The organism is Mycobacterium ahvazicum (assembly GCF_900176255.2).
Classification (GTDB): domain Bacteria; phylum Actinomycetota; class Actinomycetes; order Mycobacteriales; family Mycobacteriaceae; genus Mycobacterium; species Mycobacterium ahvazicum.
The window spans coordinates 56,984-112,809 of record NZ_FXEG02000005.1 but is presented as its reverse complement, the minus strand read 5'-3'; the positions used below and the strand labels follow the sequence as shown (position 1 = coordinate 112,809).

The window sequence follows — 55,826 nt, the reverse complement described above, 5'->3', positions numbered from 1 at the left end:
CCACCTCCAAGCTGAACAAGCACTTTCCGTTCGTGATGTCGACGATGATGTCCAACAACCCGGTGTTCCGGCCCCGGTTCATCAAGCGGATGTTCTTCGAGAAGTTCCCCGACGATCTGCGGCCCGGACGGTTGTCGCGCGTATTCGCCCACGTGAGCACCTTCGTCGAGATGTGTGTGCCCATCGCGCTATTCGTCGGGCACGGCGGCTGGTGGACCGCGGTCCCCGCAGCGATCATGGTGATCTTCCACTTCGGCATCCTGTCGGCGATCCCGATGGGCGTGCCGCTGGAGTGGAACGTGTTCATGATTTTCGGCGTCTTCGCGCTGTTCGTCGGCCACACTCACACCGGACTGACCGACCTGAAAAACCCTGTCCTGGTTGGGCTTTTCATCGCGTTCATCGCCTCAATCGTGATCGCGGGCAACCTGTTTCCGCGCAAGATCTCGTTCCTGCCCGGCATGCGCTATTACGCCGGCAACTGGGACACCACGCTGTGGTGCATCAAGGCATCGGCGGACAAGAAAATCAACCACAACATCGTCTCGATCGCCAGCATGCCCGCGGCCCAGCTGGAGAAGGTGTACGGCAAGGAACGCGCCCAGATCCCGATGTATCTCGGATATGCGTTCCGCGCCATGAACACTCACGGCCGGGCGTTGTTCACCCTGGCGCACCGGGCGATGGCCCGTCAGAACGAAGACGACTATGTGATCACCGACGGGGAGCGGATCTGCAGCACCGCGATCGGATGGAATTTCGGCGACGGCCACATGCACAACGAACAGCTGATCGCCGCGATGCAGCAGCGCTGCGGCTTTCTGCCCGGTGAGGTGCGGGTGGTGCTGCTCGACGCCCAGCCGATCCACAAGCAGACGCAGGCCTACCGGCTGGTGGACGCCGCGACGGGCGAATTCGAACGCGGCATAGTCAAAGTCGCGGACATGGTCACCCGGCAGCCCTGGGACGACCAGGTGCCGGTCCAGGTGCTGTCCGGGTCCGAGCGGGAGACAGAGGCGGACGAAGAGCCCGAAGAGCCCTCAGAAAGTGAAAGTTCGCGAGCGTAACGCCACGTCGAGATTTCGCTCGGTAACTCGCCGTGGCGTTACGCTCGGCGAGTCTTAGACTCCCGCGCGCACTTCCTGCGCCGCGGCGACCATGTTCTGCAGCGACGCGGTTACCTCGTCGGTGTTGCGCGTTTTGAGGCCGCAGTCGGGGTTGACCCACAGCCGCTCCGCGGGCAGAGCCTGCAGCGCGGCCCGCAGCGACTCAGCCATTTCGCCGGAGCTGGGCACCCGCGGCGAGTGGATGTCGTAGACGCCCGGGCCCACGCTGTTGGCGAAGCCGACCGCGTTGAGATCGTCGAGCACCTCCATATGCGAGCGCGCTGCCTCGATGGACGTGACATCGGCATCCAGGTCGGCGATCGCGCCGATCACCTCGCCGAACTCCGAGTAGCACAGGTGGGTGTGGATCTGAGTCGAGTCGGCGACGCCCGAGGTGGCTAACCGGAAAGACCCGACGGCCCAACGCAAGTAGTCCTCCTGATCGGCCCGGCGCAGCGGCAGCAGCTCACGCAGTGCGGGCTCGTCGACCTGGATGACCGCGATGCCGGCGGACTCCAGATCCACCGTCTCGTCGCGGATCGCCAGTGCCACCTGGTTGGCGGTGTCGGCCAGCGGCTGGTCGTCACGGACGAACGACCACGCCAGGATCGTCACCGGGCCGGTCAGCATGCCCTTGACCGGCTTGTCGGTCAGGGACTGCGCGTATTTCGCCCATTCCACCGTCATCGGCTGCCGGCGGATTACGTCGCCGTAGAGCACCGGCGGCCGCACGCAGCGGCTGCCGTAGGACTGCACCCAGCCGTTCTTGGTGGCGAAGAAGCCGTCCAGCTGCTCGGCGAAGTACTGCACCATGTCGTTGCGCTCGGGCTCACCGTGCACCAACACGTCGAGGCCGAGCTGCTCCTGCAGCGCGATGACGTCAGAAATCTCCTGTTTCATCCGCCGGTCGTACTCGGCCTCGTCGATCTCACCGGCGACCAGCGCGGCGCGCGCCTTGCGGATCTCGACGGTCTGCGGAAACGACCCGATCGTGGTGGTCGGCAGCGGCGGCAGGTGCAGCCGCTCGTCCTGGCTGACCCGCCGTTGTGCGGCGTCGCCGCGGTGGGTACCGGTCGCGACGATCTCTTCGATGCGGGCCCGGACCCGGTCGTTGTGCAGCCGCGGATCCTTCTTGCGGGAGGCGACGGCGGCGTTGGATGCCTCGATCTGCGCGGCGACGGCGTCGCGGCCCAGATGCAGCGCACGGGACAGCGTCACCACCTCGGCCACCTTCTCCTGCCCGAATGCCAGCCAGCTGCGCAGCGCGTCGTCCAGGCCGGTCTCCGGCTCCAGCGAATACGGCACGTGCAGCGTGGAGCATGACGTCGACACCGCGATGTTGGCGGCCGAACCCAGCAGCGATGCCAGTTTGCTCAGTGCCGCTTGCAAGTCGGTCCGCCAGATGTTGCGTCCGTCGACGATGCCGGCCACCAGGGTCTTGTCGGCCAGCTCGGGCACTGCGGCGATCGCCGTGTCGGCGCCGTACACCAGGTCGACGCCGATCGCCTCGACGGGCGTGCGGGCCAACGCTGCGAGCGACTCGCCGGGGTCACCGAAGTAGGTGGCGACGTAGATGGCGGGCCGGTTGCTCACCTTGCCTAGCGCGTTGTAGACCGCTTCGGCAAGCGCGGGGGCGTCGGGCGAGATGTCGGTGACCAGCGCCGGCTCGTCGATCTGTACCCATTGCGCGCCTCCAACAGACGGGTCGGCGAGCAGGCTCAGCAGCTCGGAGTAGATTCCCACCAGCTCCTGCAAGCGCTCGATCGGCGCGCCGCCACCGTTGACGCCCTTGCTCAGCAACAGAAACGTGATCGGACCTATGACGACCGGGCGGGCCGGAATCCCTTGCCCGAGAGCTTCTTTCAGCTCAGAGAGCACCTTGTCCGGGTTCAGCGTGAACTTCGTCGCGGGTTCGATCTCGGGAACGATGTAGTGGTAGTTGGTGTCGAACCACTTGGTCATCTCCAACGGCGCGACATCGGCGTTGCCGCGGGCGGCGGCGAAGTAGCGGTCCAGGTCGTCGGGAACCTGTGCGGCCCGGGCCGGCAACGCGCCCAGCATGACCGCGGTGTCGAGCATTTGGTCGTAATAGGAGAAGGTGTTCACCGGCACCGAGTCCAAACCGGCTTCGGTCAGGGCCGTCCAGGTGTCGCGGCGCAGGGTGGCGGCGACTTCTTCGAGTTCCGCGCGGCTGGTTCGGCCTTTCCAATAGCCCTCGGTCGCGCGCTTGAGTTCGCGTTTCGGGCCGATGCGCGGAGAACCGACGACGGTTGCGGTAAATGGTTGGGAGGTCACGATATTCGTCCTTCAATCGACGTGGTGGTCACCGCCGGCGGACGTACAGCCACTCCAACAGCGGTTAGCACCTCTTTTTCTTGAAGCACTAACCACCAACGGCTGCAGCCTAACGCCCATTCCACGAGGCGATGAGCCGCCGGACGCGGCGCGCCCGGCACAGCTGGCAGGTCTCCGGACTCGCAGGCGCGCACCCACTGGTGCTCCTAGTGGCCGTCGCTTCCCAGTCGTGAGACCAGTGCCTAGGTGACGGCGGTCGTTCCTGCATACCGTTGCGGGACAGTCCCGGATTCCCACCGGGTTCCCTCTCACGAAGCATGGCTAACGTTGCTTCGCTCGATGCCCGCGCCTTGCGGCGCACGCAAACCAGTTGCGAGATGAAGTTTAGTCAGCCCGCCAATGCCTCGGCGACCGGGACGTCTCCGTTGTTGAATTCGATGGTCCGCCGGATCGTCGAATCGTCGGAAAGCGCGGCGGCCACGACGAGCGCGACATCGGCACGGGATACCTCACCCGTGCCCTCTTCGCCGACAGTGATGCGCCCGGTCGCTTCGTCCAGCGTCAGCCGGCCGGGACCGAGCACCGTCCAGTCCAACTGGCTGGCCCGCAGGTACTCGTCCGCGGCGGCCTTGGCCTCCGCGTAGGCGAAGAATGGATCATCCTGCGGTACACCATGATCCGGACCCGCACCGAAGTAAGACACCATCACAAACCGCGGGACGCCCGCCTGGCCGGCGGCATCGATCACCCGGATCGCGGCGTCCCGGTCGACGGCAAAGGTACGCGCCGGATTGCCGCCGCCCGCGCCGGCCGAGAAGACGACCGCGTCGTGTCCGGCCATCTGCTCGGCCAGCGCGTTGGTGTCCAGCTGCTCGATGTCGGCAACCACCGGTTCGGCGCCGGTGGCGGCGACATCGTCGGAGTGGTCGGGATTGCGGAAGACGGAGGTCACTTGCTCGCCTCGTTCGCTCAGGATGCGAGCCAGCTGCAGTGCCACCTTGCCGTGTCCGCCGAAGACGATGATGCGTGCCATGCTTCGACGGTACCGACGTCAGGTCCGATGGTGGCGACCCGACTACGCCCTATGGTGGCGCCCCTAGAGCTTGATCTTGCCCATGATGATGTCGATGATCGGCTTACCCGGCGCGTAGGCACCGGTCATGGAGGCCATCGTGTGTCCGGAGTCGACCAGCAGGGTGATACCGCTGACGCCGCAGGCGGCCTCGCTGTTGAGGAACGCCATCACGTCGCCCATCTGCTCGGGCGTGTGCACCTTGGCGCCGGTCTCGTCGCGGTAGTCCTGGGCGAAGGACAGCCACAGGTCCGCGTTGGCCTGGGCCAGGGGCGTGTCGGTCGGCCCGGGGCAGATCGCGTTGATGCGAATTCCCTTCTTCGCCAGCGGGTAGCCCTGGGTGGCCACGTAGGTGTTGATCACCTTCTTGCTGGTTCCGTAGTGGTTGATCCCGTCGGCCTCGTGCGCCTGGCACCACGCCTCGGCCGCGGCGAAGTCCGGTGTCTCGAGGAATTCCAGCATCAGGTCCAGGTCGTTCTCCCAGCCCATGCCGGCGACCGAGGAGATGAAGCAGATGGCCGAACCGTTGGGAAGCTGGTTCTTCTCGAGCAGGCGGTCGATCAGGTGGCGGTGGCCGATGAAGTTGATCTTCATCAGGTCGATCGTGCCGTCGGCGACGCCGGCCGCGGAGAACACCGCGTGGATGGGACCCGTGATCTGGTCGAGAGCGGAGTCGATCGAGGCGGGGTCGCGCAGGTCGACCTGCACGGACTGGGCAACGTCGTAGTCCACGGGCGCGTAATCCAGCACGATGACCTCGGCACCGAGCTCGGCGGCTGACTTGGCCGCCGCGGCGCCCATGCCGGTGGCGCCCCCGACCACGAGAGCGCGCTTGCCGTCGTAGCGCAACCGATCGACAATGGTCATGGAAATCCCCTTCTCGGATAATGCCAACGCGGTTCTAACTGCTCAACTGTATGGGTAACAGTTATTTGGTTCAATACCGGGGCCGTATTGAGTTGGCCGGTCTTACTTGCCCCGGACGGCGGCGCCGCGCAAAACGGTGTCACGGATGTGCACCAGCGCCGGTCGCTTTCCGATCTCGCGCAGAATGTTCTCCGGAATCCACTGCAGGCTGATGACGCAGCGCGCCAGCATCGCGGTCGACGGGGCGTCGATGCCGATCTCGCCGGAGCGGATGCCTTCGGAGAGCAGCGATTTCATCTGCCGTAGCCGGGTGGGATACGACCAGCCGGGATTGGCGGTCGGTGGTGTTTGCCGCATCCACGCCAGCTGAATGCGGAATTCGTCGGAAAAGCGATCCAGAGCATTGACGTTGATCCAGCTCAACGCGTCCAGCTTCTCGATGAGGGAGGAATCCGAGCGCAGCACGCTGACCCAGCCGGCCTCGACCTTCTGACCGAACGACATCATGATCGAGTCGAGAAGTTCGTCCTTGGAGCCGATCACCCGATACACCGTGCCGGTACCAAGTCCCGCCGCCGATGCGATGTCGCGGATCGTGGTGGCTTCATAACCCTTGCGGCCGAACTCGGTTCGTGCCACGGCGCGGACATGGGCGGCCTTGTCGCTGGGATCGGCGTCGATGTCGTCGGCCCACGATTCGATGACGGCGCTGGCCGCCGAAAATGCATTGGACCGATCCAACGCCGCATCGGTGGGCGGCCGGGCGGCCAAGCCCCGCAGGATGATTCGGCACAGCAGCTCCGCCACCTGGTCGGGGGGAGAGTTATGCCGCATGACGTCCAGCCCGACCTGCAGCATGGTCTGGCAGATACGGTCGGCCAGCGTGGGCAGATCGATGTCCGGCTTGATGTAGCCGCTCCACCTGCCGGCGCGCAGCGTTTGCACCATCGCCGCTTGCACCGCGACGGACTGATTTCGGGTCAGGTTCATCAATTCGGGGTCCGCGCTCGGTCCCTCGTAGAACGACATCTGCAGCGCGGCGCGATGATGCACGGCGCAGTTGGCTACCGCCGATCCCAGCTCGATGATTTTGTCGGCGGGCGGTCGCGAATCGGGTTCGTCCAGTCGCGCCTGGGCCCGCTCCCCGATGCGGTGCAGATCGTCCTGATAGCGCCGGATCAGCTCGATGAGGATCGCTTCTTTGGATTCGAAATGGTGATACAGGCTTCCAGGCAGAATTCCCGCCGCGTCGGCGATCTCCTGCAACGACGTCCGCAATCCCGAGGATGCGATCAAAGATGCGGCGGTCTGCAGGATCTCGGTGCGGCGCGTCCCGGAATCGTCCGGCTGATCCAGGCGATCGGTGGCCGCCCGCTTTCCCTTAGCCAAGGGTTCGGCTTTGGCCATGGCTAACGGTGCATATGTTGAGAGGACTGCGACCGGGCCACGCTGCGCATTCGTCCTCCTGCCGAACCAAATCGTTGTTAAAGGCTATCAGATTGGCCGTCGGGAACCGGCTCAAATGCGCTGCTAACAGCGGTGACCCACCCAGTCTAAGGCCCTAGAGCCCGGGACCGTCCCAACTGTCCACCGCGATCACCTCGGCGAGGGGGCGCCGCGGGGCGGGGGAGAAGGTCTGCCCGGCCCGCAACCGGCCTACGGGCAGCAGGGCGCCCTGGACGAAGGTCGGCGGAATCCCGAGCAGTTCGGACACCTCGTGTTCGTGGTGCAGGTGCAGGGTTGTCACGCAGGTGCCGTAGCCGCGGGTGTGCAACGCGAGCTGAAAATTCCACACCGCGGGGAAGATCGAGCCGTACAGGGTGGCCAGGTGAAACGACTCGTCGCCGTCGATGCGCGGCAAGTAGGGCTCATAGCTTGGGATTACCAGCAGCGGCACCTTCGCCATGTTCTCGACCAGCCACTCCGTCGACGACATGAGCCGGCTTTCGGGCGTCCCGGCCGGCAGCAGGTCGGCGAGCAGTTGGCCGCCGACTCGTTTCAGATATGCGTCGCGGTACAACTCGGCGATCTGCTGCCGCTTCGCCGGGTCGGCGACCACCAGCCAGCGCCAGGCCTGCGAGTTAGAGCCGTTGGCCGCCTGCAGGCCGATGCGCAGGGATTCGCGAATATCCTCGAGGTCGACGGGCGCGTCGAGGTCAAGCGTCTTGCGTGCGGAGCGGGTGGCGGTCAGCAGGTATTCGATCTCCATCAGGTGCTCCTGTTCGCAAGGCGCGCACCGAGTTCGGTGAGATACCGGTCGGATCCGCCGAGAAGTGCGCTCCAGCTCAGCAGTCGCTTGAGGTACAGGTGCGCATCGTGTTCCCAGGTGTAGCCGATGCCGCCGAACACCTGGATCGCGGTGTCGCCGACGGTGGCCAGTCGTCCGGCGAATGCTTTGGCCCGAAGGGCGGCGAGATGGCGTTCGTCGGATCCAAGCGCGTCGGCGGCCCACAGCGCGTGCACCACACCACTGCGGGCCAGTTCGACGGTCTCGTACATATCGACGCACAAGTGCTGGACCGCCTGAAACGACCCGATGACCTGACCGAATTGCTTTCTGAATTTTGCGTATTCGACGGCGAGGTCCATCACGGCCCGCGCGGCACCCAGCGCGTCGGCGGCCGTGGCGATCAGCAGGTCGTCGATCACCGCCGCCACGTCGGCGGGTGTGGCTGTGGCCAGCCGTTGCCCTGGTGTGTTGTCGAGCCGGACGCGAAACTGTTTGCGGGTCTGGTCGATACCGCGCTCGGGTTGCACGGCAAAGCCGGGGGAGTCGGTGCGCACGGCGAAAAGACCTGTGCCGCTTGATCTTTCGGACAGAACCAGCACGACGTCGGCCGCCGCGGCGTCGGGCACACCGCCGAGTTCGCCGCGCAGCAGTCCGTCGTCGTCCGCCGCGACGTTCGCGAAGTCCAGGAAGCTGACCGTGGCGATGATCGTTCCGTCGGCGATTCCGGCCAGAATCGTTGCGACAGCGTCGTTGTCGCACAGCCGGGTCAGGGTGCGCGGCGCGGCGACGGCCGTCGACAGCCAGGGCCCCGGGTGCAGGGCGGCGCCCAGCTCTTCGGCCACGACGCCGGCCTCGACCATCGTCATCCCGGCGCCGCCGTGTTCCTCCGGCACCAACAGGCCGGTGGTACCGAGGTCGGCCAGGCCGCGCCAGACCGCGTCGTCGACACCGGCCGGATCGTCGAGCAACTCGCGCACGTGACCCGAAATCGGTGCCTTGTCAGCAAGAAAGCGCCGGGTGGTGTCGCGCAGCGCGACCTGTTCGTCGGTGAGTTCGAGGTTCATTTGCGCGGCAATCCCAATACGCGTTGGGCGGTGATGTTCTTGTTGATCTGGCTCGTTCCGCCGGCGATGGTCAGCGAGCGTGAGGTGAGACGGTAGTTCGCCCACGCGGCGTTGGTGCCGCGGGTACCCAGCACGTCGAAGGCCAGTGCGGCCATGTCCTGCCCGATCTCACCCCACACCGTCTTGGCGAGGCTGGCCGATCCGACCGCTGTTATTTCTGACCCGCCGTGCAGCGTCGCCGAGATGGACCGCTGGCAGAGCACCTCGAGATACTTGATGCGCAGCCCGATTTCGCCGAGGCGCCTCAGCGTCACGGGGTCGTCGAGTCCGTCGCTGTGCGCGGCGATGTCGTCCACGAGTTCTTCGAGCCGGACCTGCATCTCGGCGTACAGCCGTGCGGCGCCGGCGCGTTCGTGACTGAGCGTGGTGGTGGCCACCTGCCAACCGCCGTTGAGCGGCCCGAGCAACGCGTCGGCCGGCACCCGCACGTCGTGAAAGAACACCTCGGCGAAATCCGTGTCGCCGTTGAGCGTGACCAGCGGACGGACCTCGATGCCGGGCAGCTTCATGTCGAGGATCAGGCAGGAGATGCCCTGGTGCTTGGGGACATCGGGATCGGTGCGCACATACAGCTGGCACCAGTTCGCCCGATGCCCGAGCGAGGTCCAGATCTTCTGACCGTTGACGACGAAGCCGTCGCCGTCACGCACCGCCCGGGTACGCAGCGAGGCGAGATCGGATCCGGCCTCGGGTTCCGACATGCCCTGGCACCAAATGTCGTCGGCACGCATCATCCGGCGCAGCAGCGTCGTCTTCTGGTCTTCGCTGCCGTACTGCATGATCGCGGGAGCGATGTTGTTCATCCCAATGACATTGAGCGGCATGGGCGCCCGCGCGCGGGTGGTCTCCTCGGTGTAGACGAGCTGCTCGAGCACCGTCGCCCCACGGCCGCCGTATTCGCGCGGCCAGGACACGGCGGCCCAGCCCGCGTCGGCCATCGTCGCGTTCCAGGTGCGCATCATCTCGAAGGTCGCGTCGTCGCGTCCCAGGTTCCGGCGGGCGGCCACCAGCTCGTCGGTGAGGTTTGCCGACAGCCACTCGCGCAGCTCGACGCGGAACTGTTCCAATTCCGCCGGATAGGAGAAGTCCACTGTTCCTTGACTCTGGTCGTGGCTAACTGCGACTTAGCCCGGACTTTACGGTGGAGCATTTTTTTGGTCAACAACCTCCAGGCATAACGGCTCCCATTTCGTTGACTGTCGTCGAGCCGCACCTTACGGTGGAACAGATATTTGGTCAGCAGGTCGGAGGTGGGGTGGCGGACGACTCTGGTGCCGAGCGGTTGCAGGCCCTGGGCATGCTCGCCTCCGCATTGGCGGGCCGGGCAATCGCGGTTGCCGGGCTGTCACCCGGTGAGCCGGCCTGGACGGACGGTAAGGCGATTTACGTCGATGCCGGCGCCCCTGCCCGCCCGAAACTCGAAGCCATCGCGGTACAGGCGTCGATGATCGCGGCCGGCAGCCTGGAGCCCGACGTGGTGGGCTCGTTGGTGCACCACCCCCGGCTGGCCAAGCGCTACCTCGCGATCGAGAGCCACCGCGCCCTGGTCGCCAATGAGCATTTGCTACCAACGGTTTTGGCGTCGTTGGGCAAGCGCGACATCGCGAGTCGCAGCGACTCGCCCGCAGCGTCGCTGGCCCTGGCCGCCGGGCGGGCTCCGGTCGCCGACCCGCAGCCCGCCTTCGGCGTGATCCGTGCGGCCAAGGTGATGGCCGCGTGCGCCCGGGTGACCAAACAGGACGAGCAGGCCAGTGCTGGGCATGTCCCGCGCAGCCGCGGCCCGCGCGAGCTGGCGGAGCTCGACGACGGCGAGGTGGACGACTCCGACGATCCTGACCTTTTCACCAGCCCGGTCGGTGGCGGCGGCTTCATCGGCAAGTGGCTGAAGAAGATGTTGTCGTCGGCCCGCAAGACCGGCAGCGGCGGCGGGCCGCCCGGCGCGGACGCCCCCACGCATCGCACCAACTCCGCTAAGCGCGGCCTACATGCCGTGTCGTCGCTGGCCTCGACTGTGAGCGAGGAGATCAAAGACGAAGAGGCCGCGGCCGACGGGGTGCGGTATCCGGAATGGGATGTCGCGCGCAAGCGCTATCGGCCCGCCTGGTGCACGGTGCGGGAGGTCGAGCCCGAGGTCAAGGTCTCGGCGACCCAGGCGATCGACGCCGCCGTCGGGGTACGTCGGCCGCTGTCGCGGCTCGGCATGGGACTACACCGTCGCCGCCGGCAGTCGCAGGGCGACGACATCGACATCGACGCCGCCGTCGAAGCCCGCGTCGAGATACGGGCCGGATCGGTCCCCGACGAGTCGGTGTACTCCGATAGCTTGCGGCGCCGGCGCGACCTGTCGGTGTTGCTGCTTCTCGATGTGTCGGGGTCGGCGGCCGAGCCCGGCACGCTCGGGCGCACGGTGCACGAACAGCAGCGCGCCGCGGTCGCGAACCTGACCGTCGCGCTGCACGACCTCGGTGACCGGGTCTGCCTCTACGCCTATTACTCGCAGGGGCGCACGGCGGTAACCATGGTGCCGGTCAAGCGATTTGACGACCCTCTCGACGCCCACATCATCAGGCGGCTCAACAGCCTGGAACCCGGTGCCTACTCCCGGCTCGGAGCGGCCATCCGGCACGGCTCGTCGGTGCTGGAGGTGCGCGGCGGCACCTCCCGGCGACTCCTGGTGGTGCTATCCGACGGCCTCGCCTACGACCACGGCTACGAGCGGGCCTATGGTGCCGCCGACGCCCGGCGCGCGCTGACCGAGGCACGGCGCCGGGGGACCGGTTGCGTGTGCTTGACGATCGGCGCCGGCACGGATGTGGCGTCGTTGCGCCGGGTGTTCGGCAGCACCGCACACGCCACGATCGCGCGCCCCGATCAGCTGGCCGGGGTGATCGGACCGCTGTTCCGATCCGCGTTGCGCGCGGCGGAGGTGCGCCGGAGGGTGAGCGCCTGATTGGGGCGGCTTCGCGCTGATGCCATGTCCCCGAGGGCAGTTCGTGTACGCCGTCGAGATGCGACTGGAGTCAGCGCTCTTGAAACAAACATCTGTTCCGGATAGGCTCCAAGAATCCGGCAGAGGGGACGTCATGACCAACGAGTCCGGGGCCGCTTGCCGCAACGGCGCGGCTCCCGACATACGGCCCTATTACCGGGCGGTCGGCGGCGAAGAGGCGATTTTCAAGGCCGCCTACCGCCAGGGTCTGGCGCTGGTGTTGAAGGGGCCGACGGGTTGCGGCAAGACCCGCTTTGTCGAGGCGATGGCTCATGACCTGGGCCGGCCGCTGATCACCGTGTCCTGCCACGACGACCTCACCACGGCGGACCTGGTCGGACGGTATCTGCTGCGGGGTGACGAAACGGTGTGGGCGGACGGCCCGCTGACCCGTGCGGTGCGCGAGGGCGCGATCTGCTATCTGGACGAAGTCGTGGAAGCGCGGCAGGACACCACCGTGGTGCTGCATCCGCTCGCCGATCACCGGCGGCAGCTGCCGATCGAGCGCCTCGGCATCACACTGGACGCGGCACCCGGCTTCGGCTTGGTGGTGTCCTACAACCCCGGCTATCAAAGCGTGCTCAAGGACCTCAAGGATTCGACCCGTCAACGCATGGTGGCCATCGAATTCGGTTTCCCCGCAGCCGATGTCGAAGAAGGCATCGTCGCGCATGAGGCGGGTGTGGACGCCGCCACCGCGGCCGAGCTGGTGCGTTTCGGCCAGGCCATCCGCCGGCTGGAAACCGGTGGCCTGCGCGAGGTCGCATCGACGCGCCTGCTGATCGCGGCGGGCCAACTGATCGCCGAGGGGCTGAGCATGCAAGAGGCGGCGCGGGCCGCGATCACCGCACCGCTCACCGACGACGTCGCCGTGGGTCGCGCGCTGGGGGAGATGGTCGAGGTCTACCTGGGTGGCGGCGGGTAGATGGTTGACGTTGCAGACCGCCCCCGTTACGGTCTGAACAAATATTAGGTCTGCCATGGATGGTTGCGAGTGAGCGGGTCAGCCGGGAGGTCAGATGTCCTACGAAAGCAGTGCTGAGCCGATCAAGGTCGGCTATTTGATGGACTTCAAGCTGCCGCCGGGCTTCCCCGAGGAGCTGTTCGCCTCCTTCACCCAGACCTTCGACTTGATCTTCGAAGAGGCGGTCGAGCAGGGCCTGATGGACCGTCCGGTGCAGATGATCTATCGCGAAGTGGAGGGTCTGCCCAAGGGTTCGGTCAAGGCGGTCATCGATGCCTACGCCGAACTGGTCGACGAGGGCTGCCTGGTCGTCTTCGGCCCCAACATCACCGACAACTGCGTGCCGGTGCGTGAAGCGATCGAGGACCGGTTCAAGGTGCCGGCCATCAGCGTCACCGGCACCGACGACTGGCTGGGCGAGTGGACATTCGCCTTCCCGCAGGGGTCGATGACCGACGAGCCGATCTTCTTGGCCGACCTGATCGCCAAGCGTGGGCTCGCCGAGATCGGGGTGCTGGTCGAGCAGAGCCTGATTGGCGAGAGCTACCTGAAGAACCTGCGAAGTGCCTGCCGGCGCAAGGGGATTCGCATCGTGGCCGAGGTTTCGATCGCCCAGACGGCGCAGGACATCAACGCCGCCGTTGCGGCGCTGCACGAGGCCAAAGCCGAGGCGATCGTGCACCTGGGATTCGGCTTCGGCGTCGTCTTCATCAACCCGGCGCTCGAAGCGCTCGGTTGGGATCCGCCGCGCTTCACCACCACCGCGTGGCAGAACGCCTGGGTCAACCCCATCATGTGGAACGCGTTCATGGGCTGGACCGGTGTCGACCAGTACGACGAGGCGAACCGGATCGGCCAGGAATTCCTCGACACCTACGCCAAGAAGTACAACGGCAGTCGTCCCGAGTTCTGCGTGACGGTGGTCAACCGTGACGTCGCCGCGACCCTCGTGCGCGCGTTCACCGACGCCCATCCGCTCAGTCCCCGTGGCGTCAAGGAGGCCCTCGAGCGGGTCAAGATGATGCCCGCCGCGTCGGGCGCGCCCGGGACTCGAGTGTCGTTCGGCAAATGGACCCGCCGGGCCTGGATGGGTGCCGGGTACCTGGTGGCTCGGACTCTCGACGCCGACGGGATCAACTCGCATCTGGTGGATCGCTTCGGGGAGGAAAACTGATGTCCACCGAGCAATCCGCACCGCTGAAGACGGACGGCACGCCCACCCCGCCGGGAGCGGAAAGGCGCGGCTGGGGCGGCTGGATCGCCGGTGCCGCGCTGGCGGCCTTCGCGCTCTTCTTCATCGCGAATTGCCGTGTGGCCCTTGACCCGCGGGTTGCCAACCCGGACGTGCAGGGCCGGCCGCGGCCGGTGAAGTTCCTCTTCGGATTGGACTACATCACCTTCCTGCACATCTCCACGATCATCATGCTGTTGGTGCTGCTGGTGGTATTCGTCCGGGGCTGGCGCCGCAATCCGGGCAGTCCGGTCATGCTGATGTTCCTGTGCACCACGCTGATCGTGTGGCAGGACCCGATCATGAACTGGTCGCCATTTGCGGTCTACAACCCCGACCTCATCCACTGGCCGGAGTCCTGGCCGCTGGTGTCGCTGTCGCCGACGGTCGAGCCGTTCGTCGTATTCGGCTATGTCACTTTCTATTTCGGGCCGTACTTTCCGGCGGTCTGGATCCTGCGTAAGCTGCAGGCCAAGTACGGGCCGACGTCGTTCGTGTCGCGACACCCGTTGTGGAGCCTGGGCCTGCTGACGTGCGTGATCGGTTTCATCTTCGACGCGTGGCTGGAGATCCAGCTCGTGCACGCCGGCATGTACATCTATTCGCAGGTGATTCCGTGGGGATCGGTGTTCACCGGCACCACCTTCCAATTCCCGCTGATCTGGGAGTCGTTCTCGGTGACCTTCGTGATGGTGCCCGCGGCGATTCTCTGTTATCGCGATGACACCGGCAAATCGGTGGCAGAGAAGCTGGCCGCCAAGGCGAGAATCTTCCCGCGCCGGCCGGTGCTGGGCACCTTCTTGGTGATGTTCGCGATCATCAACGTCTCGTACTTCGCCTACGGCGCCTGGTTCTGGGCCATCAAGGCCAGCCACGCGGCGACCTCGGTTGCCTGTCCATGGCCGTACCCGGAAGCGAAAGTGTATGACCCGCAGGGCTATTACGAGAAGGCCGGGGCCCAGGGCCCCTTCTCGGTCGGCATCTGGTCGACCTGGGCCAGCGGCGAGCCGAATGGCCGCCCGCATGTCGAAGCGCCGCCGCCGGGCCAAGGCCCTTGCGCGACCGGGAGCAAGAATGGCTGAGCCGCGCTCGGCCGTCATCACCGGCGCCTCCCGCGGACTCGGATTCGCCTCAGCCGTGCGCCTGTATCGCGAGGGGTGGCGCGTGGTCGCGGCGATGCGCACCCCCGAGAAGGGGATGCCACTGCTTCGGAAGGCTATTCAGGACCAAGGGTTGCCGCGGCCTGACGACGACCGGCTGATCGGGGTGCAACTCGACCTCACCGACTTCGCGTCGATTCCCTTGGCCGCCAAAGCAATCGACGAGGCCGTCGGCGCCCCTTACGCGCTGGTTCACAACGCCGGGATCTCCGCCGCCGGGATGGTGGAGGAGGCCGATATGGCGCTGTGGCAGCGGATGTTCGCCACCAGCGTCCTGGGACCGGTGGAACTCACCAAAGCATTGTTGCCGTCCATGCGCGCGGCCGGTCAGGGGCGCATCGTGCTGGTCTCCAGCGCGGCCGGGGTGCGCGGTCAGCCCGGCACCGCGCCGTACTCGGCGGCCAAGGGCGCGCTGGAGCGGTGGGCCGAATCGATGGCGTGCGAGATCGCGCCCTTCGGCCTGGGTGTCACCACCCTGGTGTCGGGCACCTACGACACCGAAATCATCACCGACGCCGGCACTATCGACGACCGCAATTTCGATGGGCCGTACGCGCGGCTGCACAACACGATGAACAGCCGGGGGAGGTTCGCGGTGAGCTTCGCCCGAGCCCCGGAGCGATTCACCGACGGGCTGGTCAAGGCACTGGCCGACGAGGCGCCGTACCGCCGCCGCGGTGTCGGTCCAGACGCGTCAATGCTGTTGGCCGCCAATCGAATTCTTCCGGCAGCGGGCATGCACCACCTGTCGCGCACGGTGCTCGGCATCCCCAAACAGGGGTCGATGCGGGGCGGGGCATGGCCGTTGACGACGGGTCAAAAGGCGATGGTGCTCGTCGCACGTGTGCTTCCACCGCCGGTGTTACAGCGCTTGGCATCACTAGCGGCCAAGCGCCGCAAGGCAAATGAGGGGTAAAGATGGAACAGCTTTTCGACGACTTGGCCGACTTCGGCGCCTTCGACGACGCGATCTCCGGTGATGTGCGTGACCCCTACACCGAACTGGCGCGGCTGCGTCGTGAGGAACCGGTGCAGCGACTCGAGACCTCGGGAGCGCTGCCGCACGAGGAGTCGCTGCCGATGTTCATCGTGTATCGCCACGAGGACATCCAGCAGATGCTGCGAGACAACGAGACGTTCTCGTCGTCGGCCGTGATCGCCGCGTTCGGCCCCGTGCTCGGTGACGGCGTGATGCTCGGCATGGACGAACCCATCCACGGCCGGCTGCGCTCGCTGGTGTCAAAAGCGTTCTCGCAGAAGTCATTGGCGCGTTGGCAAGACGAGCTGGTCGGCCGGGTGGCGAACGGCCTGATCGACAAGTTCGCCCCCACCGGCAAGGCGGATCTGGTCAAGGAGTTCACCTTCGACTATCCGAGCCAGATCATCGCGGGCCTGTTGGGCTTGCCCGAAGAGGACTACCCACAGTTCCAGCGGTGGTCGATTTCGCTATTGAGTTGGTTGATGAACCCCGAGCGCGGGCTGGCGGCCTCGGCCGCGCTGTGCGAATACTTCGCGCCGATACTGCGGGCCCGGCGGACCGAGCCGAAGGACGACCTGATCAGTGCGCTCGCCGCGGCCGAGATCGACGGGGAAAAGCTCGCGGACGAAGAGATCTTCTCCTTCCTGCGGCTGCTGTTGCCCGCCGGCGTCGAGACGACCTACCGGTCGTTGGGCAGCCTGCTGTTGGCGCTGCTGTCGGATCCCGCGCAGTTGGCTGCGATCCGCGCCGACCGCTCACTGCTGCCGCAGGCCATCGAGGAGGGTGTGCGGTGGGAGTCGCCCCTGCTGACCATCACCAGGGTCGCGACGCGCGACACCGAACTCGGCGGGGTGGCGATCCCGGCCGGGGCGACGGTGATGCCGATGCTGGGTTCGGCGAACCGGCAAGAGGACCGCTACGACGATCCGAACACGTTCAACATTCACCGGCCTGCCAAGGCGAATCTGGGCTGGGGGCACGGCGTGCATGTCTGCCTCGGCATGCACCTGGCGCGCCTGGAGATGCGGACCGCGATCAACCTTTTGTTGGACCGGCTGCCGAATCTGCGGCTGGACCCCGACGGGGACGACCCGCACATCCGCGGACAGGTGTTCCGGTCGCCGACCTCGGTACCGGTGTTGTTCGACGCGCAGAAATAGCGCGGTCACGATGCCGAGCGAGCGTGCGGTAATCGCACGTCAGGGCCCTGCCCGCAGGCAGCATGTTGCCAATCGGCTAGTTTCCAGTAAGGCTCTCCGCAGGGACGAGTCACAAGATCACGAGTCTGAAGAGAGCTGAACAAAAATGGCTGACACTGTAAAGGTCCGGTTCGAGCCGAAGATGATGATCGACGGCAAGCTGGTCGAAGGCCAGGCCGGCACCTTCACCAACATCAACCCGGCGACCGAGGAGTCACTCGGCGAGGTTTCCGACGCCTCGAAGGAAGATATGCATCGGGCGATCGACGCCGCCCGGCGGGCGTTCGACGAGACCGATTGGTCGACCAACAAGGAGCTGCGCAAGCGCTGCCTGCTGCAGCTGCACGAGGCCATCGAGTCCGAGATCGACGAGCTGCGCGAGGAGCTGATCCTCGAGGTCGGCGCGCCCCGCGCCATCACCTACGGGCCGCAGCTGGACGCCCCGCTGGCAGACGGGCTGAAGTACCCCGCCCGGCTGATCGACTCGTACGCCTGGGAGACCGACCTCGGGGACCGGGTGATCAGCCTGACCGGTGCGAACACCACGATCAAGGTGTGGCGCGAGCCGGTCGGTGTGGTCGGCGCAATCGTGCCGTGGAACTTCCCGTTCGAGGTCACAATCAACAAGCTCGGCCAGGCGCTGGGCAGCGGCAACACCGTGGTGCTCAAGCCGGCGCCGAACACCCCGTTCAACGCGAACCGGCTCGGTCGGCTGATCGCCGAAAACACCGACATCCCGGCCGGCGTCGTCAACGTCGTCACCGCGTCGGATCACTTTGTCGGCGAGGAACTCACGCTGTCGCCCAAGGTCGACCTGATCTCGTTCACCGGCTCGACGGTGGTCGGCAAGCGGATCATGGAAAAGGGTGCGGCCACGATGAAGCGGCTGTTCCTGGAGCTCGGCGGCAAGTCGGCGACCATCGTGCTGGAAGACGCGGACTTCGGCACGGCCTGCATGGTCGGCATCGCACCGTGTATGCACGCCGGTCAGGGTTGCGCCAACCCGACCCGGATGCTGCTGCCGCGGTCCCGCTATGACGAGGGTGTCGAGATCCTGAAGAACATCTACGAGAACGTCACGTGCGGCGACCCGCAGGACCCCGCGACGTTGTGCGGCCCGGTGATCTCGCAGCGGCAGTACGAGCGGGTGAACAGCTACATCCAGCAGGGCGTCGACGAGGGTGCTACGGCTTTGGTCGGTGGCCCCGGCGCGGAGACCGGCTTTGACAAGGGATACTTCGTCCGCCCAACGCTTTTCACCAACGTCGACAACAAGATGACGATCGCGCAGGAGGAGATTTTCGGGCCGGTGCTCTCGGTCATCCCGTTCGACGACGAGGAGGACGCGATCCGGATCGCCAACGACAGCGTGTATGGCTTGGCCGGCAACGTCTTTTCGGGTTCCCTGGAGCGCGCGCTGTCGGTGACCCGCCGGATCAAAGCCGGCTTCATGGGCGTCAACGGCGGTGCCGGCTACGCGGCCGACTCGCCGTTCGGTGGGTACAAGGAGAGCGGCATCGGCCGGCAGAACGGCATCGCCGGCTTCGACCAGTACACCGAGATCAAGTCGGTGGCGTACCCCGCCGTCTGATTCGCCCGCGGGTAGCGGCCGCCCGGCTCAGGCCATGGCAGAGTTGACCTAACATTTGTTCGGTCTGAAGTCGGTGGCCGGGCCGGGCGTCATGTCTGCGCTGAGGGCGTCGCGTGTGCGCACAGGGCGTCGCGTGTGCGCACAGGCCGGACCCCTTCGGCGTGTCTTCACCACGCACGCACACTCAACGCCGCGGTGCATCAGCGAATGGGCGCGCCCAGCCCACCCCGCTACCGGGCCGCCCAACCCCTTGGTTGACAATCGAGGCAAGACCGGAGTCAAAGGAGACCTAACCATGCCTGAAGCTGTCATCGTCGAGGCCGTGCGTTCACCCATTGGCAAGCGCAACGGAGGACTTTCCGGGGTGCACCCCGCCGAGCTGTCCGCCCAGGTGCTCAACGGGCTGGCCACCAGGGCCGGCATCGACCCCGAAATCGTCGACGACGTGATCTGGGGCTGCGTGATGCAGGCCGGCGAGCAGGCCCTCGACATCGGCCGTACCGCACTGCTGACCGCCGGGTGGCCGGAGACCGTCCCGGGCGTGACGGTCGACCGCCAGTGCGGATCGAGCCAGCAGTCCATCCACTTCGCCGCGGCCGGTGTGGTCGCCGGGCACTACGACGTCGTCGTCGCCGGTGGTGTGGAGTCGATGTCGCGCACGCCAATGGGCGCCTCGCTGGCCAATGGCGGACGGCCCTACCCCGAGAACTTCATCTCCCGCTACGACGGTCAGATCCCCAACCAGGGCCTGGGCGCGGAAATGATCGCCGAGCAGTGGGGATTCGACCGCACCGCGCTCGACCAGTTCTCCCTTGACTCCCACGAAAAGGCCGCTGCAGCACAGGATTCCGGTGCATTCGACGATCAGATCGTGGGCATCAAGGACGCCGACGGCAACGTCGTGCTTAAGGACGAAGGCATCCGGCGCGGCACTCCGATGGAGAAGATGGCCTCGCTGAAGCCGGCCTTCAAGGAGGACGGCGTGATCCATGCCGGGAACTCCTCGCAGATCTCCGACGGCGCGGCCGCGCTGTTGTTCATGTCGGCGGAGAAGGCCAAGGACCTGGGCCTGACCCCAATTGCCAAGGTGCACACCGCCACTCTGGCTGGAGCTGACCCGGTCATCATGCTGACCGCGCCGATCCCGGCCACCCAGAAAGTGCTGAAGCGGTCCGGGCTCTCGATCGACGACATCGGCGCCTACGAAGTCAACGAGGCGTTCGCGCCCGTTCCGCTCGCGTGGCTGAAGGACATCGGTGCCGACGAGAAGAAGCTCAACCCCAACGGCGGCGCGATCGCGCTCGGCCACCCGCTCGGCGGCTCCGGCGCGCGGATCATGACCACGCTGCTCTACCACATGCGGGACAAGGGAATTCGCTACGGCCTGCAGACGATGTGTGAGGGTGGCGGCCAGGCCAACGCCACCATCGTGGAGCTGCTGTGACGGACGCGCAGGGCGCGGCGCCGGCAGTTTTGGTTGAGCGCCTCGGCGCCGTGATGGTCATTACCATCAACCGGCCCGAGGCGCGCAACGCGATCAACGCCGCGGTCAGCATCGGAGTCGGGGATGCGCTGGAGGAAGCCCAGCACGACCCCGAGGTGCGGGCGGTGGTGCTCACCGGCGCCGGAAACAAATCCTTTTGCGCCGGAGCCGATCTCAAAGCGATCGCACGCCGGGAGAACCTCTATCACCCCGACCATGCCGACTGGGGCTTCGCCGGTTACGTGCAACACTTCATCGACAAGCCCACGATCGCGGCCGTCAACGGCACCGCGCTGGGCGGCGGCACCGAGCTGGCACTGGCCAGCGACCTGGTCGTCGCCCACGAGGTGGCGAAATTCGGTCTGCCCGAAGTCAAACGGGGACTGATCGCCGCAGCCGGTGGCGTCTTCCGCATCGTCGACCAGCTGCCCCGCAAGGTCGCGATGGAGCTGCTGCTGACGGGTGAGCCGATGACGGCGTCCGACGCCTGGGAATGGGGCCTGGTCAACCAGGTCGTCAAGGACGGCTCGGTGCTCGACGCGGCACTGGCGATGGCGGCGCGCATCACCGTGAACGCGCCGCTGTCGGTGCAAGCCAGCAAGCGCATCGCAGCCGGCGTCGACGAGGGCGTCATCACCGGCGACCAGGTCGGCTGGGAGCGCACCGTGAACGAGATGCGCACCCTGATCCGGTCCGAGGACGCCAAGGAGGGCCCGCTGGCGTTCGCCGAGAAGCGCGAGCCGGTCTGGAAGGCCCGCTAGCGTTAGCTCGCGAGAATGTTTACGCCGAAGCCGAACAACCCGGGTAGGCGTTCACAGGCCGGCACGATGGCACGCCGCGTCGCGCGCGGCGTGCTGGCCAGCACCACTCCCCGGGTCAGGTAGCGGTAGTTGCGGGTAACCCGGTGCCACGCCGCCTCGTACGCGGCCGGTGTCTCGTTGGCGATGGCGTTGACCGCGACCGCCGCCTGTTTGACGGCCAGGCTGACGCCCTCGCCGGTCAGCGCATCCTCGTAGCCGGCCGCATCGCCGACCAGCAGTACGCGGCCCGCGACGCGGCGCGAGACCACCTGGCGCAACGGGCCGCAGCCGCGCGCCTGCCCGCGGCCGGCTCCCTCGAGGTGCCGGGCCAGCCGTGGGAACCAGGCCAGGTCGGGCCGTCCCTGCGACAGGATCGCCACGCCGACCAGGTCTGGTTCCACGGGCGTCACGTACGCCTCACCCAGCCGCGACCAGTACACCTCGACGAACTCCGACCAGGCCGGCACCGTGAAATGCCAACGCACACCGTAACGTCGCGGCTTACCGGCCGCGGCCTTGATGCCGACACAGCGCCGCACCGTCGAGTGCAGTCCGTCGGCACCGACCAAGAACTTCGCCCGGATGCCGGCGGCGCTGACACCATGGGCGTCCTGCTCGACGCTGGTCACCTTTGTCCGGATCCATTCGGTGTCTTGCTCTTTGGCCCGTGCCTGCAGTGTGGCGTGCAGCGTGGTGCGTCGCACGCCGCGGCCGGGCCCGTTGCGAAACAGCGCCTCGGCGCGCCGTTGCTCGCTGACATAGGCGATCCCGTGAAACGGCATGCCGGCCGGGTCGACACCCAGCGACATCAGCTCGGCGAGGCCGCCGGGCATCAACCCCTCGCCGCATGCCTTGTCGATCGGGTCCTCGCGCGGTTCGGCCACGATGACCGAAAGCCCGTGCCGGCGCGCCTGCAACGCCGTCGCGAGGCCGCCGGGCCCGCCTCCGACGATCAGCAGGTCGGTGTCATAGGAGCTCATGTGTAACCCAACGCGGAGTTCTCCACCCTGATCCGCACACTGAGCAGAATCGCGTTGGCGACGGTGAACGTGGCCGCGGTCAGCCACGCGGTGTGCACCAGCGGCAACGCGAACCCTTCGGCCACCACTGCAACATAGTTCGGGTGGTGCAGCCACCGGTAGGGCCCCCGCCGCACCAGGGGCGCCTCCGGCAACACAATCACTCTGGTGTTCCACCTCCGGCCCAGCGTGGTGATACACCACCAGCGCAGTACCTGACTGGCCGCGGCGATGGCCAGCATCGGCCAGCCCAGCCATCCGATGAACGGCCGGTGCAGTGCCCACGGTTCGACGACGCAGCCGACCAGTAGAGCCGTGTGAATGACGACCATGACGATGTAGTGCGGTTTGCCAAACTCCTTGGCGCCCTGGGCAAAAGACCATTGCGCATTCCGGTTGGACAGCACCAGCTCGACAATGCGTTCGAGCCCGACCGCGAGGATCAGCAGGTAGTACATGCCACCACTATCCCGTGTCCGCCGCTACCAGGCCAACAGCACGAGCTCGGAGCAGAACGCCGGACCCATCGCGATCATGAGGCCGAGCGAGCCGGCCGGTGGCGGATCGGCCACGTTCGCCCTGAGCACATCCAGCCCCGAGACCGAAGACAGATTCCCGTTCTCGCGCAACGACTTTCGGGTGTGATCAAGGGCATCTCCCGGCAGATCCAGCACTTCCTCCACCGCCTCGATCACCCGCGGGCCACCGGGGTGGCAGACCCAACGCGACACATCCTGCGGTTGCAGTCCGTGGTCGGCGAGGAAGCGGCGGACGTCGTCGCCCAGGTATTTCTCGGTGACGTTCGCGACGTCGGCCGACAGTACGATCCGGAAGCCGTCGCTGCCGATGTTCCAGCCCATGACATCTTCGGTGTCGGGGTAGAGCCGGCTTCGGGTGGCCAGCACCCGAGGACCCCTTGGCCGGCCCGCGTAGTTGGCGCCCTTCGCGATGACGGCGCCGGCGCCGTCGCCGAACAGGCTGGTGGCGACGAGATTTGCGACCGAATGGTCTTCGCGCTGAATGGTCAGCGAGCACAGTTCGACGGCGAGCAGCGCGGCGACGTGATCGGGGAAGGCCCGCAGGTAATCGTGCATGCGGGCGGTCCCGGCCGCACCCGCCACGCAGCCCAGGCCGAACAGCGGAATGCGTTTGACGTCCTGGCGTAGGCCCACCCGTGCGGCAAGTCGTGCCTCGACCGTCGGTACGGCCAGTCCGGTCACCGTCGTGGAAAAGACGACGTCCACCTCCGAGGGTTCGACGCCCGCCTCGTCCAGCGCCGCGCGCAGCGCCTGCTCGGCCAGGTCGAGAGCGACGTCGAGGTAGGCGGCGTTGGCCTCGGTGAAACCGGTCAGCTCGCGGTAGCGCGACAGCGGCAAGGCGGTGTTGCGGTGCTCAACCCCACTGCTGAGCGCGAACCGCTGGAAGTCCGGGCCGGCGAAGTCGGTCAGCGCGCCGACGGCTTCGTCCTGGGTGTACCGGTTTTCTGGGAACTTCACCGCGACCGCTGCGATGGATGGATCCGTGTAGTTGGTCGACATTTCCAGTCCGATGTGTGCCGAACTGGCCCCCGTAGTTTTGTCCATACCTTGCGTTACGGTGCCGTAGATCGCATTGTTCAGTTGTCATAGTTGTGATGATGACCACTGGTCACGTCCGGCATCCGCCTGGACCCTGGCCTGCATGCGCCGCCGCGGCTGGGTCGACCGGGTTTAGACGTGGCCCGTCCGGGATAGGGTCAGTAGATGCGGATTCTGGTCACTGGTGCCAGTGGTTATGTGGGATCGCGTCTGGTCACGGCGTTGCTCGCGAACAACCACCAGGTGGTAGCCGCCACTCGAAACCCCGAGCGGCTCAAGCGGTTCGGCTGGTTTGATCGCGTTGCGCCGGTCCGGTTGGATGCCTCGGATCCGGTGTCGGCGCAGGCGGCGATGGACGCCGCGGGCCCGGTTGACGTGCTCTACTACCTGGTGCACGCGATCGGCCAGCCCCACTTCCGCGACGCCGACCGGGCAGCGGCCGCCAACATCGCGGCCGCCGCCCGCGACGCCGGGGTGCGGCGCATCGTGTACCTGGGTGGCTTCGTGCCCGCTGCCGATGAGCTGTCCGATCATCTGGCCAGCCGGGCCGAGGTGGCCGAGGCCCTGGCCGTGCCCGACGGCCCGGAACTGGTGTGGTTGGGCGCGGCGGTGATCATCGGCGCCGGCTCGACGTCGTTCGAGATGATGCGTTATGTCGGCGACCGGTTCCCGCTGCTGCCGGTGCCGAACTGGTTGGACAACCCGATCGACCCGATCTCCATTCGCGACGTGCTGCACTATCTGCTCGCCGCGGCGAACCCCGAGCGGGTGCCCGCGGGCGCCTACGACATCGCCGGTCCGGACACCACGTCCTACCGGGGCCTGCTGAAGACCTATGCGCGTATCTCGGGCCGGTGGCACACCGCACTACCGGTCGGCCGGATCGACACCTCGCTGGCGTCGCTGGTCACCGGGCTTGCGTTGCCGGTCCCACCAGGATTGGCCGGCGACCTGGTGGAATCGCTGGATCACCCGATGGTCGCCTCCGCCAGCGACCTGCGCGGCCGGGTACCCGACCCGCCCGGCGGCCTGCTGAGCGTCGAGGACGCCATCCGTCGGGCATTGACCACCAACGGGCGGCCCCGCCCGGTCAACGCGCTGACCGATCCGCATCACCTCGCCGACACCGATCCCGGGTGGGCCGGCGGGGACGCGCTGCGCATCCGGCGCCTCGCACGGGCGATCACCCCGCCGATAGCGCGGCCCACGCTGAAACTGGTCAACAGGGTGCCGGGTCCGGTCGCGGGAGCGCTGCGCACCAGCCTCGACATCATGCTCACCCTTACGCCCAAGGTACGTCCGGCATGAGCCAAGCCACCAGCCCGTACCACACCAGTGTGTTCTCGGAGCTGCGTCGGGCTGTCACCAATGTCGCTGTGTCACATCACGAAGCGCCGTCGATGGTGCGGCGCCGCCGGGCCGTGGTGGCGCTCACGCTGGTGGTCGGTGCTGTGGTGCTCGGCTTTTCGCTGCGGCGCGCGCCCGGCGACTCGAACTTCTACTGGCTGACGCTGGTATTGGCAGCAGTGTGGATCGGTGGCGCGTTCCTCTCCGGGCCGCTGCATCTCGGCGGCATCAACTGGCGTGGCCGTAATCAGCGCCCGGTGATCACCGGCACGCTGATCGGACTGCTACTCGGCGGCATCTTCGTGGTCGGCGGATTGATCGTCCGGGAGATTGCGCCCGTCGCGGAACTGATCGCGCGAGTGCTGCAATATGCCCACCACGGGTCATATTGGTTGGTGGTGGTGATCACCCTGGTCAACGGCGTCGCCGAGGAGATGTTCTTCCGCGGTGCGCTGTATACGGCGCTGGGTCGGCGTGCGCCAGTGGCGATTTCGACCCTGCTGTATCTCTGCGTGACTTTGGCGAGCGGTAACCCGATGCTCGGCTTTGCCGCGGTCATCCTCGGCACGGTGTGCGCGTTGGAGCGACGGGCCAGCGGCGGCATTCTGGCTCCGATGCTGACCCACTTCTTCTGGGGTCTCATCATGGTGCTGGTATTGCCGCCGATGTTCGGCGTCTAACTGCCAATCACGTTGCGCGCCAATGCGCGTGCCGCGGCGATGTGCAGCGGCCGCGCCACCTGCCAGTAAATCCGTCCTGGGATGCCGCGAGGCACGAAGGTCGTTTGTTGGGTGTAGACGGTGCCGCCGCCGGCCTGCGGGGCGACCGTGATCGTCATCCACCCCGATCCGGGCATGCGCTGACGAGAGCGCAGCCGCAGCGACGTCGCGGGCTCACGCTCGGCCACCCTCCACTGGCCGGAGTTTTTCGCCGCCCTTTCCGCGGCATCCCAAACCTGTTGTGGCGCAGCATCTGTCGTTGCCGTACGGACGTCGGTGTAGATGATGTCGCCAGCCCAGCCCGGGTCGCTGGGCAGCAGGTCGGCGGGCTCGGATTCCGCCGAGGCCCAGGTGGCTTCGGGCAGCCCGCGCGCCGGGCGGTCCAGCGCCAACGAGACGGCGCGCCGGTAGGAGATGAGGCCGCCGGGCGGTGGCTCGATGATCTTATCGATGTCCGAATTGCGCATCACCGCATCGCATTCCAGCGATTCGATCAGCGGGCGCGCCAGGCCGGGGGGAATCGGCGTCACGGTTCCCACCCACAGGCTGGCGATCGTCGGCGTCAAGAACGGCAGCACGATCAGGTAGCGGCGGTGCAGGCCGGCGACTTCGGCATAACCCCGCATCATGTCGCCGTACTCCAGCACGTCCGGCCCGCCGATATCCCAGGTGCGCGAGGACGGCACCGGCGCCGTCGCTGCCGCAACGAGGTAATGGAGCACGTCACGCACCGCGATGGGCTGAATCCTGTTGTGCACCCACTTCGGCGTCGTCATCACGGGCAACCGATCGGTGAGGTGCCGGATCATCTCGAAGGACGCTGACCCCGAACCGACGACCACACCGGCCTGCAGTACCAGTGTTTCGATTCCCGAGTCGATCAGCGCATCGCCGACCGCCTTGCGCGACTCGAGATGGGGGGACAGGCGGCGGCCTTCGGGATGCAGCCCGGACAGGTAGACGAACCGCCGACCCCCGGCCCGCCGCGCCGCCGTTACGACGTTGCGGACCGAGCGGCTCTCCTCGTCGGAGAAATTCTTCGCTGTCCCCATCGAGTGCACCAGGTAGTACACGACGTCCATGCCCTCGAACGCGTCGATCAGCGAATCGACGTCACCGAGGTCACCGCGGGCCACCTCGACGCGCGCCCGCCACGGCACGTCCGCCAACTTGTCCGGGTTGCGGGCCAGCGCGCGCACGCTGTGGCCCTCGTCGAGCAGACGCGGCACCAATCGGGCACCGATGTAGCCGGTCGCCCCGGTCACCAGACAGCGCATTGTTCCCCTTCCGGCATGTCAGTTTATTCGGAACTGACGCTAAGCAGGATTGCCGTTCGAGGGGCCGCCAACCGTGCTAGCGGTCGGTGAAGTTCGGCGCGCGGCGCTCCTGGAACGCCGTGGCACCCTCGCGCAAGTCGGCCGACCGCAACAAGATCGCCTGCCCGCGGTACTCACGCTCGAGCGCGCCGTCCAGCTCGGTCAGGGTGGCCGCGTTGATCGAATCCTTGGTCTTGGCAAACGCCACCACCGGGCCGCCCAGCAACGTCGCGATCACCTTGTCGACTTCGGCGTCGAAGTCCTCGGCCGGATAGACCGCGCTGACCAGGCCCGCGGCGAACGCCTCGGCGGCCGGCAACCGCTCGGCCAGCAGCGCCATGCGCATTGCGCGAATCCGGCCGATCGCGGCGGCCACCAACGCCGACGCCCCGCCGTCGGGCATCAGCCCGATCTTGGTGAACGCGAGCATGAAAAATGCTTTGTCAGAAGCTAATACGATGTCGCACGCCAGCGCGATGGATACGCCGACGCCCGCGGCGGGCCCCTGCACGACGGCGACCACCGGGTGCGGTAACGCGGTGATGGACCGGATCAGCCGGTTGACTTCGACGACGATCTCGTCCGGCGGAACGCCGCCGCTGCCCGACATGTCGTCGGCGCTGATGCCGGCTCCGGAGCAGAAGCCGCGGCCCGCACCGCCCAGCCGAACCACCTTGACCCCAGGGTCGGTCGCCGCGCGTTCCATGGTGTCGGCGAGTCCGGAGATCACCGGAGCCGTCAGTGAGTTGAGGCTGTCGGGCCGGTCGATGGTCACCGACAGCACGCCGTCGGACAACGTGATGGCCAGGCCGTCGACGGACGACGGCTTGTCGAGCACGGATTCAGACATGGGCTCACGATAACGACCGGGTAAGCGACCGGGGTGCGCGGCCGTCGAGCGCGGCTGCGAAGATGCCAACGACCGGGTTGACACGCGTCAGAGCAGACGAAAGGTCGGTGGACCATGGCGGGACCGTTGGGTGGGCCCCTCAAAGGACTCCGGGTAGTGGAGCTGGCCGGCATCGGGCCGGGCCCCCACGCCGCGATGATTCTGGGAGATCTGGGCGCCGACGTGGTGCGCATCGATCGCCCGTCGTCCGGCCCCGGCGGCGTCGCGAAGGACGCCATGATGCGCAACCGTCGGGTGGTGACCGCCGACCTCAAGTCCGACGAGGGGCGCGCGACCGTCCTGCGGCTGATGGCCAAAGCGGACGTGCTGATCGAGGGCTACCGCCCGGGCGTCACCGAGCGACTCGGCCTGGGACCCGACGACTGCGCCGAGGTCAACGAGCGGCTGGTCTACGCGCGGATGACCGGTTGGGGCCAGACCGGTCCGCGCAGCCAGCAAGCCGGTCACGACATCAACTACATCTCGCTGAACGGCATCCTGCACTCGATCGGCCGGGCGGGCGAGCGGCCGGTGCCGCCGCTGAACCTGGTCGGCGACTTCGGCGGCGGTTCGATGTTCCTGCTGCTCGGGATCCTGTCCGCGCTCTGGGAGCGGCAGACCTCCGGCAAGGGGCAGGTCGTCGACGCCGCGATGGTGGACGGCTCCAGCGTGCTGGTCCAGATGATGTGGCAGATGCGCGCCTCCGGGATGTGGACCGACGCGCGCGGCACCAACCTGCTCGACGGCGGCGCGCCCTACTACGACACCTACACCTGCGCCGACGGGCGCTACGTCGCGGTCGGCGCCATCGAGCCGCAGTTCTACGCCGCCATGCTGACCGGCCTGGGCCTCGACGGCGCCGACCTTCCCGGGCAGAACGACGTCGGGCGCTGGCCCGAACTACGGGCGATCCTGACCGAGAAGTTCGCCAGCCAGGACCGCGATCACTGGGCGAAGGTGTTCGCCGACTCCGACGCCTGCGTGACGCCGATCCTGGCGTTCGGCGAGGTACAGAACGAGCCGCACATCACCGAGCGCAACACCTTCTACGAAGTCAACGGCGGTCTGCAGCCGCTGCCGGCGCCGCGGTTCTCTCGCACCGCGCCGCCGACACCGCGCCCCGCGGCGCCGGTGACCGACGTCGAGGACGTCCTCAACGACTGGGTATAGTCCCCAACCAACAAGTTGGTCGGCAGGATCACGAAAGGACTCGCATGGAGATCAAGGACGCTGTCGCCGTCGTCACCGGGGGTGCCTCCGGTCTGGGCCTGGCCACCACCAAGCGGCTGCTGGATGCCGGCGCTCAGGTCGTCGTGATCGACCTCAAGGGTGAGGAAGTGGTGGCCGAACTCGGCGACCGCGCGAAGTTCTTCGCGACCGACGTCACTGACGAGGAGGGCGTGAGCAAAGCGCTCGACGTCGCCGAGTCGTTGGGCTCGCTGCGCATCAACGTCAACTGTGCGGGCATCGGCAACGCGATCAAGACGCTGGGCAAGGACGGGCCGTTCCCGCTGCAAGGGTTCAAGAAGGTCGTCGAGGTCAACCTGATCGGCACCTTCAACGTGCTGCGGCTGGCCGCCGAACGTATCGCCAAGACCGAGCCGGTTGGTCCCGAAACAAGCCCCGAGCGCGGCGTCATCATCAACACCGCCTCGGTCGCGGCGTTCGATGGCCAGATCGGACAGGCCGCCTACTCCGCGTCCAAGGGCGGCGTGGTCGGCATGACGCTGCCGATCGCCCGCGACCTGTCACGCGAGCTCATTCGCGTGATGACCATCGCGCCGGGGTTGTTCAAGACCCCGTTGCTGGGTTCGCTGCCCGAGGAGGCGCAGAAATCACTGGGCAAGCAGGTGCCGCACCCGGCGCGGCTGGGAGACCCGGACGAGTACGGCGCGCTGGCGGTGCACATCGTGGAGAACCCGATGCTCAACGGTGAGGTCATCCGCCTCGACGGCGCCATCCGGATGGCGCCGCGCTGAGGCTCGTTGGCGGCGCATCAACAAAAACCCCCGCCACGGCGGGGGTTTTTGTTGGCAACAAGATCAATGCGATCGACGGAACCAACGAGAAACTGAGGGTTCGGCCATAAGTAGCCGAGCGAGCAGGCTCATGGCGGTCAGCTCGCGTTGGGCAGCGGGTGCCAGTCGTCAAACTGCTCGGAGGTCTCGCCTTCCACCAACACGTCTCCGTGGTAGAGAGCCTCGAAGTCAACCTTGATGACGTCCGCACTTGAGTCGTCGATCCACATGACACTGAGCCTAAAAGCCACCATTAAGGAATCTTTGAGTCACGATTCGGAAAATGGTGGCAATTTACTCGCCAGTAGGGTTGCCTGGCGTCTAGACGCGGATTCGGCCCCTGACCGGCTTAATCAGCGCCCAATTTTCTAGCCGGACTCTTAGTGTTCGCGGGTTTGAAAACCGCATCGAACCAACCGGACTCTCACCCCGTGGCTTGGTGAGTAGTTGTTTGACACCTGTCTCTTACCGCGGCTAGGTTACCGCGAATATGGTGTGCGCCCCGCGGGACCGCCACCGGGGGAGGAAGCGTAGATGCTGCCAAGGATCGCTCGGCTGGCCATCGCCGCGCCGCGCCGGATCATCGCGGTCGGGGTGCTGGTGTTCATCGCCGCAGCGGTCTTCGGGATCCCCGTCGCCAAGAGCCTGGCTCCCGGCGGTTTCCAGGACCCGGACTCGGAGTCCGCGCGCGCCATCTCGGTGCTCACCGAGAAGTTCGGGCAGAGCGGTCAGCAGATGCTGATCCTGGTGACCGCACCCGCGGGGGTCGACAGTGATCAGGCCCGCACGGTGGGCACCGATCTCGTCAACGAGCTGCAGCGCTCGCCGCTGGTCTACAACGCGACCTCCCCGTGGACCGCGCCGCCGCAAGCTGCCGTCGATCTGACAAGTAAAGACGGCAAGTCCGGGTTGATCGTGGTCAACCTCAAGGGCGGCGAGAACAATGTGCAGAACAACGCCCAAACCCTGTCGGATCAGCTCGTGCACGATCGGGACGGGGTCACCGTCCGGTCCGGCGGCGCGGCCATGGAGTACGCACAGATCAACAAGCAGAACCAAGAAGACCTCTTGGTCATGGAGATGATCGCGCTTCCGCTCAGCTTTCTGGTGCTGATCTGGGTGTTCGGCGGGCTGCTGGCGGCGGCGCTGCCGATGGCCCTGGGTGCGCTCGCCGTCGTGGGTTCGATGACCGTACTGCGGCTCATCACGTTCAGCACCGAGGTGTCGATCTTCGCGCTGAACCTGAGCACCGCGTTGGGCCTGGCGCTGGCGATCGACTACACGTTGTTGATTGTCAGCCGTTACCGCGACGAATTGGCCGAGGGCGGCGACCCCCATCAGGCGCTGATCCGAACCATGACGACTTCCGGGCGCACCGTGCTGTTCTCCGCCGTCACGGTCGCTCTGTCGATGTCTGCGACGGCGCTGTTCCCGATGTACTTCCTCAAGTCGTTCGCCTATGCCGGGGTGGCCACCGTGGCGTTCGTCGCGACCGCGTCGATCGTGATCACCCCGGCCGCGATCGTGTTGCTGGGCCCACGGCTGGATTCGCTGGATGTGAGAAAGCTGGTGCGACGGGTGCTGCGCCGCCCCGCGCCCGTGCACAAGCCCGTCGAGCAAATGTTCTGGTACCGGTCCAGCAAGTTCGTGATGCGCCGTTGGCTGCCGATCGGTGTGGCCGTCGCCTCGGTGCTGGTGCTGTTTGGTCTGCCGTTCCTCCGGGTGACATGGGGCTTCCCCGACGACCGCGTACTGCCCCGATCCGCGTCGGCGCATCAGGTCGGTGACCAGTTGCGCACCAACTTCGCGCACGATTCGGCGACGTCGGTGCCCGTCGTCATTCCCGACGCGCGCGGCGTGAGCCCAGCCGACCTCGACGCTTACGCCGCGGCACTGTCGCGGGTGCCCGGGGTCTCAGGCGTGTCCGCGCCGAGTGGGACGTTCGTCGGCGGGAACCCGGTCGGGCCGCCCGCGGGAGCCACCGGGCTGTCCGACGGTAGTGCGTTCTTGACCGTCAGCAGCACGGAGCCACTGTTCTCGCCGGCGTCCGACACCCAGCTCAAGCGATTGCATCAGGTGCCCGGGCCCGCCGGGCGAGCCGTCGAGATGGCCGGCGTTGCCCAGGTCAACCGCGACAGCGTCGACGCGGTGACGGACCGGCTTCCGATGGTGCTCGGCGTGATGGCCGTGATCACCTTCATCTTGCTGTTCCTGCTGACCGGCAGCGTGCTGTTGCCGCTGAAGGCGCTGATGTGCAACGTGCTGTCGTTGACCGCGGCGTTCGGCGCGCTGGTGTGGATTTTCCAGGACGGCCATCTCGGCGCGCTGGGAACGACGCCGAGCGGCACGCTGGTGGCGAACATGCCGGTGTTGTTGTTCTGCATCGCGTTCGGTTTGTCGATGGACTACGAGGTGTTCCTGATCTCGCGGATCCGCGAGTACTGGCTGCAGTATCGGCCGCTGGCGTCGACGGCCAAACAGGCGCACGACGCCAACGACGAAGCGGTGGCGCACGGCGTCGCGCGCACCGGCCGGGTGATCACCGCGGCCGCGCTGGTGATGTCGATGTCGTTTGCCGCGCTGATCGCCGCGCACGTGTCGTTCATGCGGATGTTCGGTCTGGGCCTGACCCTGGCCGTGTTCGTCGACGCGACCCTGGTCCGGATGGTTCTGGTTCCAGCGTTCATGCACGTGATGGGCCGCTGGAACTGGTGGGCGCCCAAGCCGTTGATGTGGCTGCACGAGCGGTTCGGCGTCAGCGAGGGGCCGGCCGAACCGGCCGCGCCGATCGAGCCGGTGGCGATCGCCGTCGAGCACAACGGCTATCCGGTCGCCGAACCGGTGACTAAAATCGGCTGAGCTCGGCTGATGGCGGGGGGCTGCGCCGATAGCCAAGGTGGGGATCGTCAATTGCGCGCGCCGGCTGGCTTTATGCTGAGGCCCCGTTCCGAATCGAATAGGTGGGGGATGACAACAGCAACGACACCGACGTTCGAGAACCCGTTCTTCGCGCGGGTGTGGCCGGTTGCCGCCGCTCACGAGACCGAGGCGGTGCGGGCCCTGCGCCGGGAGAACCTGGCCGGCTTGTCGGGCCGGGTGCTCGAGGTCGGGGCGGGGATCGGGACGAACTTCCCCAACTACCCCGAGTCCGTCGCGCAGGGCGTCGCGATGGAGCCCGAGCCGCGCCTGGCGGCCAGGGCGCGGGTGGCCGCCGCTGCCGCGTCGGTACCGGTGGTCCTGACCAACGAGACCGTGGAGGAGTTCCACAGCGGGCAGCCGTTCGATGCGGTGGTGTGCTCCCTGGTGCTGTGCTCGGTGCGCGACCCCGAAGCGGTGCTGCGGCGGGTGTATGAGTTTCTGCGCCCGGGCGGTGAGTTGCGCTATCTCGAGCACGTGGCCAGCGCCGGTATGCGCGGCCGGCTGCAGCGGTTCGCCGACGCGACGATCTGGCCGCGGCTGCTGGGTAACTGCCATACCCATCGCGATACCGAACGCGCGATCGTCGACGCCGGGTTCGAAGTGAACAGCTCCCGGCGGGAGTGGACACTGCCCGCCTGGTCCCCGATGCCGGTATCGGAGCTGTTGCTGGGCCGCGCGCGACGGCCGTAATCCGCTGGGCCGCCGCGAATCCGCTACTTCAGCAGCGCGGGTAGTTTTTGCAGCAGCCCCGGCAGGGCTTGACTCGCGGACTCGCGGATGCAGAGCGTGACGCTGCCCGACAAAGGGGTGGGCTCGGGGTTGACCTCGATCACGGTGACGCCGCGCGAGAGTGCGAGATCGGCGAGGCCGGCGGCCGGGTAGACGATCGCCGAGGTCCCGACGACCACCATCACGTCGGCCGTGTGGGTCGCCTCGACGGCGTGGCTCCACGGGCCTTCGGGCAGCTGCTCGCCGAACCAGACGATGTCGGGCCGGATCAGCCCACCGCAGCGGGGGCACAGCGGCGGTTGCACCTCGATCGCCGGCTCGGCCATCGCGGGCAGGGTCTCGTGATAGGGCAGACCGCAACTCGCGCAACGGAATTCGAAAAGGCTGCCGTGTAGGTGATGGACCGGACTGCTGCCGGCGCGCTCGTGTAGGTCGTCGACATTCTGGGTGACGACGCTGACCTCGGCGTAGTCCTGCCAGGCCGCGATGGCCCGGTGCCCGTCGTTGGGTTCGACGGTGCCCACCAGGTGGTGCCGCCACAGATACCAGGCCCACACCCGTTCGGGGTTATTGACCCAGCCCTGGGTGCTGGACAACTCGTAGGGGTCGAAACGGGCCCACAATCCGTTTTTGTCGTCGCGAAATGTCGGCACTCCACTCTCCGCGGAGATCCCTGCGCCGCTGAGCACCGTCACTCGCATAGCCACCAACATAGCGCTGGTTGGGGTAATACTGGATACGTGGAGCTGGGCGAATGGCTAAAGGTCGACCTCAAGGGCGGCCGGCCGCTTTTCGACCAGCTCCGGACGCAGGTCATCGATGGTGTGCGGGAAGGCGCCCTGGCGCCCGGCAGCCGCTTGCCGACCGTGCGCGAGCTGGCCGGCCAACTGGGTGTGGCCGTCAATACGGTCGCGCGCGCTTACCGTGAGCTGGAGACAGCGGCCATTGTCGAAACTCGCGGGCGCTTCGGCACTTTCATCGCCCGCTACGACCCGACCGACGCGGCGATGGCGGCCGCGGCCCGTGAGTATGTCCATGTCGCCCGCGGACTCGGGTTGGGCAAGGCCGAGGCGCTGCGCTACATCGAGGCCGTGCCCGACGAGGGCTAGCCGAATTCCAGCAGCGTCAAGCACGGTCGCAGCGCTTGGAACACCGGCGCGCGATAGATCATCCGCACCGCGGCGTTGAACGCGCGACCACGTCCCGGCGGCAGTCGCAAATCCCGCACCGCCCGCACCCCCGGCACGGTGTTGACCAGGTCGGCCACCTGGGCCGCCGACAGGCTGAACGGCAACGGTGGCCCCGTGTAGCGTCGCGAGGTTCGCATACCGCGCCGGCTCACCCTGGACACCCAGGCCGGCGGCAGGTCGAAGATCATCTTGCCGCCGGGAAATCTCTTGGCGCACTGGGCAATCAGGCCCATCGCCTGGTCGGGCTCCAGATACATCAGTAGCCCCTCGGCGGTGATGAACACGCCACCTGCCACGTCGACCGAATCCATCCAGCCGTAGTCCAGGGCCGACTGGGCGCACACCGCCACCCGAGGCGAGGCCGGCAGCAGTCGGGTCCGAATTTCGATGATCTCTGGTAGATCGACTGTCAGCCAACGGAATTGGGCATCCGGAATCGCCGCGTCCAACCGCCAGAAGCTGGTCTGCAGACCCTCTGCCAGCGCCACCACGGTGGCCGTCGGGTGCCCCGTCAGAAACGACGCGGCCTGGGTGTCGAACAGTCGTGCGCGCAACGCGATGTCCTGGCGCGGCCGCCCGAACTTCGCGAAGTCGTAGTCGATCGAGTCGACCAGCGCCACCGCCATCGGATCGACGAGCAGGGGATCGGGGCGGCGCGCTTCCTGCGCCCGCGCATTCAGCGTCAGGAGAGCGGTTTCGGAGACGCCGCCGAGGGAGACCTTCTTTTTGGGAGTGTCTTGGGCAGAGCTCATCGTCGAAAACCTTACCTACGTTTCGCTTCCCAGCATGACTTTGGCCAGAGTTCGCATATTGCGCGTAGTAGTCGAGGACTTGTACCGGGGCTTGCCCATCGTCTTGCCGATCGTGCTGTCCAGGGTGCTGCCCTTGGGTACCTGCCAGTAGATGACGCCGTCACCGCGGCTGATCTTCTCGTCGGAGCCGGCCTCGGTGGCCAACTTCGCGAGCTCGCCGAGCACCTCGGCGTCCGCGACGAACGTGACGTAGGACTGGTAACCGTCGACCTCGGGCTGGTACGGGTAGGCCTCGATGACGGCACGCACCGCGTCGACGTCGTAGACCAGGACCCACGCGTCGTAGCCGAACCGTTCGCGCAGCGCGGCTTCGGCCTTCTTGCGCACCCCGGGCGCCTTGGCCGACGACTCCAGCAGCACGTTGCCGGTGGCCAGGATGGTGCGCACGGCAGCGAATCCCGCGTCGGTCAGGGCCGCCTTGACCTCGGCCATTTTCACATTGACGCCGCCGACGTTGACGCCGCGCAGGAACACCGCGTACTTGGTCATGATCCGATTGCACCAGAGCGACGTAGTCTTTGGGGATGGGACGCCAAGTCTTCGACGACAAATTGCTGGCACTGATAGCGGGGAACTCACTCGGGGTGCTGGCCACGATCAAACGCGACGGGCGCCCGCAACTGTCGAACGTGAGTTACCACTTCGACCCGCGTGAGTTGGTGATCCGGGTGTCGATCACCGAACCGCGGGCCAAGACCCGCAATTTGCGCCGGGATCCGCGGGCGTCGATCCTGGTCGACTCCGACGACGGTTGGTCGTATGCGGTCGCTGAAGGCACCGCCGAACTCACGCCCCCGGCCGCCGCGCCCGACGACGACACCGTCGAAGCGTTGATTGCGTTGTATCGCAATATCGCCGGTGAGCATCCCGATTGGGATGAGTACCGCGAGGCGATGGTCACCGATCGGCGGGTGGTGCTGACGTTGCCGATCTCGCACCTGTACGGGATGCCTCCGGGCAAGCGGTAGTCGGACTAGGCTGCCGATATGGCCGACACGACTCCCGGAAAAGATGCCACGCCCGCGCAGGGCGAGGACGACAACAAGCGCAAGTTTCGCGAAGCGTTGGAGCGCAAGATGGCCAAGTCCGCAGGCGGGTCCGACCACAAAGACAGTGGCGGCAAGCAGGCCCGGGCGCACGGCGCCGCGGGCGGGGGCCGTCGGGAATTTCGTCGCAAGAGCGGCGGCTAGTCTGCCCCAGAGTTGTTGGCGGACAGAGCTTTAGCTCAGCCCCGGGGCGAAGAGTCCGATCGACGGGTCGGCCTTGCCCGGCTTGCCGCGCATGCTGGCGCGGGTGCTGGGATGGCTGAAGTCGACTTGGGACGGGTCGTTTTGATAAGCCCAATCCGCCACGATGGTGCGTTGGAAGAACTTCCAGCGGCCGTCGTGGCGGATATAGGTGTCCAGGTACCGACCGCCGATGATCACGTCGATGTCGTGTTCGGGACCGGCGAAGGTGTGAAACACCAGGCAGTAGATCTCGCCACGGGCCCCGTCGCCGTCGACCACGAAGTTCGTGGTGGTGATGTTGTGTTGGGAGACACGCACATACGGCTCGGCCGCCTGTAGCTGCGCGATGAACGGTTCCACGCCGCCCGACGAGAACGAGCCGTGTGAATCGGTCGCGTCCGGGTGGTAGAGATCCCGGAGCGCGCCGTAGTCCGCGCGGTCGACGGCCCGGCAATAGGCGGTGACGAGCTGATGCAGTTCGTCGCGGGCAACCATCAGGGCCAATTTGGCTTCATCCACCACCTCGCCACGATAACCCGGTGGTAATGCGCTGGTCGCCGGCGCCTTTCTGGTGGGTAGTCTGTCGACTGTGAAACTTTGCCTCGCGCAGGATCCTGAGGCCGACGCGCTGCTGGCCAGCGACCCGTTGGCCCTGCTCGTCGGGATGGTGCTGGACCAGCAGGTCACGTTCGAGACCGCTTTCGCGGGACCGAAGAAGATCGCGGACCGGATGGGCAGCTTCAGCGCCGCCGAGATCGCCGACTACGACCCCGACAAGTTCGCCGCGTTGTGCTCGGAAAAGCCTGCGATACACCGGTTTCCGGGGTCGATGGCCAAGCGCATCCAGACCCTGGCCCAGATCGTCGTGGACCGCTACGACGGCGACGCCGCGGGCTTGTGGACCGCCGGCGATCCCGACGGCGACGAGCTGCTGCGGCGCATCAAGGGCCTGCCCGGTTTCGGTGAGGTCAAGGCGCAGATCTTCCTGGCGCTGCTGGGCAAGCAGTACGGCGTCACCGCGAAAGGCTGGCGCACCGCGGCCGGACAGTTCGGCAAGGCCGGCACACATATCTCCGTCGCCGACATCGTCGACGACCAGTCGATGGGGAAAGTGCGCGCGTACAAGAAGCAGATGAAAGCGGCAGCCAAGGCGGCTAAGTAGTAGGTCACCAGAAGGGAAGGGCGGCAACGTGAAGACACACCTGACGTGTCCGTGCGGAGAAGCCATCGTCGGCAAGGATGAGGATGAGCTGGTCGAGCTGACCCAGGCTCACCTGTCCAGCGTTCATCCGGGCCTGGAGTACGACCGCGACGCCATCCTGTTCATGGCGTACTAGCCAACCCCTGGCTTCAGGGCACCACCGTCGAGCCGATGGTGGGCAGGAACTGGCACTGCTTTTCTTTGGTCGTGACCTGACCGAAGATCGTCGACATGATGCTGCCCGAACCGGTGTCGGCGATCGCGGTCAATGTCGTCGGTCCCTCGGGATTGATGTCGGTGCGGGGCGTGAGGGTCACGGTGCCCGACTTGCCCGTCGTCAGGTTCACCCAGGTGACGTTCAGCGGTAGCTTCTGCACCTCGGCGGGTCCGGGCGTCCCGACCGCGGTGAACACGTAGGCGGTCTGGCCTGGCTTGGGGCCGGGCGTCGGGATCGGGGCCGGCCCGGCCACCGACAGCGCGGTTGCCAGCGCGCTGCTGCCGTCGGCGAGGCAGTTGCTGCCGACTGAGGGATACATGAAGTCCTGCGTGACCGGTGCGTCAGGGCCGAAACCCGGGGCCGTCGCGGCCGCCGGGGCCGCGCCCGGGGCCGGCGCGGGCGTTGGTGCGGGTGCGGGTGCCGCCGAGGGGGCCGGAGCCGGTGCCGCGGCCGGAGCGGGTGCGGGGCCTGGCGCGGGTGCGGCCTCGGGAGCCGGACCGGGAGCGGCGCCGGGTACCGGAGCGTGTGGCGTGCCGGCCGGGGGAGCCGCCGCCGGGGCCGGGCCCGCGGCGTGGACCGGGTCGATGCCGGTCGGCAGATGAGCCTGGGCGCCCGGCACGATGCCGGCACCGGGCACATGCTCGGACGGGGCGGCGATGGGCGCCGGAGCCGGCGCACCGGGAACCGGGGCACCCGGCTCCTGAACGAATTGATTCACCGACGCGGCCACGTTCTTCGATTCGCCGGGCGCCGACGGGTTATGGGTGAACGCCTGGGCCGCGGCCATCAGCAGCTGCGTGGCTTGGCCGGGGTCGGTCGCGGCCTGCTGAATGATCGGGCTCAGCTGCGACAGCGCGGGCAGGCCGGGCAGGCCCTGGGTCGCGCTTTGTTGGGGTGTCGGCTGCGGTGCCGCCGGATCGGCTGCCGCGCTCGGGCAAAGCCCGAACGCGGCAACCGATGCCGTCACGACCGCGGCCAAACCTCTGGACAGATTCCAACTGCTTGCCACGATGTCCTCCGGTCCTTCGGTAGTGGATTAGCCGTTTAACGAACTGCTCAGGGAATGGCCGAGAGCAGCGGCGACAGCGGGGTAGCCGCCGGCGCGGCGGCGGCCGGCGCGGCTGCCGTCCCCGGGACGGCGCCCGCGGCGAGCGACGTCAGGTCGCCCGGAAGCGACAGCTTCGGCGGCACGTTCAGCGGCAGGCCGGGCAGTGCCGGCATGTTCACATTCGCCACCTGGGGTGCCGACGCCGGTGCGGCGGCCGGCGCCGCCGGTGACGTCAGGCCCGGGATCGAGCTCAGCCCGGGGATACCGGAACTCGCCGGCGCGGTGGGAGCCGCCGGTGTGGTCTGGCCCAATCCAGGAATCGAGCTGAGGCCGGGAACCGTCGGGCTGGCCGCCGTGGGGGCGGGCGTTGCCGGGGTGAGTCCCGGAATCGACGGGACACCCGCCGGGGCGGACGCCGCGGGCGCCTGTGCGGCCGAGCTCAGGCCCGGGAAGGTGATACCGGGCTGGGGCGGAGCCTGCGGCGGCTGCGCACCGAGAGCGGTCGCGAGGTTCTGCAGAATCTGCGGAGCGTTGGCCGCCGAAGCGATCAACTGCTGCGGGATGTTCTGCAGGCCGGGGTCGGGAATCGGCGCCGGGTCGGCGTGGGCGATACCGCCCGTGAGTAGGGCGGCGGACGAACCGACGACAACGGCGGCGGCTTTCACGTAAGTCCAGATGCTTGGCATTGCTCCCCCAAGGGATCGACAACAGGTGACGGAGCCGAAGCTACTTTGATGCTGGTGGGACTCAAGTGACACGTGTGGCATTTATTTGATCGTTATCGAGACGAGTGATGGCGGTGACCAGACGGTTGCGGACGCGGCCGCGACTGCGGATCGCCGGCAAAGTCCGCTGCTCGGCGCGTGCCGGGGGTGGCGACGGACAACACCACAGCGTCCGCCGCGGTCGCTAAAGTCAGGCGGGTAGACACCAATGTGGCCGCCCGGGCGGCACCCATCTCCCGGCGGATGGCGAGTGTGATCAGCTCCGCCGCGCCGCTGCTGTTGGTCGTGAGCGTCGCCGCACGACTCGCCTTGACGTACCTGACGCGCAACGGCGCGAACTTCGTCGACCTGCACGTCTATCTCGGCGGCGCGGCCGCGCTGGAGCACCCCGGCACCCTGTACGACTTCGTCTACAGCGAGCGCACACCGGACTTCCCGTTGCCGTTCACCTATCCGCCGTTCGCGGCGATCGTCTTCTACCCGTTGCACCTGTTGCCGTTTGGCCTGACCGGCTTCCTGTGGCTGGCCGCGACGATGGCCGCGCTGTACGCCTCGGTTCGCATCAGCCAGCGACTACTCGGCGTGCCGCCCGGCAGTGGCCGGCGTGTCGCGATGGCGTGGACCGCGATCACGATCTGGATCGAGCCGCTGCGCAACAACTTCGACTACGGGCAGATCAATGTCTTTCTGATGCTCGCGGTGCTCTGCGCGATCTACACGACGCGCTGGTGGCTATCCGGACTGTTGGTCGGCGTGGCGGCGGGGATCAAATTGACCCCGGCGATCGCCGGGGTTTATCTGGTGGGCGTCCGGCGATTCGCCGCGGCCGCGTTTTCGGCGGTTGTGTTCTTCGGCACCATCGCGCTGTCGATGTTGATCGTCGGCGATCAGACTCGCTACTACTTCACCGATCTGCTCGGCGACGCCCACCGGGTGGGGCCGATCGCGACCTCGATCAATCAGTCGTGGCGGGGCGGCATTTCCCGGATCCTGGGTCACGACGCCGGCTTCGGTCCGCCGGTCGTGATCGCCATCGCCGTGACGGCGGTACTGGCCATCCTGGCGTGGCGAGCCGTGGACTCCTCGGATCGGCTCGGCAAGTTGCTGGTGGTCGAGATGTTCGCGCTGCTGATGTCACCCATTTCGTGGACCCATCACTGGGTGTGGCTGGTGCCGCTGATGATCTGGCTGATTCACGGACCCAGGCGCGAGCGACGCGCAATGCGGGTCGCGGGCTGGGGCTGGTTGGCGCTGACCATCGTCGGCGTGCCGTGGCTGTTGTTGTTCGCTCAGCCGAACATCTGGCAGATCAGCCGGCCCTGGTACTTCGCGTGGGCTGGGCTGGCGTACACGGTGGCCGCAGTGGCAACCCTGGTTGTCATCGCCACGTCCGGCAAACGAGTCGGCCGCTCTGATGCGACGCCGGCCCAGCAGTCTCGCCCACGGGCGGCGCCGTCGCTGGGCTAGCTCCCGACGATCCCGTTGATATCGCGTGCCATCTCGATGTCGTTTTTGGTGATTCCGCCTTCAGAGTGCGTGACAAGTGCGAAAGTCACTGTCCGCCAACGGATATCGATATCCGGGTGATGGTCTTTACTTTCGGCGTGCTCGCCGACCCGGCGCACCGCGTCGATGCCGTCCAAGAAACTTCCAAACTTGATCGAGCGGCGCAATGCCCCATCCGCACGTTCCCAACCGTCGAGATCGGGAAGAGCGGCATCTACTTGCTCATCCGTCAGTACGGCCATGACAGCAAACCTTTCTAGGCGAAAAACCTTGCCAGTCGCCACGTTACGCCATGACTCCGGTCGTTTGAGTTCGCCAATTTGGGGAAGTCGGTGTTGAACCGCCGTAGCGGCCACTTCGTCAAGCAGGTAATGGCCCCGGGGTTCAGGGAGGGACGTGGCCGCCATGACGGAGAATCTGACACCGCACTTCGAAGACGTCCAGGCGCATTACGACTTGTCGGACGACTTCTTCCGGCTGTTCCTCGATCCCACGATGACTTACAGCTGCGCCTACTTCGATCGCCTGCAGCCCATCACCCTGGAAGAGGCCCAGATCCGCAAGATGGACCTGTCGCTGGGCAAGCTGGGGCTGCGGCCCGGGATGACGCTCTTGGACATCGGCTGCGGCTGGGGAGCCACGTCGCGCCGCGCGATCGAGAAGTACGACGTGAACGTCGTCGGCCTGACATTGTCGGAACACCAGGCCGCCCATGTCCAGAAATCGTTCGACGCGATGAACACCCCGCGCAGCAGGCGGGTGCTGTTGCAGGGCTGGGAACAATTCGACGGGTCCGCCGACCGGATTGTCTCCATCGGTGCGTTCGAGCACTTCGGTTACGACCGCTACGACGATTTCTTCGCGATGGCCTATCGCACCCTGCCCGGCGACGGGGTGATGCTGCTGCACACGATCACCATGCTGACCGCACAGCAGATCGTGGAGCGCGGCCTGCCGATGTCCGAGGAGCAGACCAGCTTCAACGACTTCATCGCCCGGGAAATCTTCCCCGGGGGCCAGTTGCCCGCGATCGAAATGGTGGAGTTCCACGCCTCGAAGATGGGTTTCAACCTGGCCCGCCGCCAGTCGCTGCGACTGCACTACGCCCGGACGCTGGACCATTGGGCCGTCGCATTGGCCGGGCGCCATGACGACGCGGTCAGCATCCAATCCGAAGAGGTTTATCAGCGCTATATGCGTTACCTGACGGGATGTGCCGATGCGTTCCGGGACGGCTACATCGACGTCAACCAATTCACGTTGCGTAAGTGAATCGGGTTGCGACACATGTGAGTTCGTGGCACGTGCCCGGTGCCGACGGGTAGGCAACCGTCTACTGCGCGAACTTTGCTGAACGTGAGCATGAACGGCGGGCTGATACGCCCCGATCTGCCCTACCCTGACCGCATGAAGCCCGAGAATTTCATTGCTCTGCATCGCGACTACCTTGAACGACCCGACGCCGTCAAAGTCATCGCCGATGCGGACGGCGGATGGAGCGTCTTCATCGAGATCGGCGGCCCGTATAAAACCCTGGAGAGGGCCGACGAGGTCGCCAAACTGATCACCGCCGACCTGTTCGACTTGTACCGCGCCAAGGCGTGACATCAATTGTGGGCCAGCATCGTTCGGCATCGACCGTCGATGAGGTCCACCGGCTGCGCGGGCGGGACGAGGGCCCGCGCCGCATTGCTGCTTGCCTGACAGTCGATGCGATCGGCGATCGGGCGGCACCGATCGGTTAACTTGTCGCAATGGCCTCGATACAGCTGTCGATGGGAATACCCTCCTTCTCCGCCGAGGAGCCGGTGAACTGGGAGCACCTCACTGACTGGGCGCGCGTGCTGGAGAGCGCCGGATTCGATCGAGTGCTGGTCTCCGAGCACATCGCGTTCGGCATGAACATGGACGCCTACGCGGATCCCGGCGTCGGGGGAACGGCCGGCGGTCGCCAACCCACCGGGCCGGACGGACCCTGGCTGGAGCCGCTCACCGTGCTGACCTACCTCGCGGCCCGCACCGAACGCATCCGGTTGGGCACCAACATCTTGCTGGCTGCGCTGCGTCCCGCCGCCGTTCTCGCGAAAACCGTTGCGACACTGGATGTTCTTTCGGGCGGGCGCGTGGATCTCGGGGTGGGCGTCGGCTGGCAGCGCGAGGAATACGACGTGGCCGGAGTGGATTTCGACAGGCGCGGGGCGATCCTGGACCAGACGCTCGAGGTGTGTACGCGGTTGTGGCGGGAGAAAGAGGGCAGCTACGCCTCACCCGAGTTGACCTTCGATCGGATCCACCAGATGCCCAAGCCGCTACAGCCGGGCGGCGTGCCGATCTGGGTGAGTGGGACGGTCAATCGTGCCGTCGCCCGCCGCCTCGCGCGGTTCGGAAAGTATTGGATTCCCTGGGGTCAGGATGCCCGTGACCTCGCCGACGGGATCGGACGGATGCGGGCGGCGGTCGAAGGTGCCGGCGGTGATCCGCACGGGTTCGGCGTCACCGGCTCGCTTCGGGTCAGGGCCAGCGCCGACGGCGGGCCGGATCTCGCTGCCGTCGCCGCCGACGCGGCCGCACTCGCGAAAGCCGGCGTCACGGACTTGAGGCTCATCCAATGGCCGGCGCGGTTCGGGAACGGCGAAAGCGATCTGCGCGTGTTTGTCGAAGCGGTACGCGCCGCGGTCTGACCCGGCCGTGCCGACCCAGATCGTCGTTGCCGGAGCCGTCATCCGTGGCTCCGCGCTGCTGGTCGCCCAACGCGTGCGGCCACCGGAATTGGCCGGCCGCTGGGAGCTGCCTGGCGGCAAGGTCGCGCCCGGCGAGACCGAGCCGCAAGCGTTGGCCCGCGAACTGGCCGAGGAACTCGGCCTCGAGGTTGCCGACGTGATGGTGGGGGATCGCCTTGGTGCCGACATTGCGCTGAATGACACGACGACGTTGCGGGCCTACTTGGTGCGCCTGATTGACGGCGAACCGCACCCGCATGACCACCGGGCGCTGCGCTGGGTGACGGCAGCCGAGTTGCCCGAAGTCGACTGGGTGCCCGCCGATCGCGGATGGCTGGCGGACCTGGCCAGCGTCCTCTGAGCGGCTCGGGCGCACACCGGATGAGCTGCTCGGTTCGCCATTGATGGGCCACCGCTGCCAGAATCACCGACGTGCCATTCCGCAATGTCGCCATCGTCGCCCACGTCGACCACGGCAAGACCACTCTCGTTGACGCGATGCTGCGCCAGTCCGGCGCGCTGACACATCGTGGCGATGACGCGGTCGAGCGCCTCATGGACTCCGGGGACCTGGAGAAGGAAAAGGGTATCACGATCCTGGCCAAGAACACCGCCGTGCACCGCAAGCATCCGGACGGATCGACGACCGTCATCAACGTCATCGACACCCCGGGCCACGCCGACTTCGGCGGCGAGGTCGAACGCGGGCTCTCGATGGTGGACGGTGTGCTGTTGCTGGTCGACGCTTCCGAGGGCCCACTGCCGCAGACCAGGTTCGTACTGCGCAAGGCACTGGCCGCCCACCTGCCGGTGATCCTGGTCGTCAACAAGACCGACCGGCCGGACGCCCGGATCTCCGAGGTTGTCTCGGAGAGCCACGACCTGCTGCTCGACGTCGCATCGGACCTCGACGAGGAAGCGCAGAAGGCCGCCGAGGAGGCCCTCGGCCTGCCGACGCTGTACGCCTCGGGCCGAGCCGGCATCGCCAGCACGACGGAGCCGTCCAACGGACAGAACCCCGAGGGCGACAACCTCGATCCGCTGTTCGACGTGCTGCTCGAGCACATCCCGCCGCCGCAGGGTGATCCCGAGGCGCCGCTGCAGGCGCTGGTGACCAACCTCGACGCGTCGGCGTTCCTCGGCCGGCTCGCCCTGATCCGCATCTACAAGGGCCGCATCCGCAAGGGCCAGCAGGTCGCCTGGATGCGCGAGGTGGACGGCCATCCGGTGATCACGACCGCGAAGATCACCGAGCTGCTGGTGACCGAGGGTGTGGAACGCACGCCCACCGACGAGGCGATCGCCGGCGACATCGTCGCTGTCGCGGGCATTCCGGAGATCATGATCGGTGACACCCTCGCCGACCCCGAGCACGCGCACGCACTGCCGCGCATCACCGTCGACGAGCCGGCCATCTCGGTGACCGTCGGCACCAACACCTCACCGCTGGCGGGCAAGGTGAAGGGTCACAAGCTGACCGCCCGGATGGTGAAGTCGCGCCTGGACGCCGAACTCGTCGGCAACGTCTCCATCAAGGTCGTCGAGATCGACCGGCCCGATGCGTGGGAGGTGCAGGGCCGCGGCGAGCTCGCGCTGGCGGTGCTCGTCGAGCAGATGCGCCGCGAGGGTTTCGAGCTGACCGTCGGCAAGCCGCAGGTGGTCACGCAGACGATCGACGGCAAGCTGCACGAGCCGTTCGAGGCGATGACGATCGACTGCCCGGAGGAATTCGTCGGCGCCATCACCCAATTGATGGCCGGCCGCAAGGGCCGCATGGAGGAGATGACCAACCACGCGGCGGGCTGGGTCCGGATGGACTTCATCGTGCCCAGCCGCGGCCTGATCGGCTTCCGCACCGAATTCCTCACCATCACCCGCGGCACCGGCATCGCCAACGCGGTGTTCGACGGCTATCGGCCGTGGGCGGGAGAGATCCGGGCCCGCCACACCGGCTCGCTGGTCTCGGACCGCTCCGGTGTCATCACGCCGTTCGCGATGATCCAGCTCGCCGACCGCGGCCAATTCTTTGTCGAGCCCGGGCAGGACACCTACGAGGGCATGGTCGTCGGAATCAACCCGCGCGCGGAGGATCTCGACATCAACATCACGCGGGAGAAGAAGCTGACCAACATGCGGTCGTCCACGGCCGACGTCATCGAGACGCTGGCCCGACCGCTGGAACTCGACCTGGAGCAGGCCATGGAGTTCTGCGCGGCCGACGAGTGCGTCGAGGTGACTCCGGAGATCGTGCGGGTGCGCAAGGTCGAGCTGGACGCCACCTCGCGGGCGCGCAGCAAGGCGCGGGCGAAGGCTCGGAGCTAGTTTGTTGTTGTCCTTCGCCCGAAGGAGTCGACAAGCCGCCGGGCAGGCGGTCGATACCCTGATGCTCGTGCTGCATCGGGCCCGCCACGTTTTGCTGACCGGCGCCGTGCTGTTCGCACTGATGGGACTGACCCTGGCGGCGTGCACCGTCAGCCCGCCGCCGGCCCCGCAAAGCACCGATACGCCGCACAACACACCGCCGCCGCCGCAGCGGGTCACCCAGATCATCATGGGCATCGACTCGATCGGCGCCGGGTTCAACCCGCATCTGCTCTCTGATCTGTCTCCGGTGAACGCCGCGATCAGTGCGCTGGTGTTACCGAGCGCGTTCCGGCCGGTGCCCGACCCCAACACGCCCACGGGTTCGCGGTGGGAGCTGGATCCGACCCTGCTGGTGTCCGCCGAGGTGACCGGCCAGAACCCGTTCACGGTCACCTACAAGATCCGGCCCGAGGCGCAGTGGACCGACAACGCCCCGATCGGCGCCGACGACTTCTGGTACCTGTGGCATCAAATGGTCACCCAACCCGGGGTGGTCGATCCGGGCGGCTATGACCTGATCACCGGTGTGCAGTCGCTCGAGGGCGGCAAGCAGGCCGTCGTCACCTTCGCCCAGCCGTATCCGGCCTGGAAGGAATTGTTCAACGACCTGCTGCCGGCACACATCGTCAAGGACGTGCCGGGCGGTTTCGCCGCCGGACTGGTCCGGTCGCTGACGGTCACCGGCGGACAGTTCCGGGTGGAGAACATCGACCCGCAGCGCGACGAGATCCTGATCGCCCGCAACGACCGCTATTGGGGGCCGCCCGCCAAGCCGGCGCTGATCCAGTTCCGGCGGGCCGGAGCGCCTGCGGCACTGGCGGATTCGGTGCGCAACGGTGACACTCAGGTGGCCCAGGTGCACGGCGGCTCGGCGTCCTTCGCCCAGCTGTCGGCCATCCCCGACGTGCGGACCGCCCGGATCATGACCCCGCGCGTCATGCAGCTCACGCTGCGTGCCAACCAGCCCAAGCTGGCCGATACCCAGGTCCGCAAAGGGATTCTGGGATTGCTCGACGTCGATCTGCTCGCCGCCGTGGGCGCCGGCAGCGACAACACCATCTCGCTGGACCAGGCTCAGATCCGGGCGCCCAGCGACCCCGGCTATGTCCCGACCGCGCCGCCCGCGATGACCAAACAGGCTGCGCTGGCCCTGTTTTCGGCGGCCGGGTACCAGGTGGAGAACAGCGCACCGGCGCCCGAGAGCACCCCGCCGCCGACCACCGGGCCGCCGGAGGTGATCCGCGGCCGGATCAGCAAGGACGGCAAGCAGTTGTCGCTGGTGATCGGGGTGGCCGCCAACGACCCGACCTCGGTGGCCGTGGCCAACACCGCCGCCGACCAATTGCGCAACGTCGGCATCGCCGCATCGGTGTCGGCGCTGGATCCGGTGACGCTGTATCGCGACGCGCTGACCAACAACCAGGTGGACGCGATCGTGGGGTGGCACCAGGCCGGTGGAAACCTGGCGACGCTGCTGGCGTCGCGCTACGGCTGCCCCGCCTTGGAGTCGACGCCGGTACCGACCGCGACCACCCCGCCGACGACCACTCCCGTCGCATCGACCTCACCGGCGTCGCCGGCCAGTACGGCGCCGACGGCGCCGGGTCGTCCGCCCGATCCCGGGGCGCTGGTGCAGGCGCCGTCGAACCTGACCGGGATCTGCGACCGCAGTATCCAGTCCAACATCGACGCCGCCCTCGAAGGCACCAAGAGCATCAACGACGTGATCACCGCGGTGGAGCCGCGGCTGTGGAACATGTCGACGGTGTTGCCGATCCTGCAGGACACCACGATCGTCGGGGCGGGCCCGAGCGTGCAGAACGTCAGCCTCTCCGGAGCCGTGCCGGTCGGCATCGTCGGAGACGCCGGGCAATGGGTGAAAACCGGGCCCTAGGGACTAGTCGGCGACGCCGACGCCCGGGGCGGGATGACGGTGTCGACGATCAGCGCCAGCTCGCGCCGGTTGGGGGGCACGCCGGTCAGCATGAAGTGATGGTTGATCAATGCCGGTCCGACGCGTGCGGTCAGCGACGTGACGTTGGCAGGATCGAGTTCGCCGGCGTCGATCGCGGTTTGCAGGATCGATTCGACAATCTGTAGCCGCGGGCACACCACGGCGTCGGCGAAGATGGCCCGCATCTCGGGTTCGTGCAGCAGCTGATGGATGGTGTCCAGGCCGGGAAACCCCGTCTTGCCGGCCAGCACATCACGGTGCGAGGTGAACAGCGTCAGCAGGGCGTCCCTGGGCGATCGGCCGGAGCGGGGTTCGGGCACCGGCGGCAGCGCGAACACCAGCGCGGCGTGCACCAGATCGTGCTTGCTGCACCAGCGCCGGTACAGCGCGGCCTTGCCGGTCTGAGCGCGCGCGGCGATTCCTTCCATCGTCAGCCCGCCGTAGCCGACCTCGGCCAACTCCGCCAGCGTGGCCTCGTAGAGCGCTCGCTCGAGCACCTCGCCGCGGCGGCGGCTGCGGACGCCCGTCCGCGCTGTCTCGGTGGCTTGCGGCATTTCTCGATAGTAGCCGTTGGCGTTCCTATTTGGTGTGTCCTGGTGCAACACGACGACCGAGACCGGCGGGTAGGGTGCGTCCATGCCTGAGACTCCGCGGCTGTTGTTCGTGCACGCCCATCCCGACGACGAGAGCCTGAGCAACGGCGCCACGATCGCGCACTACGCCGCGAGCGGCGCCGAGGTCAGCGTCGTGACCTGCACGCTGGGCGAGGAGGGCGAGGTCATCGGGGAACGCTGGGCCGAGCTCGCGTTCGACCGTGCCGACCAACTCGGCGGCTACCGAATCGGCGAACTCACCGCGGCATTGCAAGCACTTGGTGTGGCCGCACCGATCTATCTCGGCGGCGCGGGACGCTGGCGCGACTCCGGCATGGCGGGCACCGAGAAGCGGCGCCGCGAACGCTTCATCGACGCCGACGAACGCGAAGCCGTCGGGGCGCTGGTCGAGATCATTCGCCGGCTGCGCCCGCACGTCGTCGTCACCTATGACCCCAACGGCGGATACGGGCATCCCGACCACATCCGGGCCCACACCGTGACCACGGCCGCGGTCGCGGCGGCCGCCGGCGACGATTACCCCGGCGAGCCCTGGGACGTGCCGAAGTTCTACTGGACGGTGCTGGCCGTCGATGCGTTCCTGGCCGGCTGGGACGACCTGGGCCCCGACGACTTTCTGCCCGGGTGGGCGAAACCGCCCCAAGAGGAATTCGACTTCGGATACTCCGGCGATGCGATCGACGCCGTCGTGGCGGCGCCGCCGGATGCGTTGGCCGCCAAGGTCGCCGCGCTCGCCGCGCACGCCACGCAGGTGGTCGTCGGGCCGTCCGGACGGGCCTGCGCGCTGTCGAACAACATGGCGCTGCCGATCCTCGCCGAAGAGCATTACGTCCTGGTCGCCGGGGCCGCGGGGGACCGCGACGAGCGTGGCTGGGAGACCGATCTGCTCGCCGGACTGGATCTCGACGGATCCGCGACGCGGTAGGCTGCCAAGCAGGCAGCCACGGAAGGAATTCGCATGGACCCCGACCTGGACCCTAACCTGCAGCACTGGCAGGACCGGCTCGACAGCTTGCAGTGGGTTATCGGCTCCGTTCTGTCCAACATCGACAGCGTCCCGACCTGACCGAAACCAAGTCGCGCGCCGCGACCGTCGAGGATGCCGGCGCGACGGACCCCGCTATTCGCGTCGTGGTGTTGGCGCTGCTGGCCGTGGATGGGGTCTTATCCGCACTAGCCGGGGCCCTGCTGCTGCCTTTCTACATCGGCGCGATTCCGTTTCCGATCAGCGGACTGATCAGTGGCCTGGTCAACGCCGCCCTGGTCTGGGCGGCCGGCCGCTGGACCCGTTCGGCGCGGGTGGCCGCGCTGCCGTTGTGGACATGGCTGCTGACGGTGGCGGTGATCAGCATGGGCGGTCCCGCCGACGACATCATTCTGGGAGGTAGCGGGCTGATGGCTTACGGCGCTCTGCTGCTGATCGTGCTGGGGGTGACACCGCCGGTACTGGTGTTGTGGAGGCGCAGCTACCACTACGGCTGACGGATACCGGCCTGGCGCTACTGTTGCGCTTATTGCACCGGCTATGGTTGCCGAAATTCAGATGTTGGGACACGCGGATGAAATTCGATCGTGGGGAAGTTACACCAAGGTGCCAGTGACACCGAGGCCTTCGGGCGAGGAGCCCACCGCTTTGCCTAATCCCGTCATTCCGGCTCGGGCCCCCTCCAAGGCCAGCGCGTCCGCGTTGCGGCGGGTGTTGCGCCGGGCGCGGGACGGTGTCGCGCTCAACGTCGATGAGGCCGCCGTGGCGATGACCGCCCGCGGTGCCGACCTCGCCGACCTGTGTGCCAGCGCGGCTCGGGTGCGCGATGCGGGTCTGGAGTCGGCGGGCCGGCGCGGCGCGGGAGGTCGGCTGCCGATCACGTATTCGCGCAAAGTGTTCATCCCCGTCACTCATCTGTGCCGGGACACCTGCCACTACTGCACGTTCGTCACCGTGCCCGGCAAGCTTCGCGCTCAGGGCATCGGTATGTATCTGGAGCCCGACGAGATCCTCGACATCGCCCGGCGTGGCGCCGAACTCGGTTGTAAGGAAGCATTATTCACCCTTGGCGACCGGCCGGAGGACCGCTGGCCGCAGGCCCGTGAATGGCTCGACGAGCGCGGCTACAACTCGACCCTGTCGTATGTGCGCGCGATGGCAATCCGGGTGCTGGAGGAAACCGGGCTGCTGCCGCACCTGAATCCGGGCGTGATGAGCTGGTCGGAGATGTCGTTGCTGAAGCCGGTGGCGCCATCGATGGGCATGATGCTCGAGACGACGTCGCGGCGGCTCTTCGAAACGAAAGGGCTCGCGCACTACGGCAGCCCGGACAAAGACCCGGCGGTGCGGCTGCGGGCGCTGACCGATGCGGGTCGGCTCTCGATTCCGTTCACCACCGGTCTGCTGGTCGGTATCGGGGAGACGCTGGCCGAACGCGCCGATACGCTGCACGCGATTCGCAAGTCGCACAAGGAATTCGGTCACGTGCAGGAAGTGATCGTGCAGAACTTCCGGGCCAAGCAACACACCGCGATGGCCGATGTGCCCGATGCCGGAATCGACGACTACCTGGCGACGATCGCGGTCGCCCGCCTGGTGCTCGGGCCCGGCATGCGGATTCAGGCGCCACCGAATCTGGTGTCCCGCAAGGAGTGCCTGGCGCTGGTCGCCGCGGGAGTCGACGACTGGGGCGGGGTTTCGCCGCTGACGCCCGACCACGTCAACCCGGAACGGCCCTGGCCCGCCCTCGATGAGCTGGCCGCGGTGACCGTCGAAGCGGGATTCGACTTGGTGCAGCGGTTGACCGCGCAACCCAAATACGTCCAAGCCGGTGCCGCCTGGATCGACCCGCGAGTGCAGGGCCACGTTGCGGCACTGGCTGATCCGGCCACCGGCCTGGCTCGCGACGTCAACCCCACCGGCCTGCCCTGGCAGGAACCCGACGAGGCGCAGTCGAGCGGGCGGGTCGATCTGAACGCCGCGATCGACACCGAGGGCCGCAACACCGAGGCGCGCAGCGATCTCGACAGTGCCTTCGGCGACTGGGAATCGATTCGTGCGCACGTGCACGAGCTGGCCGCCCAAGGCGCCAGAGCGCCGGAACGCCTAGACACCGATGTGCTGGCCGCGCTGCGCTCCGCCGAGCGCAACCCCGCCGGGTGCTCCGACGACGAATACCTGTCGCTGGCCACCGCCGACGGCCCGGCATTGGAAGCCGTTGCCGCGCTGGCTGATTCGTTGCGACGCGACACCGTCGGTGACGACGTGACGTTCGTGGTGAACCGCAACATCAACTTCACCAATATCTGCTACACCGGTTGCCGGTTCTGTGCTTTCGCGCAGCGCAAGGGCGATGCCGACGCGTATTCGCTGTCGGCGGCCGAGGTGGCCGATCGCGCCTGGGAGGCGCATGTCGAAGGCGCGACCGAGGTGTGCATGCAGGGCGGGATCGATCCCGAGCTGCCGGTCACCGGCTACGCCGACCTGGTGCGCGCCGTCAAGGCCCGGGTCCCCTCGATGCATGTGCATGCGTTCTCTCCGATGGAGATCGCCAACGGGGTGACCAAGAGCGGGTTGAGCGTGCGCGAGTGGCTGATCAGCCTGCGCGAGGCCGGGCTTGGCACCATCCCGGGTACCGCCGCCGAGATCCTCGACGACGAGGTGCGCTGGGTGCTCACCAAGGGCAAGCTGCCCACGTCGATGTGGATCGACATCGTGTCCACCGCGCACGAGGTAGGCCTGCGGTCGTCGTCGACGATGATGTACGGGCACGTCGACAGTCCCCGGCACTGGGTCGGGCACCTCAACGTGCTGCGCGAAATCCAGGACCGCACCGGCGGTTTCACCGAATTCGTGCCGCTGCCGTTCGTGCACCAGAGCTCGCCGCTGTATCTGGCCGGCGCGGCCCGCCCGGGGCCGACCCACCGCGACAACCGCGCGGTACACGCGCTGGCCCGAATCATGTTGCACGGCCGCATTTCTCAGATTCAGACCAGCTGGGTCAAGCTCGGCACCGAGCGCACCCAGGTGATGCTCAACGGCGGCGCCAACGACCTGGGCGGCACGCTGATGGAGGAGACCATCTCGCGGATGGCCGGCTCCGAACACGGCTCGGCGAAGACGGTGGCCGAACTGGCCGCCATCGCCCACGGCATCGGCCGTCCGGCGCGCCAGCGCACCACCGATTACAGCCCGCTCGCCGCGTAGCCGCGCGTCGGCGATACCGACGACGTCCTGCTCGACGCCCGACTGCGGCTACTGCTCAGCGGCTACTGAGCCGACTGCGGCTCAGTAGTTGTTACAGACGACCGCGACCTGCTGGATCGTGTTGAAATACTTCGCGGCCGCCGGCATCGCCTGAATCTGCGCAGCCATCTGCTGGCGCTTCGGCGGCGGAGAGGCCAGGAACTGCCGGATGTAGTTCTGCGCGAACGGCGAAGCGTTCAATTCCTGGGCAGTGGCCGGATCGTTCGCGTTGAGCGCGGCCATCACCTGCCCGTAGTTGCAGGTCGTGTTGATGATCGGATCCATGGGGTCTGCCGAAGCAACCCCCGCCGCGGCGCTCAGCGCCACTGCCGCACCACCAACCGCGGCTGCCAGTTTGCTTAACGACAGCGTCATCATGCTTGGACACCTTCCCCGGATCTCTGAAAGCCAACGACGGCTGAGTGATCTGCCCTAGCGGCTGCCGTCTCGGACGAGGCTACCAGCCGTTGCGGACGTTCTTTCGTTTCACGGTTATTCGCCGGCCCCGCCCGGAATGTAACCATCGGCCGACCCGCGTCGGGGTGACGTTCGTCACACGGCCCAAATCGTAGGGCCAAACGTCGGCCGGCGATCGTGTCGACACGTTCGAATGGTCCGTGCGGCGACCTGCACGGCTGCGAGACTGGCCGTATGAAACTTGGCGGCCGCCGTGGCGTGCCACCTGGTTGACGTGTATGTGCAACGTCTAGTATCAGTAACCGAAAGCCTTGCTTACGCGGCCGGGAAGCGCCGCAGCGAGGCTAACAGCCGCCCACACTGAGCCGTACATCGAGAAAACGTTGAGGAGACGTCCGTGACGTACACGATCGCCCAACCCTGCGTCGACATCAAAGACAAGGCGTGCATCGAAGAATGCCCCGTCGACTGCATCTACGAGGGCGCGCGGATGCTCTTCATCCATCCCGACGAATGCGTGGACTGCGGGGCCTGCGAGCCGGTTTGTCCTGTTGAAGCCATCTATTACGAAGACGACGTGCCCGAGCAGTGGAGCCAGTACACCCAGATCAACGCCGACTTCTTCGTCGAGCTGGGGTCGCCCGGGGGCGCAGCCAAGGTCGGGATGACCGAGAATGACCCGCAAGCGGTCAAAGATCTGCCGCCGCAGGGCGAAGGAGACTAAGGGGGCGCAGTGGCGCAGGAGCCCAGGGGGGGCCGACCTGCCTTGTCGGCGTCCCTGCCGGAGTTTCCCTGGGACACCCTGGCAGAGGCGAAAGCGCTGGCCGGGGCTCACCCCGACGGCGTCGTCGACCTGTCCATCGGAACCCCGGTGGACCCGGTCGCGCCGGTAATCCAGGAAGCGCTGGCGGCCGCCAGCGCCTCGCCCGGATATCCCGCCACCGCCGGCACTGAGCAGCTGCGGGAATCCGCGGTCACGGCCCTGGGCCGCCGCTTCGGCGTCGCCGGGCTCGCCGAGAACGCGGTGCTGCCCGTGATCGGCACCAAGGAACTCATCGCCTGGCTGCCGACGCTGCTCGGGCTGGGCCCCGCCGATGTGGTCGTGGTTCCCGAGCTCGCCTACCCGACCTATGATGTCGGCGCCCGGCTGGCCGGAGCGCAGGTGCTGCGCGCGGATTCGTTGACCCAACTGGGCCCGTTGTCGCCGGCGCTGATCTACCTGAATTCGCCGAGCAACCCGACCGGACGGGTGCTGGGCCTCGATCATCTGCGCAAGGTCGTCGGGTGGGCGCGGGAACGCCGGGTCGTGGTGGCGTCCGACGAGTGCTACCTGGGCCTCGGCTGGGAAGCCGAGCCGCTGTCGGTGTTGCATCCCGCGGTGTGCGACGGCGACCACACCGGACTGCTGGCCGTGCATTCGCTGTCCAAGAGCTCGTCGCTGGCCGGGTACCGGGCCGGCTTTGTCGCGGGCGATCCCGGCCTGGTCGCCGAGCTGCTGGCGGTGCGCAAGCACGCCGGGATGATCGTGCCGACGCCGGTGCAGGCAGCGATGGTGGCCGCACTGGATGACGACGACCACGAGAAGGTGCAGCGCGAGTGCTACGCCCGCCGCCGCGCCGCTCTCGCACCGGCGCTGCGCGCGGCCGGGTTCGCGATCGACGATTCCGAAGCCGGGCTCTACCTGTGGGCAACCCGCGGTGAGTCCTCTCGCGACAGCGTGGGGTGGTTGGCCGGCCGCGGCATCCTGGTGGCGCCCGGCGAGTTCTACGGCCCGAGCGGCGGGCGGCATGTGCGCGTCGCGCTGACCGCCACCGACGAGCGCATCGACGCGGCGGTCCACCGGCTGACCGCATCGGCCGCGCGCTGATCGCCAGAATTCTCCGCGTCCGTCTGCCGCCGATCCGGTGAACCGGCAGAATGCATCGAGGGCATTGGCCAACCGCTGGATCTCGGGTAAGGACTGTTGTCGTGACAA

Annotated in this window: 56 protein-coding genes and 1 riboswitch (2 of these 57 running past the window's edge); of the genes, 34 read left to right on the top strand and 22 right to left on the bottom strand. The window is 67.1% G+C overall.

Annotated elements, in window-relative coordinates; all coding sequences use genetic code 11:
- Positions 1-1,067: the 3' portion of a DUF3556 domain-containing protein gene (locus MAAFP003_RS21510; protein ID WP_096289745.1), read on the top strand. It extends 721 nt beyond the left edge of the window; only the last 1,067 of its 1,788 coding nucleotides appear in the window; its start codon lies beyond the left edge, outside the window; its stop codon occupies positions 1,065-1,067.
- Positions 1,068-1,121: 54 nt separating this feature from the next.
- Here MAAFP003_RS21510 and metE read toward each other — a convergent pair whose 3' ends face one another.
- From metE to MAAFP003_RS21475, 7 genes are all read right to left on the bottom strand, one after another.
- Positions 1,122-3,401 carry a 5-methyltetrahydropteroyltriglutamate--homocysteine S-methyltransferase gene (gene metE, locus MAAFP003_RS21505; RefSeq protein ID WP_096289744.1) on the bottom strand — a complete coding sequence of 760 codons (2,280 nt, stop codon included), beginning with the start codon at positions 3,399-3,401 and terminating at the stop codon, positions 1,122-1,124.
- Positions 3,402-3,549: 148 nt separating this feature from the next.
- Positions 3,550-3,787: riboswitch (cobalamin riboswitch) on the bottom strand.
- A 2-nt stretch (positions 3,788-3,789) separates the two neighbouring features.
- The gene (locus MAAFP003_RS21500; RefSeq protein WP_096289743.1) at positions 3,790-4,434 is read right to left on the bottom strand and encodes an SDR family oxidoreductase; all 645 of its coding nucleotides are present in this window, start codon (positions 4,432-4,434) and stop codon (positions 3,790-3,792) included.
- A gap of 63 nt (positions 4,435-4,497) precedes the next feature.
- Positions 4,498-5,340, bottom strand: a complete 843-nt coding sequence (locus MAAFP003_RS21495) for an SDR family oxidoreductase (RefSeq protein WP_096289742.1) — start codon at positions 5,338-5,340, stop codon at positions 4,498-4,500.
- A gap of 102 nt (positions 5,341-5,442) precedes the next feature.
- Positions 5,443-6,747, bottom strand: a complete 1,305-nt coding sequence (locus MAAFP003_RS21490; protein ID WP_096289741.1) for a TetR/AcrR family transcriptional regulator — start codon at positions 6,745-6,747, stop codon at positions 5,443-5,445.
- Positions 6,748-6,901: 154 nt separating this feature from the next.
- Positions 6,902-7,549: a nitroreductase family protein gene (locus MAAFP003_RS21485; protein WP_096289740.1), complete on the bottom strand. Its 648-nt coding sequence runs from the start codon at positions 7,547-7,549 to the stop codon at positions 6,902-6,904.
- On the bottom strand, positions 7,549-8,634 hold the full coding sequence (locus tag MAAFP003_RS21480; RefSeq protein WP_096289739.1) for an acyl-CoA dehydrogenase family protein: 1,086 nt from the start codon (positions 8,632-8,634) through the stop codon (positions 7,549-7,551). Before MAAFP003_RS21480 ends, MAAFP003_RS21485 begins: the two co-directional genes overlap by 1 nt.
- On the bottom strand, positions 8,631-9,785 hold the full coding sequence (locus tag MAAFP003_RS21475) for an acyl-CoA dehydrogenase family protein (RefSeq protein WP_096289738.1): 1,155 nt from the start codon (positions 9,783-9,785) through the stop codon (positions 8,631-8,633). Before MAAFP003_RS21475 ends, MAAFP003_RS21480 begins: the two co-directional genes overlap by 4 nt.
- 206 nt (positions 9,786-9,991) lie before the next feature.
- Here MAAFP003_RS21475 and MAAFP003_RS21470 point away from each other — a divergent pair, with 206 nt between their 5' ends.
- From MAAFP003_RS21470 to MAAFP003_RS21430, 9 genes are all read left to right on the top strand, one after another.
- Positions 9,992-11,644: a nitric oxide reductase activation protein NorD gene (locus tag MAAFP003_RS21470; RefSeq protein ID WP_423790949.1), complete on the top strand. Its 1,653-nt coding sequence runs from the start codon at positions 9,992-9,994 to the stop codon at positions 11,642-11,644.
- Positions 11,645-11,777: 133 nt separating this feature from the next.
- Positions 11,778-12,608, top strand: coding sequence for a CbbQ/NirQ/NorQ/GpvN family protein (locus MAAFP003_RS21465; protein WP_096289737.1), 831 nt, complete (start codon positions 11,778-11,780; stop codon positions 12,606-12,608).
- A 94-nt stretch (positions 12,609-12,702) separates the two neighbouring features.
- Positions 12,703-13,821: an ABC transporter substrate-binding protein gene (locus tag MAAFP003_RS21460; protein ID WP_096289736.1), complete on the top strand. Its 1,119-nt coding sequence runs from the start codon at positions 12,703-12,705 to the stop codon at positions 13,819-13,821.
- Complete coding sequence (locus MAAFP003_RS21455; protein ID WP_096289735.1) at positions 13,821-14,960, top strand: spirocyclase AveC family protein; 1,140 nt, start codon at positions 13,821-13,823, stop codon at positions 14,958-14,960. Before MAAFP003_RS21460 ends, MAAFP003_RS21455 begins: the two co-directional genes overlap by 1 nt.
- Positions 14,953-15,954, top strand: coding sequence for an SDR family oxidoreductase (locus tag MAAFP003_RS21450; RefSeq protein ID WP_096289734.1), 1,002 nt, complete (start codon positions 14,953-14,955; stop codon positions 15,952-15,954). Before MAAFP003_RS21455 ends, MAAFP003_RS21450 begins: the two co-directional genes overlap by 8 nt.
- A gap of 2 nt (positions 15,955-15,956) precedes the next feature.
- On the top strand, positions 15,957-17,177 hold the full coding sequence (locus tag MAAFP003_RS21445) for a cytochrome P450 (RefSeq protein WP_096289733.1): 1,221 nt from the start codon (positions 15,957-15,959) through the stop codon (positions 17,175-17,177).
- A gap of 145 nt (positions 17,178-17,322) precedes the next feature.
- Complete coding sequence (locus MAAFP003_RS21440) at positions 17,323-18,807, top strand: aldehyde dehydrogenase family protein (protein WP_096289732.1); 1,485 nt, start codon at positions 17,323-17,325, stop codon at positions 18,805-18,807.
- Between the two features lie 295 nt (positions 18,808-19,102).
- A complete protein-coding gene (locus MAAFP003_RS21435; RefSeq protein ID WP_096289731.1) occupies positions 19,103-20,251 on the top strand; it encodes a thiolase family protein in 1,149 nt (382 codons plus the stop codon).
- A complete protein-coding gene (locus MAAFP003_RS21430; RefSeq protein ID WP_096289730.1) occupies positions 20,248-21,051 on the top strand; it encodes a crotonase/enoyl-CoA hydratase family protein in 804 nt (267 codons plus the stop codon). The genes MAAFP003_RS21435 and MAAFP003_RS21430 overlap by 4 nt, the downstream gene beginning before the upstream one ends.
- 2 nt (positions 21,052-21,053) lie before the next feature.
- Here MAAFP003_RS21430 and MAAFP003_RS21425 read toward each other — a convergent pair whose 3' ends face one another.
- Genes MAAFP003_RS21425 through MAAFP003_RS21415 form a run of 3 tightly spaced genes read right to left on the bottom strand, consistent with a single transcriptional unit; the run spans position 21,054 to position 23,647 of the window.
- Entirely contained in the window at positions 21,054-22,070 is a 1,017-nt protein-coding gene (locus MAAFP003_RS21425) for an NAD(P)/FAD-dependent oxidoreductase (RefSeq protein WP_096289729.1), read from the bottom strand.
- Positions 22,067-22,567, bottom strand: coding sequence for an isoprenylcysteine carboxyl methyltransferase family protein (locus tag MAAFP003_RS21420; protein WP_096289728.1), 501 nt, complete (start codon positions 22,565-22,567; stop codon positions 22,067-22,069). Before MAAFP003_RS21420 ends, MAAFP003_RS21425 begins: the two co-directional genes overlap by 4 nt.
- A 24-nt stretch (positions 22,568-22,591) precedes the next feature.
- The gene (locus MAAFP003_RS21415; protein WP_243394214.1) at positions 22,592-23,647 is read right to left on the bottom strand and encodes a type III polyketide synthase; all 1,056 of its coding nucleotides are present in this window, start codon (positions 23,645-23,647) and stop codon (positions 22,592-22,594) included.
- 204 nt (positions 23,648-23,851) lie between these two features.
- Here MAAFP003_RS21415 and MAAFP003_RS21410 point away from each other — a divergent pair, with 204 nt between their 5' ends.
- Both MAAFP003_RS21410 and MAAFP003_RS21405 read left to right on the top strand, forming a co-directional pair.
- Positions 23,852-24,994 carry an NAD(P)H-binding protein gene (locus MAAFP003_RS21410; protein ID WP_096289726.1) on the top strand — a complete coding sequence of 381 codons (1,143 nt, stop codon included), beginning with the start codon at positions 23,852-23,854 and terminating at the stop codon, positions 24,992-24,994.
- Positions 24,991-25,713, top strand: coding sequence for a CPBP family intramembrane glutamic endopeptidase (locus MAAFP003_RS21405; protein WP_096289725.1), 723 nt, complete (start codon positions 24,991-24,993; stop codon positions 25,711-25,713). The genes MAAFP003_RS21410 and MAAFP003_RS21405 overlap by 4 nt, the downstream gene beginning before the upstream one ends.
- Here the strand turns inward: MAAFP003_RS21405 and MAAFP003_RS21400 are convergent.
- Complete coding sequence (locus MAAFP003_RS21400; protein WP_096289724.1) at positions 25,710-27,029, bottom strand: DUF2867 domain-containing protein; 1,320 nt, start codon at positions 27,027-27,029, stop codon at positions 25,710-25,712. The genes MAAFP003_RS21405 and MAAFP003_RS21400 overlap by 4 nt on opposite strands.
- Before the next feature lie 76 nt (positions 27,030-27,105).
- A complete protein-coding gene (locus tag MAAFP003_RS21395) occupies positions 27,106-27,918 on the bottom strand; it encodes an enoyl-CoA hydratase (protein ID WP_096289723.1) in 813 nt (270 codons plus the stop codon).
- A 126-nt stretch (positions 27,919-28,044) separates the two neighbouring features.
- On the opposite strand from MAAFP003_RS21395, the gene MAAFP003_RS21390 reads away from it, so the two are divergent.
- Positions 28,045-29,127, top strand: coding sequence for a CaiB/BaiF CoA transferase family protein (locus tag MAAFP003_RS21390; protein WP_096291321.1), 1,083 nt, complete (start codon positions 28,045-28,047; stop codon positions 29,125-29,127).
- Between the two features lie 44 nt (positions 29,128-29,171).
- Positions 29,172-29,936, top strand: a complete 765-nt coding sequence (locus tag MAAFP003_RS21385) for a 3-hydroxyacyl-CoA dehydrogenase (RefSeq protein ID WP_096289722.1) — start codon at positions 29,172-29,174, stop codon at positions 29,934-29,936.
- 137 nt (positions 29,937-30,073) lie between these two features.
- Here the strand turns inward: MAAFP003_RS21385 and MAAFP003_RS29970 are convergent, their stop codons facing one another.
- Positions 30,074-30,205: a hypothetical protein gene (locus MAAFP003_RS29970; protein ID WP_096289721.1), complete on the bottom strand. Its 132-nt coding sequence runs from the start codon at positions 30,203-30,205 to the stop codon at positions 30,074-30,076.
- 304 nt (positions 30,206-30,509) lie between these two features.
- Between MAAFP003_RS29970 and MAAFP003_RS21375 the strand changes: the two genes are divergently transcribed.
- Both MAAFP003_RS21375 and MAAFP003_RS21370 read left to right on the top strand, forming a co-directional pair.
- On the top strand, positions 30,510-32,834 hold the full coding sequence (locus MAAFP003_RS21375; protein ID WP_096289720.1) for an MMPL family transporter: 2,325 nt from the start codon (positions 30,510-30,512) through the stop codon (positions 32,832-32,834).
- A 108-nt stretch (positions 32,835-32,942) separates the two neighbouring features.
- Positions 32,943-33,584 (top strand): class I SAM-dependent methyltransferase, encoded by a 642-nt coding sequence (locus tag MAAFP003_RS21370; protein ID WP_096289719.1) that lies wholly within the window; start codon positions 32,943-32,945, stop codon positions 33,582-33,584.
- Positions 33,585-33,607: 23 nt separating this feature from the next.
- Here MAAFP003_RS21370 and MAAFP003_RS21365 read toward each other — a convergent pair whose 3' ends face one another.
- Positions 33,608-34,336, bottom strand: a complete 729-nt coding sequence (locus MAAFP003_RS21365) for an SIR2 family NAD-dependent protein deacylase (protein ID WP_279304539.1) — start codon at positions 34,334-34,336, stop codon at positions 33,608-33,610.
- Between the two features lie 27 nt (positions 34,337-34,363).
- Between MAAFP003_RS21365 and MAAFP003_RS21360 the strand changes: the two genes are divergently transcribed.
- Positions 34,364-34,732 (top strand): Rv1152 family transcriptional regulator, encoded by a 369-nt coding sequence (locus MAAFP003_RS21360; RefSeq protein WP_096289717.1) that lies wholly within the window; start codon positions 34,364-34,366, stop codon positions 34,730-34,732.
- On the opposite strand, the gene MAAFP003_RS21355 is transcribed toward MAAFP003_RS21360, so the two are convergent.
- Both MAAFP003_RS21355 and MAAFP003_RS21350 read right to left on the bottom strand, forming a co-directional pair.
- The gene (locus MAAFP003_RS21355; protein ID WP_096289716.1) at positions 34,729-35,565 is read right to left on the bottom strand and encodes a class I SAM-dependent methyltransferase; all 837 of its coding nucleotides are present in this window, start codon (positions 35,563-35,565) and stop codon (positions 34,729-34,731) included. The two genes, MAAFP003_RS21360 and MAAFP003_RS21355, sit on opposite strands and share 4 nt — an antisense overlap.
- Positions 35,566-35,580: 15 nt before the next feature.
- Positions 35,581-36,114, bottom strand: coding sequence for a DUF1697 domain-containing protein (locus MAAFP003_RS21350; protein WP_096289715.1), 534 nt, complete (start codon positions 36,112-36,114; stop codon positions 35,581-35,583).
- 35 nt (positions 36,115-36,149) lie between these two features.
- On the opposite strand from MAAFP003_RS21350, the gene MAAFP003_RS21345 reads away from it, so the two are divergent.
- Both MAAFP003_RS21345 and MAAFP003_RS21340 read left to right on the top strand, forming a co-directional pair.
- Positions 36,150-36,593: a PPOX class F420-dependent oxidoreductase gene (locus MAAFP003_RS21345; RefSeq protein WP_096289714.1), complete on the top strand. Its 444-nt coding sequence runs from the start codon at positions 36,150-36,152 to the stop codon at positions 36,591-36,593.
- 18 nt (positions 36,594-36,611) lie between these two features.
- A complete protein-coding gene (locus MAAFP003_RS21340) occupies positions 36,612-36,815 on the top strand; it encodes a DUF5302 domain-containing protein (protein ID WP_096289713.1) in 204 nt (67 codons plus the stop codon).
- 30 nt (positions 36,816-36,845) lie between these two features.
- Here the strand turns inward: MAAFP003_RS21340 and MAAFP003_RS21335 are convergent, their stop codons facing one another.
- Entirely contained in the window at positions 36,846-37,349 is a 504-nt protein-coding gene (locus tag MAAFP003_RS21335; RefSeq protein WP_096291320.1) for a nuclear transport factor 2 family protein, read from the bottom strand.
- A 94-nt stretch (positions 37,350-37,443) separates the two neighbouring features.
- Between MAAFP003_RS21335 and MAAFP003_RS21330 the strand changes: the two genes are divergently transcribed.
- Positions 37,444-38,016: an HhH-GPD-type base excision DNA repair protein gene (locus MAAFP003_RS21330; RefSeq protein WP_096289712.1), complete on the top strand. Its 573-nt coding sequence runs from the start codon at positions 37,444-37,446 to the stop codon at positions 38,014-38,016.
- A 28-nt stretch (positions 38,017-38,044) separates the two neighbouring features.
- Complete coding sequence (locus tag MAAFP003_RS21325) at positions 38,045-38,191, top strand: DUF1059 domain-containing protein (RefSeq protein WP_084163488.1); 147 nt, start codon at positions 38,045-38,047, stop codon at positions 38,189-38,191.
- A 13-nt stretch (positions 38,192-38,204) separates the two neighbouring features.
- On the opposite strand, the gene MAAFP003_RS21320 is transcribed toward MAAFP003_RS21325, so the two are convergent.
- Together MAAFP003_RS21320 and MAAFP003_RS21315 are read right to left on the bottom strand one after the other, a co-directional pair.
- The gene (locus tag MAAFP003_RS21320) at positions 38,205-39,281 is read right to left on the bottom strand and encodes an Rv1157c family protein (protein ID WP_096289711.1); all 1,077 of its coding nucleotides are present in this window, start codon (positions 39,279-39,281) and stop codon (positions 38,205-38,207) included.
- A gap of 47 nt (positions 39,282-39,328) precedes the next feature.
- Positions 39,329-40,006 carry a hypothetical protein gene (locus MAAFP003_RS21315; protein ID WP_207768588.1) on the bottom strand — a complete coding sequence of 226 codons (678 nt, stop codon included), beginning with the start codon at positions 40,004-40,006 and terminating at the stop codon, positions 39,329-39,331.
- A 186-nt stretch (positions 40,007-40,192) separates the two neighbouring features.
- Between MAAFP003_RS21315 and MAAFP003_RS21310 the strand changes: the two genes are divergently transcribed.
- A complete protein-coding gene (locus MAAFP003_RS21310) occupies positions 40,193-41,512 on the top strand; it encodes a mannosyltransferase (protein WP_423790930.1) in 1,320 nt (439 codons plus the stop codon).
- Here MAAFP003_RS21310 and MAAFP003_RS21305 read toward each other — a convergent pair.
- The gene (locus MAAFP003_RS21305) at positions 41,509-41,793 is read right to left on the bottom strand and encodes a 4a-hydroxytetrahydrobiopterin dehydratase (protein ID WP_096289709.1); all 285 of its coding nucleotides are present in this window, start codon (positions 41,791-41,793) and stop codon (positions 41,509-41,511) included. The genes MAAFP003_RS21310 and MAAFP003_RS21305 overlap by 4 nt on opposite strands.
- Positions 41,794-41,956: 163 nt before the next feature.
- Here MAAFP003_RS21305 and MAAFP003_RS21300 point away from each other — a divergent pair, with 163 nt between their 5' ends.
- The 6 genes from MAAFP003_RS21300 to MAAFP003_RS21275 all read left to right on the top strand — a co-directional run bounded on the left by MAAFP003_RS21300 (position 41,957) and on the right by MAAFP003_RS21275 (position 48,529).
- A complete protein-coding gene (locus tag MAAFP003_RS21300) occupies positions 41,957-42,823 on the top strand; it encodes a cyclopropane mycolic acid synthase family methyltransferase (RefSeq protein WP_096291318.1) in 867 nt (288 codons plus the stop codon).
- A gap of 135 nt (positions 42,824-42,958) precedes the next feature.
- Complete coding sequence (locus tag MAAFP003_RS21295; RefSeq protein WP_133160879.1) at positions 42,959-43,156, top strand: hypothetical protein; 198 nt, start codon at positions 42,959-42,961, stop codon at positions 43,154-43,156.
- A 149-nt stretch (positions 43,157-43,305) separates the two neighbouring features.
- Complete coding sequence (locus MAAFP003_RS21290; protein ID WP_096289707.1) at positions 43,306-44,232, top strand: TIGR03619 family F420-dependent LLM class oxidoreductase; 927 nt, start codon at positions 43,306-43,308, stop codon at positions 44,230-44,232.
- 7 nt (positions 44,233-44,239) lie between these two features.
- Complete coding sequence (locus tag MAAFP003_RS21285; protein WP_096289706.1) at positions 44,240-44,632, top strand: (deoxy)nucleoside triphosphate pyrophosphohydrolase; 393 nt, start codon at positions 44,240-44,242, stop codon at positions 44,630-44,632.
- A gap of 71 nt (positions 44,633-44,703) precedes the next feature.
- Positions 44,704-46,593, top strand: coding sequence for a translational GTPase TypA (gene typA / locus MAAFP003_RS21280; RefSeq protein ID WP_096289705.1), 1,890 nt, complete (start codon positions 44,704-44,706; stop codon positions 46,591-46,593).
- 61 nt (positions 46,594-46,654) lie between these two features.
- Complete coding sequence (locus MAAFP003_RS21275; protein ID WP_096289704.1) at positions 46,655-48,529, top strand: ABC transporter family substrate-binding protein; 1,875 nt, start codon at positions 46,655-46,657, stop codon at positions 48,527-48,529.
- Here the strand turns inward: MAAFP003_RS21275 and MAAFP003_RS21270 are convergent.
- Complete coding sequence (locus tag MAAFP003_RS21270) at positions 48,526-49,143, bottom strand: TetR/AcrR family transcriptional regulator (protein WP_096291317.1); 618 nt, start codon at positions 49,141-49,143, stop codon at positions 48,526-48,528. The genes MAAFP003_RS21275 and MAAFP003_RS21270 overlap by 4 nt on opposite strands.
- An 82-nt stretch (positions 49,144-49,225) precedes the next feature.
- Here MAAFP003_RS21270 and mshB point away from each other — a divergent pair, with 82 nt between their 5' ends.
- From mshB to MAAFP003_RS21255, 3 genes are all read left to right on the top strand, one after another.
- Positions 49,226-50,128: an N-acetyl-1-D-myo-inositol-2-amino-2-deoxy-alpha-D-glucopyranoside deacetylase gene (gene mshB, locus MAAFP003_RS21265; protein WP_096289703.1), complete on the top strand. Its 903-nt coding sequence runs from the start codon at positions 49,226-49,228 to the stop codon at positions 50,126-50,128.
- A 92-nt stretch (positions 50,129-50,220) separates the two neighbouring features.
- Positions 50,221-50,685 (top strand): hypothetical protein, encoded by a 465-nt coding sequence (locus MAAFP003_RS21260; protein ID WP_096289702.1) that lies wholly within the window; start codon positions 50,221-50,223, stop codon positions 50,683-50,685.
- A gap of 61 nt (positions 50,686-50,746) precedes the next feature.
- On the top strand, positions 50,747-53,395 hold the full coding sequence (locus MAAFP003_RS21255; protein ID WP_096291316.1) for a bifunctional FO biosynthesis protein CofGH: 2,649 nt from the start codon (positions 50,747-50,749) through the stop codon (positions 53,393-53,395).
- Positions 53,396-53,476: 81 nt separating this feature from the next.
- On the opposite strand, the gene MAAFP003_RS21250 is transcribed toward MAAFP003_RS21255, so the two are convergent.
- Positions 53,477-53,809: a hemophore-related protein gene (locus tag MAAFP003_RS21250; protein WP_090609537.1), complete on the bottom strand. Its 333-nt coding sequence runs from the start codon at positions 53,807-53,809 to the stop codon at positions 53,477-53,479.
- Positions 53,810-54,248: 439 nt separating this feature from the next.
- Here MAAFP003_RS21250 and fdxA point away from each other — a divergent pair, with 439 nt between their 5' ends.
- The 3 genes in view from fdxA to MAAFP003_RS21235 are tightly spaced (at most 50 nt apart) and all read left to right on the top strand, a layout consistent with a single transcriptional unit that may run on beyond the window.
- On the top strand, positions 54,249-54,575 hold the full coding sequence (gene fdxA, locus MAAFP003_RS21245) for a ferredoxin (RefSeq protein WP_025735298.1): 327 nt from the start codon (positions 54,249-54,251) through the stop codon (positions 54,573-54,575).
- Between the two features lie 42 nt (positions 54,576-54,617).
- Positions 54,618-55,718, top strand: a complete 1,101-nt coding sequence (dapC, locus tag MAAFP003_RS21240; RefSeq protein WP_096289701.1) for a succinyldiaminopimelate transaminase — start codon at positions 54,618-54,620, stop codon at positions 55,716-55,718.
- A 50-nt stretch (positions 55,719-55,768) separates the two neighbouring features.
- Positions 55,769-55,826 carry the 5' end (the start) of an APC family permease gene (locus MAAFP003_RS21235; protein ID WP_423790929.1) on the top strand. It continues 2,369 nt past the right edge of the window, so only the first 58 of its 2,427 coding nucleotides appear in the window; its start codon is at positions 55,769-55,771; its stop codon lies beyond the right edge, outside the window.

Coding starts and splice junctions, on each gene's coding strand:
- MAAFP003_RS21500 (WP_096289743.1), bottom strand. CDS start 4,434: ATGGCACGCATCATCGTCTTCGGCGGACACGGCAAGGTGGCACTGCAG.
- MAAFP003_RS21495 (WP_096289742.1), bottom strand. CDS start 5,340: ATGACCATTGTCGATCGGTTGCGCTACGACGGCAAGCGCGCTCTCGTG.
- MAAFP003_RS21490 (WP_096289741.1), bottom strand. CDS start 6,747: ATGGCCAAAGCCGAACCCTTGGCTAAGGGAAAGCGGGCGGCCACCGAT.
- MAAFP003_RS21485 (WP_096289740.1), bottom strand. CDS start 7,549: ATGGAGATCGAATACCTGCTGACCGCCACCCGCTCCGCACGCAAGACG.
- MAAFP003_RS21480 (WP_096289739.1), bottom strand. CDS start 8,634: ATGAACCTCGAACTCACCGACGAACAGGTCGCGCTGCGCGACACCACC.
- MAAFP003_RS21470 (WP_423790949.1), top strand. CDS start 9,992: ATGCTCGCCTCCGCATTGGCGGGCCGGGCAATCGCGGTTGCCGGGCTG.
- MAAFP003_RS21465 (WP_096289737.1), top strand. CDS start 11,778: ATGACCAACGAGTCCGGGGCCGCTTGCCGCAACGGCGCGGCTCCCGAC.
- MAAFP003_RS21460 (WP_096289736.1), top strand. CDS start 12,703: ATGTCCTACGAAAGCAGTGCTGAGCCGATCAAGGTCGGCTATTTGATG.
- MAAFP003_RS21455 (WP_096289735.1), top strand. CDS start 13,821: ATGTCCACCGAGCAATCCGCACCGCTGAAGACGGACGGCACGCCCACC.
- MAAFP003_RS21450 (WP_096289734.1), top strand. CDS start 14,953: ATGGCTGAGCCGCGCTCGGCCGTCATCACCGGCGCCTCCCGCGGACTC.
- MAAFP003_RS21445 (WP_096289733.1), top strand. CDS start 15,957: ATGGAACAGCTTTTCGACGACTTGGCCGACTTCGGCGCCTTCGACGAC.
- MAAFP003_RS21440 (WP_096289732.1), top strand. CDS start 17,323: ATGGCTGACACTGTAAAGGTCCGGTTCGAGCCGAAGATGATGATCGAC.
- MAAFP003_RS21435 (WP_096289731.1), top strand. CDS start 19,103: ATGCCTGAAGCTGTCATCGTCGAGGCCGTGCGTTCACCCATTGGCAAG.
- MAAFP003_RS21425 (WP_096289729.1), bottom strand. CDS start 22,070: ATGAGCTCCTATGACACCGACCTGCTGATCGTCGGAGGCGGGCCCGGC.
- MAAFP003_RS21420 (WP_096289728.1), bottom strand. CDS start 22,567: ATGTACTACCTGCTGATCCTCGCGGTCGGGCTCGAACGCATTGTCGAG.
- MAAFP003_RS21415 (WP_243394214.1), bottom strand. CDS start 23,647: ATGTCGACCAACTACACGGATCCATCCATCGCAGCGGTCGCGGTGAAG.
- MAAFP003_RS21410 (WP_096289726.1), top strand. CDS start 23,852: ATGCGGATTCTGGTCACTGGTGCCAGTGGTTATGTGGGATCGCGTCTG.
- MAAFP003_RS21405 (WP_096289725.1), top strand. CDS start 24,991: ATGAGCCAAGCCACCAGCCCGTACCACACCAGTGTGTTCTCGGAGCTG.
- MAAFP003_RS21400 (WP_096289724.1), bottom strand. CDS start 27,029: ATGCGCTGTCTGGTGACCGGGGCGACCGGCTACATCGGTGCCCGATTG.
- MAAFP003_RS21395 (WP_096289723.1), bottom strand. CDS start 27,918: ATGTCTGAATCCGTGCTCGACAAGCCGTCGTCCGTCGACGGCCTGGCC.
- MAAFP003_RS21385 (WP_096289722.1), top strand. CDS start 29,172: ATGGAGATCAAGGACGCTGTCGCCGTCGTCACCGGGGGTGCCTCCGGT.
- MAAFP003_RS29970 (WP_096289721.1), bottom strand. CDS start 30,205: ATGTGGATCGACGACTCAAGTGCGGACGTCATCAAGGTTGACTTCGAG.
- MAAFP003_RS21375 (WP_096289720.1), top strand. CDS start 30,510: ATGCTGCCAAGGATCGCTCGGCTGGCCATCGCCGCGCCGCGCCGGATC.
- MAAFP003_RS21370 (WP_096289719.1), top strand. CDS start 32,943: ATGACAACAGCAACGACACCGACGTTCGAGAACCCGTTCTTCGCGCGG.
- MAAFP003_RS21365 (WP_279304539.1), bottom strand. CDS start 34,336: ATGTTGGTGGCTATGCGAGTGACGGTGCTCAGCGGCGCAGGGATCTCC.
- MAAFP003_RS21355 (WP_096289716.1), bottom strand. CDS start 35,565: ATGAGCTCTGCCCAAGACACTCCCAAAAAGAAGGTCTCCCTCGGCGGC.
- MAAFP003_RS21350 (WP_096289715.1), bottom strand. CDS start 36,114: ATGACCAAGTACGCGGTGTTCCTGCGCGGCGTCAACGTCGGCGGCGTC.
- MAAFP003_RS21345 (WP_096289714.1), top strand. CDS start 36,150: ATGGGACGCCAAGTCTTCGACGACAAATTGCTGGCACTGATAGCGGGG.
- MAAFP003_RS21340 (WP_096289713.1), top strand. CDS start 36,612: ATGGCCGACACGACTCCCGGAAAAGATGCCACGCCCGCGCAGGGCGAG.
- MAAFP003_RS21335 (WP_096291320.1), bottom strand. CDS start 37,349: ATGGTTGCCCGCGACGAACTGCATCAGCTCGTCACCGCCTATTGCCGG.
- MAAFP003_RS21315 (WP_207768588.1), bottom strand. CDS start 40,006: ATGCCAAGCATCTGGACTTACGTGAAAGCCGCCGCCGTTGTCGTCGGT.
- MAAFP003_RS21305 (WP_096289709.1), bottom strand. CDS start 41,793: ATGGCCGTACTGACGGATGAGCAAGTAGATGCCGCTCTTCCCGATCTC.
- MAAFP003_RS21300 (WP_096291318.1), top strand. CDS start 41,957: ATGACGGAGAATCTGACACCGCACTTCGAAGACGTCCAGGCGCATTAC.
- MAAFP003_RS21295 (WP_133160879.1), top strand. CDS start 42,959: ATGAAGCCCGAGAATTTCATTGCTCTGCATCGCGACTACCTTGAACGA.
- MAAFP003_RS21290 (WP_096289707.1), top strand. CDS start 43,306: ATGGCCTCGATACAGCTGTCGATGGGAATACCCTCCTTCTCCGCCGAG.
- MAAFP003_RS21275 (WP_096289704.1), top strand. CDS start 46,655: ATGCTCGTGCTGCATCGGGCCCGCCACGTTTTGCTGACCGGCGCCGTG.
- MAAFP003_RS21270 (WP_096291317.1), bottom strand. CDS start 49,143: ATGCCGCAAGCCACCGAGACAGCGCGGACGGGCGTCCGCAGCCGCCGC.
- mshB (WP_096289703.1), top strand. CDS start 49,226: ATGCCTGAGACTCCGCGGCTGTTGTTCGTGCACGCCCATCCCGACGAC.
- MAAFP003_RS21255 (WP_096291316.1), top strand. CDS start 50,747: ATGTTGGGACACGCGGATGAAATTCGATCGTGGGGAAGTTACACCAAG.
- MAAFP003_RS21250 (WP_090609537.1), bottom strand. CDS start 53,809: ATGACGCTGTCGTTAAGCAAACTGGCAGCCGCGGTTGGTGGTGCGGCA.